43 protein-coding genes and 1 tRNA gene (1 of these 44 running past the window's edge) are annotated in these 57,671 nt (G+C 57.3%); 19 read left to right on the forward strand and 25 right to left on the reverse strand.

The window, feature by feature from the left end:
• The first annotated feature begins 536 nt into the window (after positions 1–536).
• From K1Y02_00835 to K1Y02_00855, 5 genes are all read left to right on the forward strand, one after another.
• Positions 537–1,577 carry a type II secretion system F family protein gene (locus tag K1Y02_00835; protein ID MBX7254874.1) on the forward strand — a complete coding sequence of 347 codons (1,041 nt, stop codon included), beginning with the start codon at positions 537–539 and terminating at the stop codon, positions 1,575–1,577.
• Positions 1,561–2,166 (forward strand): peptidyl-prolyl cis-trans isomerase, encoded by a 606-nt coding sequence (locus K1Y02_00840; GenBank protein ID MBX7254875.1) that lies wholly within the window; start codon positions 1,561–1,563, stop codon positions 2,164–2,166. Before K1Y02_00835 ends, K1Y02_00840 begins: the two co-directional genes overlap by 17 nt.
• Before the next feature lie 209 nt (positions 2,167–2,375).
• Positions 2,376–4,073: an arginine--tRNA ligase gene (argS, locus tag K1Y02_00845; protein ID MBX7254876.1), complete on the forward strand. Its 1,698-nt coding sequence runs from the start codon at positions 2,376–2,378 to the stop codon at positions 4,071–4,073.
• Between the two features lie 74 nt (positions 4,074–4,147).
• Positions 4,148–5,266 carry a redoxin family protein gene (locus tag K1Y02_00850; GenBank protein MBX7254877.1) on the forward strand — a complete coding sequence of 373 codons (1,119 nt, stop codon included), beginning with the start codon at positions 4,148–4,150 and terminating at the stop codon, positions 5,264–5,266.
• A gap of 100 nt (positions 5,267–5,366) precedes the next feature.
• Positions 5,367–6,371 (forward strand): ADP-ribosylglycohydrolase family protein, encoded by a 1,005-nt coding sequence (locus K1Y02_00855; GenBank protein ID MBX7254878.1) that lies wholly within the window; start codon positions 5,367–5,369, stop codon positions 6,369–6,371.
• Positions 6,372–6,386: 15 nt separating this feature from the next.
• Here K1Y02_00855 and K1Y02_00860 read toward each other — a convergent pair whose 3' ends face one another.
• Entirely contained in the window at positions 6,387–8,828 is a 2,442-nt protein-coding gene (locus tag K1Y02_00860) for a beta-propeller fold lactonase family protein (protein ID MBX7254879.1), read from the reverse strand.
• A 351-nt stretch (positions 8,829–9,179) separates the two neighbouring features.
• On the opposite strand from K1Y02_00860, the gene K1Y02_00865 reads away from it, so the two are divergent.
• A complete protein-coding gene (locus K1Y02_00865) occupies positions 9,180–9,989 on the forward strand; it encodes a class I SAM-dependent methyltransferase (protein MBX7254880.1) in 810 nt (269 codons plus the stop codon).
• A 149-nt stretch (positions 9,990–10,138) separates the two neighbouring features.
• On the opposite strand, the gene hpt is transcribed toward K1Y02_00865, so the two are convergent.
• The 3 genes from hpt to K1Y02_00880 form a co-directional block, all read right to left on the reverse strand.
• On the reverse strand, positions 10,139–10,663 hold the full coding sequence (gene hpt, locus K1Y02_00870) for a hypoxanthine phosphoribosyltransferase (GenBank protein MBX7254881.1): 525 nt from the start codon (positions 10,661–10,663) through the stop codon (positions 10,139–10,141).
• Entirely contained in the window at positions 10,653–12,035 is a 1,383-nt protein-coding gene (gene tilS, locus K1Y02_00875) for a tRNA lysidine(34) synthetase TilS (protein MBX7254882.1), read from the reverse strand. Before tilS ends, hpt begins: the two co-directional genes overlap by 11 nt.
• Positions 12,036–12,078: 43 nt before the next feature.
• A tRNA-Met gene (locus K1Y02_00880) sits at positions 12,079–12,154 on the reverse strand.
• A 149-nt stretch (positions 12,155–12,303) separates the two neighbouring features.
• Between K1Y02_00880 and K1Y02_00885 the strand changes: the two genes are divergently transcribed.
• Complete coding sequence (locus K1Y02_00885) at positions 12,304–13,080, forward strand: sulfite exporter TauE/SafE family protein (GenBank protein MBX7254883.1); 777 nt, start codon at positions 12,304–12,306, stop codon at positions 13,078–13,080.
• Positions 13,081–13,111: 31 nt separating this feature from the next.
• On the opposite strand, the gene K1Y02_00890 is transcribed toward K1Y02_00885, so the two are convergent.
• From K1Y02_00890 to K1Y02_00905, 4 genes are all read right to left on the reverse strand, one after another.
• On the reverse strand, positions 13,112–14,554 hold the full coding sequence (locus tag K1Y02_00890; protein MBX7254884.1) for a hypothetical protein: 1,443 nt from the start codon (positions 14,552–14,554) through the stop codon (positions 13,112–13,114).
• Positions 14,551–16,152: a tetratricopeptide repeat protein gene (locus tag K1Y02_00895; protein MBX7254885.1), complete on the reverse strand. Its 1,602-nt coding sequence runs from the start codon at positions 16,150–16,152 to the stop codon at positions 14,551–14,553. The genes K1Y02_00890 and K1Y02_00895 overlap by 4 nt, the downstream gene beginning before the upstream one ends.
• Before the next feature lie 299 nt (positions 16,153–16,451).
• A complete protein-coding gene (locus tag K1Y02_00900; GenBank protein ID MBX7254886.1) occupies positions 16,452–16,616 on the reverse strand; it encodes a hypothetical protein in 165 nt (54 codons plus the stop codon).
• Positions 16,617–16,831: 215 nt separating this feature from the next.
• Positions 16,832–18,166 carry a replication-associated recombination protein A gene (locus K1Y02_00905; GenBank protein ID MBX7254887.1) on the reverse strand — a complete coding sequence of 445 codons (1,335 nt, stop codon included), beginning with the start codon at positions 18,164–18,166 and terminating at the stop codon, positions 16,832–16,834.
• A gap of 352 nt (positions 18,167–18,518) precedes the next feature.
• On the opposite strand from K1Y02_00905, the gene chrA reads away from it, so the two are divergent.
• Positions 18,519–19,631, forward strand: coding sequence for a chromate efflux transporter (chrA, locus tag K1Y02_00910; GenBank protein ID MBX7254888.1), 1,113 nt, complete (start codon positions 18,519–18,521; stop codon positions 19,629–19,631).
• Between the two features lie 36 nt (positions 19,632–19,667).
• On the opposite strand, the gene K1Y02_00915 is transcribed toward chrA, so the two are convergent.
• Positions 19,668–20,138: a helix-turn-helix domain-containing protein gene (locus K1Y02_00915; protein ID MBX7254889.1), complete on the reverse strand. Its 471-nt coding sequence runs from the start codon at positions 20,136–20,138 to the stop codon at positions 19,668–19,670.
• 4 nt (positions 20,139–20,142) lie between these two features.
• Positions 20,143–22,251 (reverse strand): DNA translocase FtsK, encoded by a 2,109-nt coding sequence (locus tag K1Y02_00920; protein MBX7254890.1) that lies wholly within the window; start codon positions 22,249–22,251, stop codon positions 20,143–20,145.
• Positions 22,252–23,171: 920 nt separating this feature from the next.
• On the opposite strand from K1Y02_00920, the gene K1Y02_00925 reads away from it, so the two are divergent.
• From K1Y02_00925 to K1Y02_00950, 6 genes are all read left to right on the forward strand, one after another.
• Entirely contained in the window at positions 23,172–25,655 is a 2,484-nt protein-coding gene (locus K1Y02_00925) for a GAF domain-containing protein (GenBank protein ID MBX7254891.1), read from the forward strand.
• A 13-nt stretch (positions 25,656–25,668) separates the two neighbouring features.
• Positions 25,669–26,100 carry a response regulator gene (locus K1Y02_00930; GenBank protein MBX7254892.1) on the forward strand — a complete coding sequence of 144 codons (432 nt, stop codon included), beginning with the start codon at positions 25,669–25,671 and terminating at the stop codon, positions 26,098–26,100.
• A gap of 1 nt (position 26,101) precedes the next feature.
• Entirely contained in the window at positions 26,102–28,033 is a 1,932-nt protein-coding gene (locus K1Y02_00935) for a response regulator (GenBank protein MBX7254893.1), read from the forward strand.
• A gap of 248 nt (positions 28,034–28,281) precedes the next feature.
• A complete protein-coding gene (locus K1Y02_00940; protein ID MBX7254894.1) occupies positions 28,282–30,063 on the forward strand; it encodes an acyl-CoA dehydrogenase family protein in 1,782 nt (593 codons plus the stop codon).
• A 103-nt stretch (positions 30,064–30,166) separates the two neighbouring features.
• Positions 30,167–31,795 (forward strand): acyl-CoA carboxylase subunit beta, encoded by a 1,629-nt coding sequence (locus K1Y02_00945; GenBank protein ID MBX7254895.1) that lies wholly within the window; start codon positions 30,167–30,169, stop codon positions 31,793–31,795.
• Between the two features lie 32 nt (positions 31,796–31,827).
• Entirely contained in the window at positions 31,828–33,195 is a 1,368-nt protein-coding gene (locus K1Y02_00950) for a DUF1446 domain-containing protein (GenBank protein ID MBX7254896.1), read from the forward strand.
• A gap of 455 nt (positions 33,196–33,650) precedes the next feature.
• Here K1Y02_00950 and pfkA read toward each other — a convergent pair whose 3' ends face one another.
• The 9 genes from pfkA to K1Y02_00995 all read right to left on the reverse strand — a co-directional run bounded on the left by pfkA (position 33,651) and on the right by K1Y02_00995 (position 44,996).
• Entirely contained in the window at positions 33,651–34,622 is a 972-nt protein-coding gene (gene pfkA / locus K1Y02_00955) for a 6-phosphofructokinase (GenBank protein ID MBX7254897.1), read from the reverse strand.
• Between the two features lie 182 nt (positions 34,623–34,804).
• Positions 34,805–36,655, reverse strand: coding sequence for a hypothetical protein (locus K1Y02_00960; GenBank protein MBX7254898.1), 1,851 nt, complete (start codon positions 36,653–36,655; stop codon positions 34,805–34,807).
• On the reverse strand, positions 36,652–37,245 hold the full coding sequence (locus tag K1Y02_00965) for an MBL fold metallo-hydrolase (protein ID MBX7254899.1): 594 nt from the start codon (positions 37,243–37,245) through the stop codon (positions 36,652–36,654). The genes K1Y02_00960 and K1Y02_00965 overlap by 4 nt, the downstream gene beginning before the upstream one ends.
• A 263-nt stretch (positions 37,246–37,508) precedes the next feature.
• The gene (locus K1Y02_00970) at positions 37,509–39,662 is read right to left on the reverse strand and encodes a PAS domain S-box protein (GenBank protein MBX7254900.1); all 2,154 of its coding nucleotides are present in this window, start codon (positions 39,660–39,662) and stop codon (positions 37,509–37,511) included.
• A gap of 408 nt (positions 39,663–40,070) precedes the next feature.
• Positions 40,071–41,120, reverse strand: a complete 1,050-nt coding sequence (locus K1Y02_00975; protein MBX7254901.1) for a GHMP kinase — start codon at positions 41,118–41,120, stop codon at positions 40,071–40,073.
• A gap of 28 nt (positions 41,121–41,148) precedes the next feature.
• A complete protein-coding gene (locus K1Y02_00980; GenBank protein MBX7254902.1) occupies positions 41,149–42,231 on the reverse strand; it encodes a glycoside hydrolase in 1,083 nt (360 codons plus the stop codon).
• A gap of 232 nt (positions 42,232–42,463) precedes the next feature.
• Positions 42,464–43,420, reverse strand: a complete 957-nt coding sequence (locus K1Y02_00985; GenBank protein ID MBX7254903.1) for a 2-dehydropantoate 2-reductase — start codon at positions 43,418–43,420, stop codon at positions 42,464–42,466.
• A 226-nt stretch (positions 43,421–43,646) separates the two neighbouring features.
• Positions 43,647–44,183 (reverse strand): hypothetical protein, encoded by a 537-nt coding sequence (locus K1Y02_00990; GenBank protein MBX7254904.1) that lies wholly within the window; start codon positions 44,181–44,183, stop codon positions 43,647–43,649.
• A 279-nt stretch (positions 44,184–44,462) separates the two neighbouring features.
• Entirely contained in the window at positions 44,463–44,996 is a 534-nt protein-coding gene (locus K1Y02_00995) for a YkgJ family cysteine cluster protein (GenBank protein ID MBX7254905.1), read from the reverse strand.
• A gap of 277 nt (positions 44,997–45,273) precedes the next feature.
• On the opposite strand from K1Y02_00995, the gene K1Y02_01000 reads away from it, so the two are divergent.
• The 4 genes from K1Y02_01000 to K1Y02_01015 all read left to right on the forward strand — a co-directional run bounded on the left by K1Y02_01000 (position 45,274) and on the right by K1Y02_01015 (position 48,803).
• Positions 45,274–45,510: an acyl carrier protein gene (locus tag K1Y02_01000; GenBank protein MBX7254906.1), complete on the forward strand. Its 237-nt coding sequence runs from the start codon at positions 45,274–45,276 to the stop codon at positions 45,508–45,510.
• Between the two features lie 114 nt (positions 45,511–45,624).
• On the forward strand, positions 45,625–46,854 hold the full coding sequence (gene fabF / locus K1Y02_01005) for a beta-ketoacyl-ACP synthase II (GenBank protein ID MBX7254907.1): 1,230 nt from the start codon (positions 45,625–45,627) through the stop codon (positions 46,852–46,854).
• Positions 46,847–47,563, forward strand: coding sequence for a ribonuclease III (gene rnc, locus K1Y02_01010; GenBank protein ID MBX7254908.1), 717 nt, complete (start codon positions 46,847–46,849; stop codon positions 47,561–47,563). The genes fabF and rnc overlap by 8 nt, the downstream gene beginning before the upstream one ends.
• Positions 47,564–47,957: 394 nt before the next feature.
• Positions 47,958–48,803, forward strand: coding sequence for a DUF1559 domain-containing protein (locus K1Y02_01015; GenBank protein MBX7254909.1), 846 nt, complete (start codon positions 47,958–47,960; stop codon positions 48,801–48,803).
• A 148-nt stretch (positions 48,804–48,951) separates the two neighbouring features.
• Here the strand turns inward: K1Y02_01015 and K1Y02_01020 are convergent, their stop codons facing one another.
• The 5 genes from K1Y02_01020 to K1Y02_01040 form a co-directional block, all read right to left on the reverse strand.
• A complete protein-coding gene (locus tag K1Y02_01020; GenBank protein ID MBX7254910.1) occupies positions 48,952–49,644 on the reverse strand; it encodes a purine-nucleoside phosphorylase in 693 nt (230 codons plus the stop codon).
• On the reverse strand, positions 49,632–50,654 hold the full coding sequence (locus K1Y02_01025) for a deoxyguanosinetriphosphate triphosphohydrolase (GenBank protein MBX7254911.1): 1,023 nt from the start codon (positions 50,652–50,654) through the stop codon (positions 49,632–49,634). Before K1Y02_01025 ends, K1Y02_01020 begins: the two co-directional genes overlap by 13 nt.
• A 57-nt stretch (positions 50,655–50,711) precedes the next feature.
• Positions 50,712–51,440 carry a metallophosphatase family protein gene (locus K1Y02_01030; GenBank protein ID MBX7254912.1) on the reverse strand — a complete coding sequence of 243 codons (729 nt, stop codon included), beginning with the start codon at positions 51,438–51,440 and terminating at the stop codon, positions 50,712–50,714.
• A 133-nt stretch (positions 51,441–51,573) separates the two neighbouring features.
• A complete protein-coding gene (locus tag K1Y02_01035; GenBank protein MBX7254913.1) occupies positions 51,574–52,587 on the reverse strand; it encodes a hypothetical protein in 1,014 nt (337 codons plus the stop codon).
• 393 nt (positions 52,588–52,980) lie between these two features.
• The gene (locus tag K1Y02_01040) at positions 52,981–54,339 is read right to left on the reverse strand and encodes a hypothetical protein (GenBank protein ID MBX7254914.1); all 1,359 of its coding nucleotides are present in this window, start codon (positions 54,337–54,339) and stop codon (positions 52,981–52,983) included.
• A gap of 316 nt (positions 54,340–54,655) precedes the next feature.
• On the opposite strand from K1Y02_01040, the gene K1Y02_01045 reads away from it, so the two are divergent.
• Positions 54,656–56,704: a right-handed parallel beta-helix repeat-containing protein gene (locus K1Y02_01045; protein ID MBX7254915.1), complete on the forward strand. Its 2,049-nt coding sequence runs from the start codon at positions 54,656–54,658 to the stop codon at positions 56,702–56,704.
• Positions 56,705–56,732: 28 nt separating this feature from the next.
• On the opposite strand, the gene K1Y02_01050 is transcribed toward K1Y02_01045, so the two are convergent.
• A protein-coding gene (locus tag K1Y02_01050) for a 2Fe-2S iron-sulfur cluster binding domain-containing protein (protein ID MBX7254916.1) crosses the window boundary here: on the reverse strand, positions 56,733–57,671 show its 3' portion. It continues 42 nt past the right edge of the window; 939 of the gene's 981 nt are visible here — the last part of the coding sequence; its start codon lies beyond the right edge, outside the window; the stop codon is at positions 56,733–56,735.

Below are 57,671 nucleotides of genomic sequence, written 5' to 3' on the forward strand. Positions count from 1 at the left end.
CGCAGACGGTGTTACCTTCAGAGATCTTTCCGAGGCGGTTGGTTTTTCCGACGGAATGGAGGACATGCTCAATGAGCATTGTCTTACCCGTTCCGCCGTGACCTAGGATCCCCACGTTGCGAACCTTGCTGGAATCTGCGCTGGACATTCTGGTTCCCTCCCGTATCGTTGCGAAAAGAGGTCGATTCGGCGCTCCGCAGGCGCCCAGGTTAGGAATCCGTTAGCGCCGCCGACTGGGGCACTGAGTATACCCGCCACACACTGGACGCCTCAAGTCGGGCTTACCGGCATTTCCCATGCCCGCAGACGGCGCAGAAGGACGCAGACGGGGTTTGTCATGTTGGACTCGGATGGGAAGAGGTGATCGTGCGACCGGAAGAGCTGCCATCTATACTTTGGCGTGATTCACCATGATTGTCTAAATCGTTGGCGTTGACTGGCAGACGTTTGGTACACTTTCAGAGAGGCGCCCGTATCATGATTCGGGCGTTCTTTTTTCGGTGGATGGGCTTCGATAACCGTCAAAGGGCACAGCGATGGGCCTATTTTCGTCCCAGATCGCCATAAAGAAGATGGTCCCGCTCTGTCGCCAGATTGCGACGACGTACGACGCGGGCATCCCGATCGTGCGTGCGCTTGACGTGGTGGGACGCCAGCAGAAGGACAAGCAAGTCCGCGAACTGCTGACCCAGATGAACGATTCCATCAAGAATGGTTCGTCGCTGGCCGAGGCCGCGCGCGCACAAAGTAAAGTTCTGCCGACTTTCTTCATCGAGTTGATCGCAAGCGGCGAGCGCGGCGGCAAGCTCGACGTGATGTTGCGGGATTTGGCGCAGTATTTCGAAGACCGTCTCGACATGCAGCGGCAGATTTCGCGAACCATGATGTATCCCTGCATTCAGCTGGCATTTGCCTGGTTTTGCGGGACGTTTGCGTTGCGGCTGATTCCAAAGATCACGGCTGGATTCGCCGGTAAAGGTGAGGCTTTTGACCTGATGGCATACTTCCGAGAGTATGCCATCTTTCAGGCAGAGGCGATGCTCTTTTTTGCTACATTTTTTGCGATTTGCGTGGTACTCTCCCGGCTTGGATTGTTCGGCTATATATGGGGATTCTTTGCCACGAAGATGTGGCCTTTGTCTCAGGTTACGCGACGATTCGCGCTGGCCCGGTTTTTCCGTAGCATGTCGTTACTCATTGGGAGCGGATTGCGAATCGATCATTGCGTGGAAAGCTCCGCGGCCGTGACCGCCAATCCGTACATGAAGAACGATTTGCTCAAAGCCATTCCGCTAATTCGCGATGGTTCGACTCTGGTGGAAGCCTTCAGCGTATCGCGTTATCTGACTCCGACGGCGCGTGAGATGATTCATATTGGCGAGGTGAGCGGACAATTGGAGACCGCCCTTCGCAAAGTGTCGCAGTACCATTTGGAGGAAGCGACGCACGCCGTCAATGTAGTAACGAAGATATTCAATGCGTTAATAGTGCTCCTTGTGGCGGCGCTGGTTTGTTATATTTTGATCACATTCTATACGCAGTTGTATGGAGGGATGTTCGATGCCCTTGACGTTTGAGAAAGAAATTGAGGAAGAACCAAAGGATCGGACCAAGCTGATATGGTTGGGCGTGATTGTGGTTTTCATCGGCATGCTTGTCGTGATCTGGTCGTACGGCAGGTTGAAGCCCCACCATTCGGTAGTGCGTGCGAAGCACATTCTTATTTCGTCAAGTGTTGCGAACCCTGCGGAACAAGCGCGCGCACTCGAATTGGCGCAGGATTTACGAAAGCGGATTTTGGCCGGTGAGGATTTCGGGAAGCTTGCGGAGAAATACTCGAACGATCCACAGAGTGCAAGCAGAGGCGGTGACCTCGGTTACGTGGATAAGGGTACCCTCACGCCGGGATTTGAAGAATACGTTTGGTCGGCGCCCGTTGGTCAGCTTAGTGAAGTTATCAAGACCAGCTTTGGGTATCACCTGATCGTCGTCGTTGACCGTATTGTCTCGGATATCGATCGTGCCAAGCAGCGTGAGAATGAGGAATGGCACCGCAAGATTTCGGGAGAGCGGCAGGAAACCGATCAGCCCGCGCCATCAACGGCCGGAACCAGTGCCCCGGGTGAACAGTCTCCGACTCAGCCTGCTCCCGCTCCGGGGCAATAAGGCAGGCGGGAGGCCGCTTGTAGCCAAGAGAGGCGCGGTCCGTGCCTTGTGAGATTTGGCGTTTCGACCTGCTTCGTCAGTGCTACGTTCAAGCGGCGCGTAGGCGACGATATTGGATGGCGCCCTAGGCCCCTTATCCTGGGCTCCGATTGGGTTTGTCTGCAGTAGTCTGCATGAATTGCGATAATTGAGAGAGGAATTCGTATCACGTGAGTCTTTACGACTGTCTATCAGGCCCTATCCTTGCGGCATTCCCAGAACTTGATGCCGCTGACCTCGCCTTCACTCCGCCGCCCAAGCTCGACATGGGTGATTTGGCGTTGCGAACCTTCGAGTCCGCCAAGAAACTGGGTGTGCCGCCTCCCCAACTGGCGGTGCGTATCGCGAAGGAAGTGAGTTTCGGTTCGGAAGTTAGAGAAGTACTTACGGCTGGGCCGTATGTCAACTTCCGCTTGAATCGCGATGTATTTGGAGCGGCTATTGTAGGTCGTATTTTGCGCGAAGGCGCGGCATACGGCTCGAACAAGAGCGGCGTCGGCAAGACGGCCCTTCTTGAGCATACGAGCATTAACCCGAACGCAAGTCCGCACGTGGGGCGCGCCCGAAACGCCATGATTGGCGACGGATTGGCCCGGCTGCTGCGCTTCGAAGGGTATGATCTGGAAGTCCACTATTACGTGAACGACATTGGACGCCAGATCGCTTTGCTGGTGCTCGCGTGCGATACGGCAGAGGAACGCTCGTTCGACGACATGCTGCGCATCTATAGCGAAGCCAATGCCCGCGCGGAACAGGATGAAGCGTTTGCGGCGCAAGGCTATGAGATGCTGGCGCGGATCGAGCAGGGCGACGCGGAAGCTCGCAAACGGTTTCACAAGGTCACGGAAATGTGCCTGCGTGGGCAGGTACAGGTGCTCGGCCGTTTGGGAATCGTGTACGACAAGTTCGATCGCGAATCCGACTTTGTAAAAGACCCGCGCCTGGAGCAGGTGCTGGAGGCATTGAAGGCCAAGGACGCTGTATTCGTCGATGAAGAGCAGCGCCTATCGGTGGACCTTTCCAAGATCGGTCATGCGTACGATGAGGGCCGTTACTTCGCGTTGCTGCGTTCCAATGGCAGTTCGATGTACGGTTACCGCGATTTGGCGTATACCATCGAGAAGATGTCCAAGAATGCGGATCTGAACCTTATCGTGCTTGGCGAAGACCACCGGCTGTACATGCAGCAAATATCGCTGATATTGGCCGCGGCGGGAATTTCCACGCCGGAACCGATCTATTACTCCTATATCTTGCTGAAAGAAGGCAAGATGTCCACACGACAGGGCAAAGTCGTGCTGCTGTCCGACTTCCTCGATGAAGCTACGGCGCGAGCTATCGAGAAGGTCGAAGAGCAATGCAAGGATCTGAGTCCTGAAGAGTGTGCGGAAATTGCCGCGCACGTTGCGGTGGCGGCAATACGCTTTGCCATCTTGCGTGTGGGCGCCAACAAGAACGTGATCTTCGATTGGGATTCCAGTCTGTCATTCACCGGCGACACGGGTCCCTATGTGCAGTACTCGTGCGCGCGGATTTCGTCGATTCTACGCAAGTTTGGAAAGCCCGTTCCGATGGAACCCGTCTCGCCGTTTCCGATGGAGACGAGCAGCGAATGGGCCTTGCTCACCAATCTCGCCATGTTCTCCGATGCGGTGCGGCAGGCTGTGTCGCAGCGCAGTTGCGCGCCCGTGGCGCAATTCGTTCTGGAGACTGCGCGGCTGTTTACAACCTTCTATCACGATTGCCCGGTGCTCGATGCGGCGACCGAGGCACAGCGCATTGCCCGCGCACAACTCTGTTACGCCACGCGCAGAACGCTTGAGAATGCCTTGCATCTGCTGGGCATTCAAGCGCTGGAACGTATGTAGTTCGTCGGCCGCGAGTGGCAGACGCTGGGAAGACTGGAACCAAGAGCGAAATCTGTAGGCCAGGGGAGGACGGTATGACGCACCGGTTCTGCTTTGCGTTACTTGTGTTTTGTGCCGCGTTGACGTTGGGCGCGCGAGCCGAGGAGCAGCCCAAGACACTCGCCATCGGGGCATCTGCACCGGACTTCAGCTTGCCCGGCGTAGACGGGAAGACGTACACCCTGAGTGACTTCGCCGGCGCAAAGGTCCTGGTTATTGTGTTCACCTGCAATCACTGTCCGACGGCGCAGGCCTACGAAGACCGTATCATTTCCATCGCGCGTGACTACCGCGACAAAGGAGTCGCGCTGGTCGCTATATCGCCCAATGACGACTTGGCGTTGCGACTCGACGAACTGGGATACACCGAGTTTGGCGATTCCTTCGAGGACATGAAGGTACGCGCCAAGGATCGCGGCTTTGACTTTCCGTATCTCTACGACGGCGAAAAGCAGGAGGTGTCAAAGGCCTATGGTCCAATATCGACGCCGCATGTGTTCGTTTTCGATCAAGAACGCAAGCTTCGCTACGCGGGGCGTGTCGATGATTCGGATAAGCCGGACAAAGTGAAATCGAACGACACTCGCAACGCAATCGATGCGGTGCTGGCGGGTAAGCCGGCGCCCGTGGAGACGACGAAGACGATGGGCTGTTCCATCAAATGGTCGGACAAGCGCCACACCGTCCAGGAATCGTTGGACAAATGGGCGAAAGAGCCGGCGGCGTTGGAGTCGATGGATGCGGCGGGCATCGCCGGACTGGTCAAGAACGATTCAACGAAGCTGCGTCTTATCAACGTGTGGGCAACATGGTGCGGCCCGTGCGTCGCCGAGTTCCCCGAACTTGTGACCATGCATCGGATGTATCGAAAGCGCGATTTTGAAATCGTGACCGTCAACATGGATGCGCTATCCGAGCAGGCCAAAGTGCAGGAATTCCTGAGTAAGCAAGCCGCGTCGATGCGCAACGTTCAGTTCTCCGGAGATGACAAATACACGCTGATCGAGGCCGTCGACAAGGAGTGGCAAGGCGCGATTCCGTACACGTTGCTGGTTGCTCCCGGCGGGAAAGTCATTTACCGATGCATGGGCGCCTTCGAGCCGATTGAGGTCAGGAAAGCCATCGTGGATTACCTGGGTCGCACCTACAAGTAATGCTGGCAAGCGAGGTATTGACGGAGAAAGTGGGGGAGAGTCAGTGCCTGATCTTCCGAGCATCCCAGAAGACCAGTTAGCGCGTTCCATTGCAGGTTGTATTCTTGGAACGGCAGTTGGGGATGCGCTGGGCCTGCCGATGGAAGGTCTCTCACCGAAGAGGGCTCGCCGAATCTTTGGCGAAGTCACTGGTCACCGGCTCCTGCCTGGAAAGGGCCTAGTTTCCGACGATACCGAGCATACGTGCATGGTTGCGCAGGCGTTAGTGGCTTCAGCGCGTGAACCGGAACGCTTTCAGCGTGAATTGGCAAGGCGAATTAAACACTGGTTTTGGATGCTGCCCGCCGGAGTTGGCCTTGCCACACTTCGGGCCTGCTTGAAGTTGAGTATAGGCACGCCTCCCTCACGGAGCGGCGTATTCAGCGCGGGCAATGGGCCGGCCATGCGCAGCGCGTTACTCGGACTTGTAGCGCGTGATTATGACCATCTTGTGGCTTTGGTCGACGCCAGCACTCAAATTACACACCGAGATCCTCGCGCAAATCACGCTGCATTCGCCGTTGCATTGGCAGCCAGGCTGTCGGCTTCACACGTGCAAGTCCGGGGCGAGGAATACGTAGCTCTTTTGCGCGAGGTTTTGGCCGGAGATTCGAACGAGTTTATCGATGCTGTAGCTAGAGCTGCCGAAGCAACCCCAATGACGACGGACTCATTTGCCATAGGAATGGGGCTTGAGAAAGGAGTAACCGGCTACGCGTTACACACTGTCCCGGTTTGCCTTCACGCGTGGTTCCGCAATCCGTCTGACTATCGCCAAGCTGTGGGCGATGTGATTGCCTGCGGCGGCGACTCAGACACAACAGGAGCGATACTTGGCGCCATTGTCGGCGCTGCTGTGGGTGTGGATGGAATACCAGTGGATTGGGTGCGAGGCATTGCAGACTGGCCGCGCACGGTGGGCTGGATGAACTTGCTGGCGGAAGCTCTCGCTTCTGAACGTACGATCCCCCCCGAGCTATCGCCTGTGGCGGTGCTTCTTCGCAATGCGATCTTTCTGGCGATTGTGCTCACACACGGAGTCAGACGGCTACTGCCGCCATATTGACTCTGGCGGTAGACTTTACTTGACGCTTGCCGCGTGGAACCGGCTAATCGGGATCGGCATCTCCGAATCGGCGCCCTTGACGCTCTTCCACACGATTTCGTTCAATGCGAACATGGGCGTCCGGTCGTATTCGCTGAAGTCCATTTCGTCCGATTCCTTCGCGCCCCATGCGGTGGCGACATTCATCTCATTGATGTAGGCGCTGGCCGCGACCTTTGTGAATGGCGTTGGGTCAAGCTTGTCGGAGAAGCTCGAGTACATGGGATTCGCGGCGGCATCAAATTGGCTCATGGGGGGCAATCCAAGTAACAGTTCCATGGTCCTCAGCAGGGAGCAGGTCGTGTAGAACGTGCTGTCGACAATGCCACGTTTGCAGTAAGGGCTGGCGACTAGGCCGACTGTCCTGCGCGCATCGACATGATCGGGGCCGTCTTGCGCGTCGTCTTCGATAACGAAGAGGGCGAGCTCAGGCCAATAGCGGCTGTTGCTGATCCGCTCGAGGATCATGCCCAACGCGAAATCGTTGCTCGCGACACACGCGCGCGGCGACGGGGTACCCGGCTTGGTACCGCGTGTGTGGTCTTCGGGAAGCGACATCACAATGAAGTTGGGAAGGCGCTTTTCGGGATCGGTGCTATCGAAGTTCTTCTCGTATTCGTCGAACTCGCGGATGAATTCGGTGGCGTTATCGGTGTCGCGTGAACCCCAGGACGCGTAGTGAGGCGCCACGTGGCCCTGCAACCCGGCAATTCCTTGGCTCGGCATCGCAGGCTCATTCTGGCTCTGACGTCGGGCAAATTCGCCATAGCTGCGGTAGGTGAGGCCTTTCTTGGCGCATTGGTCCCAGATATAGCCTGCGCCCGGCAGTACGGCGGCACTGCGCGGACTCGTGCTTTTGTTTCCGTAATCGGCGGGCCAGTTCTTCTCGGTCCAGTCGGTCGCGTACGCCGCGTTAGACCATTGGTGCCCGTCTTGGCTGACCTCCGCATCGCAGTAGAGGTTGTCGAGCAGGACAAACTGCTCGGCAATCGCGTGGTGGTTCGGCGTGATATCGCGCCCGAATATGCAGATATCCGGATAACCGTTGCCTTGCGGCAGATCGCCAAACACCTGATCGTAGGTGCGATTTTCCTTGATGATGTATATGACATGCTTAATCGGCGAGCCCGCGCCGACCTTGCTGGGTACCACAGACGGACCGGACTTTGGCGGGCGCGCTTCGTTGAGCAGGTCATCGCTATAGGGGCTGTTCTTATAGGCCTGCTTTGTCAATTCGGGGAGGCGCTTCAATTCCTTTTCGACGTCGATGATGCTGATGGTGCCCTTCATGAGCGACTTGGTGGACCCGAGGCCCTCCTTGCCGCCGGGCAACGGGCTGCGCGGGCCGCGAATATTCGAGGACGTCGTCTCGCCTTTTGCGTTGCCGACAAAAAGGAGGTCGCCTTTGTCCGCGAAGCATAGCGCGGAGGGATACCAGCCAGCAGGAAGAAAGCCGAGAACGGTGCTCTCTCCGGGTTCCTCCATTTCAATGACGCAGACATTGTTGTTGTCGGCGTTGGCGACGAAGAGGGTCTCCTCGTCTTCGTCCAATGCAAGGGCATTGGGTGTGGAACCTTCCGGAGCTTTGGGGTGCATGGCGGTCAGGATACGTTGAACCGCACGCCGCTGTGCCGTGTCGACAACGACGACGGCATTGTCATTTGCGCAGCACACAAATAGGCGTCCGTCCTTCGTGAGCGCCATGTCATTGGGGTTGTCGCCCACGGGGATGGTGGCAACCACGGAGTTGGATGCTGTGTCAATGACGCTTACGGTATCGCTGGCCCAATTGGAACAGTAGAGGGTTGCGCCGTCGGGCGTCAGAACGAGGTCGTAAGGGTTTTCCTCCACGCGAATGTGGCTGAGGATTTCGCCGTTTGTCGTATTGAAGGCGACGATTTCTCCTTTGGTGCGGCTTGCCGCGTAGAGCACGTCGCGCGAGGGGTGATGCACGAGACCCGACCAGAAGATTTGTTTGGGGTCAATGGGCTCCGTCCATTCCGCAACAGGTTTTTCAGAGAGTCTTCCCTTCGCGTAATCGAATACGTAGATGGGCGCACGGATTTCCCGGGCCGACTCGCTGTTGCCTCCGGAGACGTAGAGTCTCTTGCCGTCCGGGCTCCAGGCCAGTCCGAGCCACGCCGTGGGCAACGGTATATCTTGCACGGCCTCCTTTTTGCGAGGGTTCATCACAATGAGTCCGTGACCGTTGAAGCCTCCGTGCAGCGCGACGACCGCTTTGCCGTCGGGAGCGGGGGAGATGTTGAGGGGAAGGTCGCCGCACTCGACTGTTTTGCCGATGGGCGTGATGGTCCAGCCGTTCGGCAAAAAGTAGCCGTCGGGCGAAGGGCCCGGCAACTGTGCCGCAAGAACAGGGACACAAACGAGCATTGTGGCAATGATGATGAAACGTTGCATGACAGCACCTCTCGAGGGCGATGTGACTCCGCGATAAACACCCGGGGGGGATGATACGGGCATCCCCGAAGACTGTCAATGACGCTATCCGCCGTACGATGGGTGAACGCGTCTCAGCCGACCCGTAGGACGGTCCGTATCTTGGCCGATTTGGCGCCAAGATATGTTGCCGAGAAATTCCACCATGAATACGAGACTTGCTAGAATATGGACTTCTTCCTGGAGTCCGGAGGCGTTGGGCAGGTCCATTCTTGGGAGAACATGACCTTACATGTGTATTGAGCAACACCGAGACATATCGGTCGCATGTTCTGAATGCCTAACCGGGATAATGGAGGCGGATTGAAAGGATTGCGTCGTCGATTAAGCGAGCGTATTCGTTTGGCTTTGAAGCACATGATGGTCAAGGCGCAGTACGAGTACCTCAATAAGCTGGACAAGGAAGACAAGCAGATCCGGCTGCTGAACTACGGTTATGAGCCGATTTCTCCCGATGCGCCTCGACTTGAACTCTTGCCGGAAGAAGAAAGCAATCGTTACGCAATACAGCTTTACCACTATGTGGCGGGCGCAGTAGATCTTGCCGGAAAGGATGTGTTGGAGGTCGGGTGCGGGCGTGGAGGCGGAGCCGCCTTTGTGATGCGGCATTTCAGGCCTCGCATTATGGTCGGCGTGGACTTGTGGCGATCCTCCGTCAACTTCTGCAACGACGCGTATGACATGGAAGGATTGTCCTTCAGGCGCGGTAACGCCGAGTCGCTGCCATTTCCAGAGGATCGGTTCGACGTGGTGCTTAACATCGAATCCTCGCACCTCTACGACCACATAGAGGCGTTTTACGCGGAGGTGTTGCGCGTGTTGCGGCCCGGCGGTCATCTGCTTTTCGCCGATTTCCGCACGAAGGATCGGGTTCCCCAGCTTACCAAGGAGTTTGAGGAGGCCGGTTTCGAAGTCGTGCGCAACGATACCATCAACGAGAACGTGCTGGCGGCGCTTGACCTTGACGACGAGCGTAAACGCAAACTCATCGTGGAGCGTCTTCCGCAGCGCAGGCAGGAGCAGTTCAGTGTCTTCGCCGCTTTGAAGGGTACGCACATCTACGAGTGCATCAAGAGCGGTGACATCGAATACAAGCGGTACGTGCTGCGGAAACCGGCTTAGTCTGGGTACCTCGCGAACACGGCGGTCTAGGTGGAGTGACTCAGGGGCGGAATGTAGGGACAGACACGTCTCCGCTTCGCTGCGCTTGTGTCAGTCCCTGTTTTCCGCCGCTATTGACTCTTTCTTGGGTCAACCTGCGATTCACTGCACTAAGTGGTCGATTCCATCATGTAGATGGCCGCAAGATGCCGGTGTGCGCCGTCGCAATCGAGTCCATAGCCGACTACGAATATATTGTCTACGGAGAACCCGACGTAGTCTGCGTGTATATCCGCCACGCGTGGCGCAGGTTTATCCAGCAGCGTGCATATTCGCAAGCTAGCCGGATTGAGCGCGCGTAAGGCCTCGCGTATGGCCGAGGTCGTAAAGCCGGTATCGAGGATGTCTTCCACGATCAGCACATGGCGGCCCGCGAGATGTTCTTCGGGTTGAAGCGTAATCTCAACATGACCGGTAGAGTTCGTACCGCGATAGCTTCGCGCTCGCAAATAGTCGACCGTGACGGGGATCGAGAGTTGGCGCATCAGGTCGGAACCGAAGATGGTGGCTCCCTTTAAGACGATTAGAAAGACAAGATCCTTGCCTGCGTAGTCGATGGAAATCTGACGCGCCAAGAGCTCGACGCGCTCCCTGATCTCCTCCGCGGTAATAAGTGGGGTTTTGCTAAGTTTCATCCTGTACTTCGATCTCTATGTAACGCTTGGTATGGGCCGTTACGGCGGCGTTTGCGCTCACGGCGTGTCCGACTATCCACACAATGGTATCTTCGGTGACTATCAACGGCAGCCGGTCGCGTTCTCCGATGGGCAATCCAAGGTCGCCGAAGTAGTCTTTCAGCTTGCGCGTACCTGCCATACCCAGCGGAACGATACGATCGCCGGGTCTGCGCAACCGCACCCATAATTCCGAACCTACGGCGTCTGCGTCAAACACTTGGCGGCTCTGGTTGCAGTACTCCCGCAAGGGTAGTGGCGGCGCTTGTTCCCGCTCGCTCACGACGAACCGCCGACCGAATGCAACGGTTTCGCCTGGGCATGCCAAGCGCACTGCCCTGGAATCGCTAGGCTCAACACTTCCAACAATCTCGGTCACATCACGCGCATTGCGCAGCAGGATGCCTCCGCCCAGATCGAATGAGGATCCTGCGGGCGCGTCGACGATGAAGAGCCGGGCGGATTCCACGCGATCGAACTCGCAGTCTACCTCGCGTTGCCATGCGAGTTCGGCCAATGCCCTTCGTTGCAGGGCCACGGCGGCTTCAGAAAATGCACGGCGAGTGATCTGTCCATTCGTGTAGCACGAGGCCAGAAATTGTCTCGCCTGTTCGGCTACGTACTCGTTCTCTGCGCGCTGCAAATCCGCCAAACGAGTCAATGCCTCGCGTACCTGCGGATTGTATCCGCGTTCCAGAGCAGGAAGTAGCTCCTGGCGCACTCGGTTCCGCACGTACTCGGTTTGGGTGTTGGACGAATCCGTCCGATATGGAAGGTCCCTCTGGTCCAGGTAGCTCATGATGGAGTCTCGGCTACACCCAAGGAGCGGACGCACGACGCGCACATTGTCCAACATGCGTACAGGTGGGATGCCTGTCAGTCCGCTGGGAGAAACGCCACGCACGATGCGCATTAGGACGGTCTCGGCTTGATCGTCCGCGTGGTGCCCGGTGGCAATGGCGGTACAACCTTGCGCTTGTGCGACGGCCAGCAAGAAAGCGTAGCGCGCTCCCCTCGCATATTCTTCGAAGGACATGGGGGAGGCTTCGGCCTCTTCACGAATCGGACGGCGCTCACAGTGCATAGGCACTCCGTATCGTCGCGCCAGGGTTTCTACGAACGCGGAGTCTTCCGCGCTTTCAATGCCGCGCGTCTGATGGTCAAAATGCGCGACTTCGACGGCATACCCCAATTCCACAAGGACGTCGAGCAGGCATACGGAATCGGCCCCTCCCGATACGGCGGCAAGCACCGATTCCCCGGGAGTCAACATGTGGAATTGGTCTAGGGTAGCTCGGACGCGAGAAAGAAGGTTTGTAGGAGCGCCGGCCATGTGTCGTCCCCTGGACGTAGACCGAGAACGGAAGAAACGAAAATGGTGGCGGAGCACGGACTCGAACCGTGGACCTTGGGATTATGATTCCCCTGCTCTACCAGCTAAGCTACTCCGCCAGCCGTTTCAGCGCTCAAGAATAGCATATGATTGCGGGTGTTTTCTACTTGGAGCCGTCCCGGTTGGAGGCGATAATGTGCCTTTGCCGCGGAGTCGCTTCGAATTCACCTTGTAGTGGGACGTGGCTGGTCAGCCGGGAGAAGCACTAGTGAGTCAGTACTTGTGGCTCATACCTCTTGGTTTCGTTATTGGCGCCTTTGGCACGCTGATTGGCGCGGGCGGCGGGTTTGTCCTTGTTCCGCTACTCCTCATCCTCTATCCGAAGGAGAATCCGGAGGTCATTACCAGCATTTCTCTGGCCGTCGTTTTCTTCAATGCGTTCTCGGGGTCGGTGGCATACGCGCGTATGAAACGCATCGACTACCGTGCCGGGATCTTCTTCTCGCTCGTGGGTATCCCCGGGGCTATCCTTGGCGCACTGACAACGTACTATGTTCCGCGAGAAGTCTTTCACGCGGTGTGCGGCATGGCCATGCTGCTTGCAGCGGGTTACCTGCTTTGGCAGCCCGCCCCGCATCAGAATCCGGAGCCCCAGGAAATCCCAGAAGAAGCCGCTCCAAGAATATCGTTCAATTTGCCGCTCGGCGCTCTCATCAGCGCGTGCGTGGGATACGTCTCGAGCTTGCTTGGCATTGGGGGTGGGATCATCCACGTCCCCGCGTTGATTCGCGTGCTCAACTTTCCTGTCCATGTGGCCACGGCGACATCGCACTTCATTTTGGCGGTCATGGCGTTGACCGGCACGGTTGTCCACGTCGCGTCCGGGGCGTTTCACGTGGGATTCAGGCGGACATTCTTCTTGGCAATTGGCGTTGTGGCCGGAGCCCAAGTGGGGGCCGCGCTCTCACGTCACGTTCGCGGTCCATGGATCATCCGCGCGCTCGCCATCGCTCTGGCACTGGTGGCGTTGCGTCTCTTGCTCTAGAGGGCACTCTTCATGCTCAATCCGTTATCGATTACGGCTTGAACAACTCCGCACTCTCGTTCTTCAGACGATTGATCTCAGCTTCGAACTGCGCCTCTGTGAGGGCTTTCAATGCCTTGGCGTCCTGTTCTTGAGCGACGGTTACCGCCAGATCCTGTGTGGCCTTGAGCACGCCCTTTCCGCTTAGCATGGGGGCGTTGCTTACGAGGTCCTGCTGGAGTTTGCCGAGTTTAGAGCCAACCGCCAACAGGCCCGCGCGTGCTTTGCTTCCTTCCTGCTGGAACTCGTCGCCGACCGTCTCATAAAGGTCTTGCGCTTTCGCCAGGAGCGTCATCGCTTCGCCAAATTCGCGGTTGAACTCGGCTTGCTCCGCCTTGGCCACGCACTCGTCCGCTTCCGCGACCGTCGATTTCGCCATCTCATGGCGCGTGTCGCGGTCTTTGATCAGACGCTGGGCATCGAGTAGCTTTGTCTGCGCATCGGGCCGCAGTTTGTCGGCTTCGCTCGCCTTCTGGTAGGCATCAAGAGCAGCCTCCAGGTTTTCTTCCTGCAAAGCGGCGTCGCCTACTCGGATGTAGTAGTCGGCAATTCGCTCGGAGACTTCGCGGTCACCGGGCACCGCCGCCAAGACCGCGCTAAATTCCTGCATCGCCCTTTCGTACTTCCCAGCATCGTAGAACATATTTCCAATTTGCTTCTGAAGCTCGGGGGTCAATGCATTTAGTTCTTCAAGCCGCTTGTACGAAGAGTCGGCTTCCGTATCGTTGCCACGTTTAATGTAGAAGCCCACGGCACTCAACGCGTAATCGCGTATCTGCGACACGGAAGTGTTCGACGCAGTAACGCCGCTCTGAAGCACTGTCGTCAAAACGTCCGCGACAGCGTTCACGGAGCGACTCGCATCTTCGGACAACGATGCGCCCGCAACGCCCTTGAATCCGAGACCGGACTTGTAGTCATTCAGAATCAAGACTTCGTTCTTGGCGATTGCCGAACGAAGCGACGAGAAATAGGTCGCCGGGTCCACGGTTGCGCGCTTTCGCGTATCGAGCCGAGCCTTTTCGATGCCCTGGTCCACATCCGAATAGTACAAATCGCGGTACGTGGGATTGGACTCGGCAAGGGGCGTCGTTACGCGAGACACCAGCGCCCCGAGGGCCCCCAACCGGTACGCGAAATAGGGGTCGATGCGCTTTCCGCGCACGGATTGAAGCAGATACATTTCCGACTCGATCGCCCCAATGGGGTCGGCTTCCGCCAGGGGGTTAATTTCGGCAAGTTCATTTGCCGAAACGCTGGCGCCCGTACGCAAGTCTTTTTCAAGCTTGTCGAGCTTGACGCCGCTCTCGTTGGAGATGACCCGCGCCGCAGTCGTCACGATGGATTCTTGTGTCTTCGGCCCCCATGCGTGGACGGGAACCGCAATCAACCCGGCGCAAAGCGCTCCTACAAGGATGGTCTTTCTCAAGGTCATGACGTACTCCCCTGCATTTCGTTGCGCGCAAGTGCCGCCGTGGACGGCCTTGCCTGAGCCGATTGCTTGAGTTGGTCAACAAGCGCCTGGATTTCCCGCGCTCCCGATTCCGCGTCATTCGGATCCGCGCTGGATAGATACGATTCGAGTTCGCGAATGCCTTCCGCGATTGCGCGCCGCTGAACCAGCAGCAGGCCGGTTTCCAAATGTGCCGGCGCGTAATTCGGATCTTGTTGAATTGCCTTGCGGAAAGCGTCCATGGCTCCGTCGGGATCACCCGCTTTTGCAAGTCCGCGACCGCGTACAGTCTCCAGTTCCGCGCCTTCTGTGCCGGACAATTTCACGGTCACGGCGTTCAGCGACTCCAAAGCTCGCTCGGCGTTTTCCTGGCTTAGGTATACACGAGCCGCATGGATGGCCGCTCGGGCAGAATATTCATTCGATCCGCGGGCCAGTTCGTCAAATGCCTTGAGTGCCGGCTCGTACACGCGTTGCTTTGCAAGGCACACGGCGTGGAAGAACTTCGTCGATGGAGAAGTCTCGCCAGCGTCAATCGCTTCGCCCAGGAGCGCCACCGCTTGTCCGTACTGGCCTTGTGAAACGAGCAAGAGGCCTGCCTGCGCCAGTGCTTCCTTATGAATCGAGGTCTTCCCTTCAATGGCCTCGGTAAGTCTTGCGACGGCGTCGTCGACATTGCCCTGTTTGGCCGCAAGAATTCCAAGGGCTGCCTTGATGTTGGGGTCGTCCGGGGCTTGCGACCGGGCAGCTTCCAGTTCGCGTTGCGCACCGGCCTCATCTTTCTGGATTGCCATCGATACGGCCAAGGCCAGCCGTCGATCCGTGCTTTCAGGTGCTTTGTCCGCTACGCGTCGCAAGGATTCGATTTGGGACTCAGAGGAGTCCTTTGTTCCTTTGGCCAAGGCCAGCAAATACAAGACTTCGTCGTCGTCGGGGTGGGCCTTCGCGACGTTTTCGAGAATGGCGATTTGACGGTCGCGCGTTTTGTTGTCAGCGCGCTGTTGCATGCCGATCACCGCGAGAATGCCGGCGTCTCGGTCCGTGGGATTCAGTTGAGCGGCCTTCTCCAATGACTCCGCTGCGTTCGAATAGTCGCTGCTGCCCCAGTACAACTTGCCGAGCACGAGGTGGCCGCGCGCGTCATCGGCGTGTTTGGCGAGGTACTTGACCAGGAGATCGGTTGCTTCGGTAACGCGGCCGTCCGCGGCCAGTCGTTGCGCTTTGGCGACAGGATCTCTGGTCAAGATGAACGCTGCAACGGCCCCGATGATAACCACGGCGATGGCCGCGGCGATTAGCGCGTTTCGCAGGGCAGGATTGTCAGGGGTTCGCACTGCACGCTGTTGTTCCTGTGCTATTTTCTGCCCGGTCAGAAGGTTCGTGCCGCACGCGACGCAGATAATGTCGCCGTCCCGTACGAGCGCCCCGCAGCTTGGACAGGTCTGGCTGCTGGCGGACGCCGAGGCGCGCTGTTGTTGTTTCGCGGGTTGTTTCCGGAGAAATCCGCCGCAATGAACACAGCTATCGAGTTTTGGATCGGTGAGTTTGTCACAGTAGGGACACTTGATCATCGTAGCCAAGGTACGCACCTCATGGGTTTGCGGGTAAACACCAGGCTCGCTCTTGCCAGCATTCCGGCATCCTGGAAGCCCTCAATACTCTTGCCATCGCTTCCAGATCCCGCAACGAACTCAACCACCCTAGTCCGGATTTCTCACGAACGCATCTCGTTGCTTATTCATCTTTACGATCTGCACAAAACATGAGACCGTTCTTCGCGAACAGAACGTGTTCGTGAGAAATCCTCATGGCACAACCTCAAAGTCTTGCACGCGAGCATTTTGCATTGGCGCTCAATTGCGCCGATGCAAAATGCGGGCTAGTCGTCCGGAAAAGGCGCATCGCATTTCACACACGTCTTTGCGTCGAGCGAATTTCGCGCGCCGCATTTAGCACATCGTTTGCGAATCAATGCAGGCACCACCAACACTCCGATGAGCGCGATAACGCCCAGCATCACCAGTACATAGGTGGTTCCAGGCATTAGTCTTTCGCTCCATCCGGCCGCATGATACGCCCTTCACGTCGCATCACCTGATTGATTATACCCCGATTCTATCCGCACCGGATGGAACAGTCAATTAATTACTTGTAATCTGTGGCCGAGCTGCCGGCGCCTCGACGTGCAACATCTTGCCCGGCAATGTCTTAAGACTGGGGACTGGCGATGTAGGCCGCGTGCGTTCCTTTTTCGCAGTTTTAGTCCGACGGCTCGCGACGATCCCGCTCTGCGAATTCATCGAGACGAGCCTTGAACTCAGCCTCTTTTCCCCGGCCGGCCGGATGGTAGTACGTTCCTCTCGGCACGCCGTAATCCTGCGTCACATACCCGTCCTTGTGATCATGGGCGTACTGATAGCCTTCACCGTGTCCGAGCTTCTTCGCGCCTGGGTAGTGCGTGTCTTGGAGGTGTATCGGCACCGCGACCGTCTTGCCTTCCTTCACGTCGCTCGTGGCTTGCGCGATGCCCATGTAAGAGGCATTGCTCTTCGGCGCGCACGCTACGTAGGTTGCCGCCTGCGCCAGGATGATCTGCGCTTCGGGCATGCCGATGAACTCGCAGGCTTGCCACGCCGCCGTCGCCACCACAATGGCCATCGGGTCAGCGTTGCCCACGTCTTCCGAGGCTGCAATGCAGATACGTCGTGCGATGAAGCGCGGGTTTTCACCCGCGGCGAGCATCAAAGCCATCCAATACAACGCGGAATCCGGGTCGGTGCCCCGCATGCTCTTGATGAACGCGGAGGCAGCGTCGTAATGCTCGTCGCCGGTCCCGTCGTAGTGAATGAGTTTCTTCTGTATCGACTCCTGCGCGACATCGAGCGAGATCGCGACGATTCCGTCGACCGGGACCGTCGTCAATACGGCAATCTCAAGGGCATTGAGCGCCCTCCGCGCGTCTCCCTCCGAATACGTGGCGATGTGCAGTAGCGCGTCGTCGTCCGCACGCACCTCGATATCGGTCCAGCCTCGTTCCGGATGCGCCAGCGCGCGTTTCATCAGGCGTACTACGTGCTCCTCGGTAAGGCGGTGCAGTTCGAAAACCTGAGAACGAGAAAGCAAAGGAGCGACGACGGAGAAGAAAGGGTTCTCGGTTGTCGCGCCGACGAGAATGATATTGCCGTTCTCGACGTCGGGCAGCAGGGCATCCTGTTGTGCGCGATTGAAGCGGTGAATCTCGTCGACAAACACGATCGTGCGTTTGCCTTCATGAACGCGCCGGGCCTTTGCCGCATCGATCAACGCACGAAGATCCTTCACGCCAGAGGTCACTGCGTTAAGGTTGTCGAACGCCGACCGCGTACGCATGGCAATGATGCGCGCCAGCGCAGTCTTTCCGCAGCCGGGTGGGCCATAGAGCAGCAAAGACGTGATGCGGTCGGCTTCTATGGCCCTCCGCAGGATTTTCCCTGGGCCCACAATGTGTTCCTGGCCCACCAAGTCGTCCAGCGTGCGGGGGGCAACGCGACGCGCCAAGGGCGCTTCCTTGCGCAGTCTTTCCGCGGCTGCATGTTTGAAGAGATCGTCTGACATGGGCTTATGGTAGCGCACGCGCCGTGACTGGACAAAGGTTGGGTTTAGCGTGACGGACACGGACGAACACGGACGGACACGGACCAACACGGACGGTCACGGACGTGATGGAGACCTGCGGTCGCCTGCCGACAAGTGTGTCGGCGGAGTGGCGCGGTCGGGAGATAGCGCCACAGCGAGGACGATATGGACGGAGTGGGCGGCGCCACGTATTCAATAGCAGCGAGGCTGTTGTGCAACGTGTGGCTTCGGTATGATTCAACGTGTGCCCTTCGAAGGAGGATGGTTGGTGCAGTCGGGTCGAGAGCGGAAATCCGATACGTGCGGTCCTGGTGTGACCGAAACCGAAAGCATGACTTTTCTCATCGCTGTCTTTCTTCGTCTGGGTGTGACGGCATTCGGAGGGCCTGCCGCGCATGTGTCTCTGATGGAGGATGAATTCGTGTCTCGCCGCCGATGGCTGAGCCGCGAAGAATTCCTGGACCTGCTCGGCGCGACCAACTTGATTCCAGGTCCCAACTCCACGGAGATGGCCATTCACATCGGATACCGGCGCGCGGGCTGGCGCGGGTTTCTCATTGGCGGCGTATGCTTCATCCTGCCCGCGGCACTGATTGTCACGCTATTGAGTTGGGTCTATGTGCGCTATGGGTCGCTACCGCAGGCGGCGGGCCTACTGAGCGGAATTAAACCCGTAATCATGATCGTCATTTTTCAAGCGTTGTGGCGCATGGGGCGCGCTGCGATGAAGACGCGCGCGTTGCTTGCAGTGGCGATTGGGTGCGCCCTATTGAACGCGGCAGGCGTACATGAACTTGCCGTGTTGATGGCGGCGGGCATAACAGCGGTGTTCATAGTGCGCTTGCCGTCACGGACGGCGGCCGCGTTGGCTCTTCCATTGGGGTTTCCGTACGCGGCTGTTTCATTATCGGCAACGGCCGCACCGTTTAGTATGGCCGCACTCTTCCTGTTCTTCATGAAGGTGGGGTCGGTCCTTTTTGGAGGCGGTTACGTGCTGTTGGCTTTTCTGCGCGCCGACTTGGTGGATCGATGGAGGTGGCTTACAGAAGCACAGTTGTTGGATGCCATCGCCGTGGGGCAAGTCACCCCAGGTCCTCTATTCACATCGGCGACGTTTGTCGGTTATTTGCTCGCGGGCCCGTGGGGAGCGGCAGTCGCTACTATTGGGATCTTTCTGCCTGCATTTGTCTTCGTTGCCCTGAGTATCCCTTTGCTGCCTCGCCTGCGCACTTCCCCGACATTCGCTGCCGCGTTAGATGGTATTAATGCCGGTTCGCTGGCCCTCATGGCCGTGGTCTCGTGGAGACTTGGCGCGACTTCGCTGACAAATTGGCCTTCGCTGCTTATTGCCTGCATCGCCGCAGTTTTGTTGTTAGGCTATCGCGTCAATACAACGTGGCTGGTGCTCGGAGGAGCTGCGATAGGACTGCTCTTTCTCCGCTGACGCTCGGGCAGGAAAGTCGTTACTGGTTTCCTTCCCTTAGCGGGCCGATTCGACAGGAGCGGATGGGACAACAAGATCTTCGTCGGTGGTGCTTGCGTGAACGCGCTGCTCACCGGGGTCGGCGGCGGGGCGGACCACGACGGCGTAGGTTACCCAACCCAGAATGATGATGCCGCACACGGCAGCCCAGGTGACGACTTCGTTCATCCAGGGAGGAAGCATGATCTGATTCGTGTCGGAGCGTCGAAGGAAGCGGCCTGAAGGCTTGGTGGCATCGTGATAGAGATCGATGTACCGATCGGGATCGAGCTCAAGGAATTGACAATAGGTCCGCAGGAAACCTACGGCGTAACACGGCGCAGGCATCTGTTGCATATCGCCTGCTTCCAGTGCGCGAATGAATGTCGGAGAGACGCGGATTTTGCGATAGACATCATCGACGGTAAATCCGAGTTCTTCCCGCCTTTGTCGCAGGTCTGTACCTGGGAATGCTTGCTTAACCGTCATAGTGCTAAGCCACCTCGTCGCTTGGCGGAGCACTCACCAGGATTTCCCGAGCTTTGCTTCCGCTGTGCGGCCCCACGATCCCCTTCAGTTCCATCATATCGATCAACCGCGCTGCCCGAGTATACCCGACTCTCAGGCGCCGTTGCACCATAGAAATTGAGGCCTGTCCAGTCTCCAACACAACCCGTATGGCTTCATCGAACAGTTCGTCGTCCTGGTCCACCAGGTCTTCGACGCTTTCTTTCGATTTCCCGAAGTTGGCGATCTCGTCGCGGTACTGCGGCGGAGCCTGGGTCTTCAGGTACGCGATGAGGCGATTCATCTCATCGTCGCACACGAATGCCCCCTGAATACGGGTGGGCTTAGACTGCCCGGCGGGAAGGTACAACATATCCCCCTTCCCGATCAAGCGTTCGGCCCCGATTTCGTCCAAAATGCACCGGGAATCCACCCGGGAGGAGACCTGGAATGAGACTCGGCAGGGGAAATTGGCCTTAATAACCCCGGTTAACACGTCTACGGACGGGCGTTGGGTGGCGATAATGAGGTGGATACCCACTGCTCGGGCCAATTGCGCCAGGCGGGCGATGGCGTCTTCCACTTCGGCACGGGCCAGCATCATCAAATCGGCCAATTCGTCGATAACGCACACGATATACGGGAGTTTTCGGATAGCGGCCACGGATTCGCCGTTCTCTTCTTCTTGGCCCTCGCCTCCGACCATTTCGATTTCGCCGTTTTCGACGCTCTGGTTGTACACTTCAATATTGCGCACGCGCAGATGCGCGAAGAGTCGGTAGCGTTCTTCCATCTCGACGATGAGCCAGTTCAATGCGGAGGCTGCTTTTTTCGGATCCGTCACGACCGGCGTGATCAAGTGTGGGATGTCGTTGAAGATCGACAATTCCACCATCTTGGGATCGATCAGCATCATCTGCAGTTCGTCGGGTGTGCGCCTGTAGAGCAGGCTTGCAAGCAGGGTCTTCACGCAGACGGTCTTTCCTGCGCCGGTCGCGCCTGCCACGAGCAGGTGAGGCATGGAGGCCAGGTCCGCGACCATTACGTCACCTGCAATGTCTTTCCCAAGCGCGAGGTTCAATGCGCCTTTGCTTCGCGTGAAGATTCGCGATTCAAGGAGTTCGCGCACAACGACCGGTTCGCGGTCCTTGTTGGGTACTTCGATGCCTACGCGGCCCTTACCGGGGATTGGGGCTTCTACGCGCACGCGGTGCGCTTTCAATGCCAACGCAATATCGTCCGCCAATGACAGGAAACGGCTCACTTTGATTCCGGGCGCGGGTTCAAGTTCGAAACGCGTGATGGTCGGTCCGCGCGTTACATCCGTGACTTTGGCTTCAATGCCGAAAGTCTGCAAACATTCCTCAAGCATTGCGCTGGTGCGCACCAATTCCTGCGTGCGGTCCGCCATTTTCGGTGGCGCGGCAGGATCGAACAGATCAATGGGAGGCCGCGTATATTTCTTGGGATACACGTAGTCCGGCGGCAACTCTTCTTGAACGTCCATCTTGCGGCGCGGCATGGGCGCTTGGCGGCCCTTTGGCTTCAAGGCCGTGAACTGAATGGGTGGCGGTGCTTCAACGACAGAGACCGTTTCTTCCTCTTCAATTTCCGCTACCATCCCGGAGTGCTTGTCGGCATTCGCGACATCCACCGCCTCTTCTTCATCCGAAATGAAGTCCTCGTCTTCAGCGGCAACCTTGTGGTTCGATACGCTTTCTGCGGAAGGCGTCGTAACGAATACCGAGCGGCCTCCCCTGAATCGCACGATGTGGGGAGGTTCCGGCACGTCATCGTCGTAACCTGACGTGGCGATCACGGGGGTCAAATCAAACGGACACTCATCGGTGGCCGCCAATTCCTCATCAAGGAGTTCGTCGATATCGGGAACGGACTCAGGCAGTTCTTTGCGCACACGAGGTCTTCCCCGCAGATCTTCTTCCACATGCCCACGTCGAGCCGCCCACCAATCACCCACGCGCATAACCGAGCGAAGCGAGGATTTTACGAACCAGACGACAAAGAGGCGCAGATTGTTGATGAGCCGGATGAACAAGAATTCCGTGGAGAGCAACAGGCCTATGACCGCCAGCATGCCGGCAATGATGTTTGCGCCAATGACGCCAAAGTAGGTATCGATCAGCGATCCGGTAAACGCCCCGACCATACCTCCGACGGGGTCACCCTCGTGCGCCAAGGACATGTCGACGTGCAAGAGGGCCGCGACCGACGCGAGAAGCACCAACGCTCCTACGGCGCGTATCCCCAGTCGGTCGAGCGGGCGGTTAGCGAGAAGCATTCCGCCCCAGACTCCTGTAATGACGTAGAGGGCATGAGCCGCGCCCCCGAAGACCAAGGTGAGTATCCCGGCAAGGGCGGCCCCCACAGGTCCCAGGACATTAGGCACTTCGGACATGCCATCTATAGGGCGGCGCACATCACTTTCATAGCCGTCGGTGACGAGGGCCAGGAAAATAATAATAGTAGCTAAAATTACAACTATGCCAACAATTTCGCGTCGCCGCTCAGTGTGCAGTTCTTCATAGGCATACATGGCTGGACCTCGGTTGCTGCTGCGACCGCTTCTATATATAGAAAGTGTAGCAAATTGCAGCGAGGAGTGCAACAGAATATTGTGTTCGCTCTCCGCCCAATATCTATTACTTGTGCCCAGTGCGTATACCGAGATAATTGCCTCCTATATATTGTTTTGCGTTTCAAATGACCACGTAAATCCTACGGAAAATTCAATAAATAATCTTATCCTTATTGTACCCCAATAGAAATGACTTGACAAGTTCATCTGAAAGGGTCTGACAGGGGCCAGTAGCAGAAGACAAAGATATAGCCTAGGGAGCAGGGTGGATGTATAATAATAAAACGTGATATTTGGGTCCGCACATACAGGGGCGCCCTCATGTCCTGCATCGCGGAGAGAAGATTTAGCATCCTATCGGCAACTGTTTATCCTCCGGACAATAATCTGTTGTCGGTGCCGTTGGAAGAAGGGCAGTAATGAAGCAACGCATCCAGGCGCTAGTCGGCGTCGTTCTGACGCTGATTTTAGGCAATCTGGCTCTTGCTTGGTTTCTACTCCATGTCCTGAGCCAGGATGCAACGGACAGGCTTGCTAGGCTGCGCACGGCCCAAGAGAGCGAGATGGTCGCTGAGATGCGCGGCAGGGTCGACATCGCGTGCGACCTAATCCATTACATCATGAACACATCACCCACCGTGGAGGCAGCACAGCAGGCAGCGATAGAGGCGTGCGCTCGGATTCGATTTGGCGATGGGAATTACCTTTGGGTGCACCGTCTTGATCCCGGGGAACCGCGGAGAGCGTGGATGCTTGTGCACCCTTTGAAGGATTTGGAAGGCCATGAGGTCACCGGCCTGATTGACCTCGAACGAGTATCCAAGTTCTATCTCAATGGCGAGATAGTCGACAGGTCCGATCCGCGTGTCGCGGCCGTGAAACCGCTCGATATTTTCGCGGAATTTAACCGGGTCTGCCTTTCCCATCGTGAAGGGGTTGTCGGATATTACTGGCCAAAGGCAACTGGAGGCCGGGCCACTGACGTGGGCTACCGCAAGCTCGCGTTTGTGAAGCTAGTTCCGGAGTGGAATTGGGTGGTGGGCGCCGGAGCGTATGCGGACGCGATCGACGAAGCAACAAACGCACGCGCAGCCGATTTGCACAATGAACATCTTAAGCTTGTCCATATGGCGCAAATTGCCCTGCTGCTGTTTTCGGCTGTAACGGTGGCTGTTGTTTCGTTTTTCGTATGGCGATTGATGCGGTGGCAGATCACGGAGTTGAAAGCGGAGGTGGAGGAGCGTAAGCGCACGGAAGCCGAGTTGAGGCAGAGTGAGCAGAATTACCGTGAAATCTTCGATGCGACCGACGTGGCGGTCTTCATCCACGATCGTTCGGGCAAGGTTCTCGACGCGAACAACTGCGCGTGCGAGATGCTTGGGTACTCTCGTGCGGAGTTGCTTTCGTTCGATCTGGACAAGATGGGGATGGGAGCGCCCCCGTACACCGGTAAAGATGCAAGGGAATGGTTTCGCCGGACCATTGAAGAAGGTCCTCAACGTCTCGAATGGCGCGCCCGCAGACGTGACGGAAGCATTATTGACGAGGAAGTCGCGCTGCGCGCATCGCGCATTGTAGGGACGGAGTGCATCCTTGCGGCGGTCCACAATATTACCGCGCGCAAGCGCGCGGAGGAGCAAGTGGCGCTCGACGCTCAGCGCTCCGCCGCACTGCTCGCGCTGAACAGAATGGATCGGTCCTCGCTCCAAGAGATTACCGACTTTGCCTTGGAGGAGGCGGTGCGCCTAACCAAGAGTTCGATCGGCTATTTGGCTTTTGTCAGTGAGGACATGACGGAAATGACGATGCATTCCTGGTCGCGAGTGGCCATGAAGGAGTGCGCCATTATTGATAAGCCCATTCACTATTATGTGGCAGAGACAGGATTGTGGGGAGAAGCGATTCGACAGCGCAGGCCCATCATCACCAATGATTATACGGCCGAGAATCCCTGGAAGAAGGGGACACCGGATGGGCACGTTGCTCTCATACGCCACATGAACGTTCCCGTTTTTGCCGGAGGGAGAATCGTTCTTCTTGCCGGGGTGGGCAATAAGGAGAGCGACTACGACGACACAGACCTTACCCAGCTAACGCTCATCATGGAAGGCATGTGGGGAATTCTGGAGCGGATACGCGCAGAAGAGCGCATACGCGAACTGAATGTGGATTTGGAGCGGCGCGTGCAGGAACGCACCGCACAACTGGAGAATGCGAACAAGGAGCTTGAGTCATTTGCGCACACGGTTTCCCACGACCTTCGCGCGCCGCTGCGGGCTGTCGATGGATTCAGTCAGGCATTGACAGAAGAGTATGAGTCTCGACTTGACGACACCGCCCGGGACTATCTGCACCGAATTCGCGGCGGCGCGAGACGCATGGGGTTGCTGATTGAGGACCTCTTGCGATTGTCGCGGCTGACACGCACAGAGATGCACGTGGACCGAATCGACCTTAGCAGCCTGGCGCGAGGCATCGTCGCTGACCTTCGCGAAGTTCACCCGGATAGAAACGTCGACTTCGTCGTGGAAGACAACATTACTGCGTCGGCGGATTCCGCGTTAATACGCATTGCCCTTGAGAATCTTCTTGGAAATGCGTGGAAATTTACAGGGAACAGTTCCAGCCCACGCATCGAATTTGGTGCACTATCGGACAATGGGACCGTTGCCTATTTCGTCCGGGATAACGGTGCGGGATTCGACATGGCCCACAAGGAAAAACTGTTCGGAGTCTTTCAGCGTTTGCACAACAACGATGAGTTTCCCGGAACGGGTATTGGTTTGGCAACGGTACAGAGGATTGTGCGCCGGCACGGTGGGCGGGTGTGGGCCGAAGGTACACCCGGTATAGGGGCCGTGTTCTATTTCACCTTGGCGGAAGAAGCTTCGTTACTGAAATAGGAGCGACAGACCGATGAACTCCGAACGCGTCATCCTACTCGTGGAAGACAATCCTGACGATGAAGCGCTTACCATTCGTGCACTGCGACGGAGCAACATTGCCAATCGAATTGAGGTCTGCAGAAACGGGCAAGACGCCGTTGATCGCATACTTTCAGAATCACCGGACCACGCAACGCCGTGTGTTGTGTTGCTTGATCTCAAACTGCCGAAATTGGATGGGCTTGAGGTGCTCCGTCAGATACGCGCGAATGCGCGGACACGAATGATCCCCGTGGTTGTCTTAACGTCGTCAAGCGAAGAGGAGGACATTGTCGATAGTTATAGTCTCGGCGCCAATAGTTATGTCCGTAAGCCGGTGGAATTCGATGACTTCTTTCGAGCGGTCGGCCAGCTCGGGTTATACTGGTTAGTGGTGAATGAGCCTTTCCCCGATTCGAGGTAGTATGAGTGAGCCTTTGCGTGTACTGATCGTCGAAGACAACGAAGACGATGCGCTGCTAATCATGCGGCAATTGCGAAGTCAGGGGTTTGATGTTTCTTGGGAACGCGTTCAGACGACCTCGGATATGAGATCAGCGCTTCAGACTCGTCCCTGGGACGTAGTGATTTCGGACTTTCACTTGCCAAAGATCACGGTGCAGCAGGCGCTGGAAGTACTTAAGCGCAGCACCCTGGATCTTCCTTTCATTGTCGTCTCCGGAACCATCGGCGAAGAGACCGCGGTCGAAATGATGAAGGCGGGCTGCCACGATTACCTGATGAAGGACCGCCTGATGCGGCTTCCCGAAGTTGTTCGGCGTGAGTTGCGCGAAGCGCGTATACGAGCCGAGCGGCGCAAGACAGACGAAGTGCTGCGTCAGCGCAATGAGCAGTTGCGCGGGATTGCGGCCCATATTCCGGGAGTAGTCTGCCAATTCAAGATCTCACCCGACGAACCGATCGCCGTTTCCTATGTGAGTGAACGTTGCTCGGAAGTCTTGGGGCTTCCCGACAACCCCATTGCCTTCTTGGAGCAGTTTCGTGGGCAGCTCCCGGCAAGCGATCGGCAGCGCTTCGACCAGTCGTTACGCGATGCGGCAGCGGCTTTCCGGAACTGGAATTTTGACGGACGGTTGGACGCGGAAGACGGCAATACGAAATGGATCAAAGGGATGGCCAGTCCATCGCGATCCGAAGACGCGGTTGTGTTAAACGGGATCTTATTGGATGTTACCGAGCAACAGAAGATTTCGGAGCAGTTGAGCCAGGCGCAAAGAGTGGAATCGGTGGGGCGGCTTGCCGCAGGGGTTGCGCACGATTTCAACAACATGTTGACACCGATCCTTGGGTATGCGGAGATGCTGATATCCGAGGGGAATAGTCCTGAAAGGCAACGGGAGCAATTACTCGAAATCAAGCTAGCCGCGGAACGCGCTCAGGAGCTGACGCGCCAACTCCTGGCGTTCGGCCGCAGGCAGACGCTTCAAATCAGGCCCGTCGATCTGAATGTCATTATTGCAGGGATGGAGAAGTTGCTTCGGAGGACTTTGCAGGAGAGCGTTTCGCTGCGGATTACGCTCCATCCGAAGCCATGTACGATTCTGGCGGACACGGGGCAGGTCGAGCAGATTCTCATGAACCTGGCCATAAACGCCCAGGATGCGATGCCCGACGGCGGAACGCTCAACATTGAGGTGTCTCAGGCTGAACTGGATGAGACATATCGTGAGAATCACCCCGTTGCCATCACGGGATCCTATGGGGCGCTTATCGTCAGTGACACGGGTTATGGAATGAGTGAGGAGACCCGGAGGCAGATTTTCGAGCCTTTCTTCTCGACAAAAGGCGAGATGGGTACGGGAATGGGCCTGGCTACCGTCTATGGAATCGTGAAGCAACATGGCGGGTTGATCTGGGTATACAGCGAACTCGGTAAAGGAACGACGTTCAAGGTCTACCTACCCGCGTCTTCGCTTCAGTCCACTCCAGCAGCAAACAAAGGGCCTGCACTGAAGGAACTGCGAGGCTCCGAGACCGTCATTCTTGTAGAAGACAATCAGATGGTCCGGGATCTCGCCACCGCGGTACTGGAACGGCAAGGTTACACGGTACTCGCAGCGAACGGGGGGCCGGAAGCGCTGACTCTACTGGGGCGGAATTCCGAGTCAGTCCGGTTGATCGTCACAGATGTCGTCATGCCTGGCATGAACGGTCAACAACTCTACCGAGAGGCATCAAGACTCTGTCCTGGGATCAAGGTCCTATTCATGTCTGGCTATACGGGCAACGTCATCGCGCAGCACGGCATTCTCGAAGGCGGCACGGCCTTCATTCAGAAGCCCTTCTCGGTTCAAGGTCTTGCTGCCAAAGTACGCGAAGTGCTTGCGGATTCGTAGCCCCGCGAGGACGTTGTGAACCGGGCACGGTTACATGATGCATGCATTTTAGTTTTTGCTGTGATGAGCGAGAACTCCACCTGTCGTCCCTGCGAGAAGTCTTCCAGGCGTATTGACTTGTTTTCTGAACCAGTGCGACAATAACGCGTTACGCTGGAGATCGGGCAAGGATCTGTCGACGTCACGAATTCCTAACTGCCGGTAGGTAACCCTTTCCCCGTTTCTGCAACGCAGGTGCGGAGGCGACTATGACCGACATCGCGACTCTTAACGAACAGCAAATGCGCATGGCCGAGGAGTTGCTCTTCTCCGGCAAACGGTTACCTAGTTTCGTGAAGGCTCTCTTTTTTGGCCTGTTCGATGCGGAACGCGTTCTTCCCTATCCAAACGTAGGCGACGAGGAAAGATCGCGAGTGGATAGGCTTGTCCGGGAGCTGAATGCGTGGGCGGACGAACACCTCGATCCGGTGGCCATTGACCGCAACGAGAATATCCCGGAAGACGTTATTGCCGGGTTGGGTAAGTTGGGCGTTCTGGGTTGCACGATTTCCGATGAATACGGTGGGCTTGGGCTCACGCAGTTTGGCTACTGCCGGTTGGTCGAAGAAATTGCGCGGCGCTGTGGATCGACGGCCCTTTTCGTTAACGCGCACCAGAGCATCGGTCTCAAGGCATTGCTGCTCTTCGGCACGAAGGAGCAGCGTGAACGTTGGCTGCCGCCGCTTGCGCGGGGCGAGGCGCTTGCGGCTTTCGCGCTGACCGAACCCAACGCTGGTTCCGACGCGGCTGGCGTCGAGACGCGCGCCGTCTATGATCCCGCGCGAAACGCGTACGTGATCAACGGAAAGAAGCAATGGATCACGAACGGGGGAATCGCGGACATACTGACGGTGATGGCGCAGACTACCGTCGAGACCAAGAACGGTCCTCAAGACAAGGTGACCGCGTTTCTGGTCACCCCGGACATGCCCGGTTTCGTTGTCACGGACGTTGCTCTCGAGAAGGTGGGAATGCGCGGCACGAAGACGGCCAAGCTTTCCTTCGAGAATCTGGTGGTGCCAGCGGAGAATATTCTGGGCAAGCTCGGTGCGGGTTTGAAAATGGCCTTGACCGTGCTCGACTTTGGGCGCACGACATTCGGTGCGGGATGCACCGGCAACTGCAAGGAAATGGTGGAACGCGCCACGAAGCACGCAATGGAACGCCATCAGTTTCAGCGACCGTTGGCGTCGTTCGGACTGGTGAAGGAGAAGCTCGCGAAGATGGCCGCCCTGGTGTATGCCATGGATGCGGCCACGTACTTGACCGCCGGTTTGCTTGACCGCGGCGAAGAAGACTTCATGCTGGAAACGGCCATCATCAAGGTCTTCGCAAGCGACTGCCAGTGGAAGATCTGCTATGACACGATGCAGATTCTGGGTGGCCGATCTTTCTTCACCGATGAACCCTATGAACGCATGATGCGCGATGCGCGCCTCAATACTATCGGCGAAGGTTCCAACGAAGTGCTCCGCGCGTTCATCGCCATCGTCGGTATGCGCGACGTGGGCATGCAACTGAAGGACGTCGCCGATTCGGTCACGTCGCCCTTGCGCGCGCTGGGGAAAGCGTTTGGCATTGGCAAGACGGCGCTTGAGCGAGCCATGAAGACACCCGCGATTCCCGTGCGCGCGTACCAACTGCAGGACGAAGCCAAGAAACTGGGCGAGGCCGTACGGCGATTCGGTTTCTCGGTGCAGCGCGCGGTCATTCGGCATCGCGAGAACATCGTCGAGCAGCAGATGCTGCTCGATCGCCTGACGAACGCGGTCATCGCGCTCTACACGGTGACTGCGGTCATCAGCAAACTCGATGGCTTGCTCGCCAACGCGGACGGAAAGTCAGACGCAATAGCCAACGATCTGGCGGTTGGGAAGCTGTATTGCACGATGGCATTCGAGACGATAGACCGTTCGCTGGATGCGCTTTTCAAGAACAATGACGCAGAAATCTACGGGATATCGGATCGCCTGACGGGTTATCGCGGTTGACGAACCGCAAACGCTAGTCAGGTGAAGTGTCTGCAAGAGTTTTCTTGTGCTGTGTGTCTTGGTCGCGATAACGCTGAGGTCTTAGCATGGATATGGCGTCTTGATGGCAGACATACCTCCTCCAGCTCCGGCTCCGTTGCGGGCGCTCACGGAGGACATCCTCGCGCAAGAAGCGGTGTTACGCGAAGGCGGTGGCCAAGCAGGACGCGAGCGCCAGAAACGACTCGGCCGTCTTACGGCGCGGGAGCGCATCGCGGCGCTGCTTGACTCGCCGGAACAGTTCTTCGAGCTCAATCTGTGGGCCGCTTACGAGATGTATCCGATGGTTGGCGATGTGCCCGCCGCGGGTGCCGTTACCGGCATCGGTTCTGTGCACGGCAAACCGTGCATGATTGTTGCCAACGATGCCACCGTGAAAGCGGGCGCCTTCTTTCCTCAAACCTGCAAGAAACTGCTTCGCGCGCAACGCATCGCCTTTGAGTGCGCGCTGCCCACCATCTACCTTGTCGATTCCGCGGGGGTCTACCTGCCGTTGCAGGACGAGATCTTTCCCGATGAAGACGATTTCGGGCGCATCTTCCGCAACAATGCGGTCATTTCGGCGGCGGGTGTGCCGCAACTCGCGGCGATCATGGGGAACTGCATTGCGGGCGGCGCGTACTTGCCCGTGCTCTGCGACAAACTACTCATGACCGAGGGCAGCGGGCTTTATCTTGCTGGACCCTCTTTGGTGAAGGCTGCGATCGGGCAAGTCGTCGATCCGGAAGAGCTTGGCGGCGCGAGTATGCACGCGGCGATCAGTGGGACGATTGATTTCCGCGAGCCTACAGACGAAGCATGTCTTGATCGTATCCGTTCCCTGATCGAGTTGCTGCCCGGAGAGAAATGGAATGAATCCTTGGACGGCGATCTGTCGACGCGTCCCGCCAAGGATCCCGAATCTGTCTACGCCCTCGTGAGCGCGGACGGACGCAAGGAATACGATACGCACGCGCTGCTTGAAACCATTGTAGATGCGGGTTCCATGCAGGAATTCAAGGCGGACTACGGCCAAACACTTATCACAACTTATGCGAAGATTGGGGGCATTGCCGTAGGCATCGTGGCGAATCAGCGTCAGCGCGTGCAGTCAGTGAAAGAGGGTTTGCAGATTGGCGGCGTGCTCTACGCTCACAGCGCCGACAAAGCCGCGCGATTCGTCATGGACTGCAACCAGACCGGCATCCCGCTGGTCTTCATTCAGGATGTTTTCGGCTTCATGGTTGGCCGCGATGCCGAACAATCCGGCATTATCAGAAGCGGCGCCAAACTCGTCAATGCGATGAGCAATTCCGTGGTGCCCAAGATTACCGTAGTGGTCGGCGGTTCATTTGGCGCGGGTAACTATGCGATGTGCGGCAAGGCCTACGACCCTCGCTTCATTTTTGCGTGGCCCTGCGCCCGCTACGCGGTGATGGGCGCAGACCAGGCCTCCGGGACGCTCTTCGACATCATGAAGAAAAGCGCAGAACGCGATGGCAAGGAATTCGATACCGAAGACATGAATCGGCTGCGCGAGATTGTGAAGAAGGACTACGAACACAAGACGGACATTCGATACGGCGCCGCGCGCGGCTGGATCGACGCTATCATCGCTCCTCACACCACGCGAAGCGTGCTGATTACCGCGCTAAGCCTGGCGAAGAGGACTCCGCCTCCTGCGCGGTATCACACGGGGGTGTTGCAGACGTGATGATACAAATTTGGAATTAATCAGGGGCTCCAATGAGTAACGATGCACTGCGAATCGGCAACGCGCAGGGATTCTGGGGCGACAGCATGGATGCCCCGGCGACGTTGTTGGCGCAACAACCGGATCTCGATTACCTGACGCTGGATTATCTCGCGGAAGTGTCGCTGTCGATCATGGCCGTGCAGCAGCAGAAGGACCCCTCGCTCGGCTATGCGCGCGATTTTGTAGAGGTCGTGAGGTCGCTCTCGCCCGCGTGGCGCGGCGGATCGAAGTGTAAGGTCGTTACGAATGCGGGTGGGCTCAATCCGGAGGGGTGCGCGAAGGCGTGCGCCGCTGCGTTGCGCGATGCGGGGTGCAGTCATTTGAAGGTAGCCATTGTCGCGGGGGACGATGTCCTTCCGCTGATAAAGGCGGCGGACGGCGGCGAAGAACTTCTTAAGAACTTGGAAAACGGAGATCCTATCTCGTCGGTGAAAGAAAGACTCGTAACGGCAAATGCCTACTTAGGCGCGAAGCCCGTTGCAGACGCGCTTGTGTTGGGTGCGGATATCGTCATTACCGGCCGCGTGGCCGATCCGAGTCTCGTTGTAGGTCCTTGCGCGTATCACTATGGTTGGTCGTGGGAAGACCACGACAAAATTGCCGGTGCGTTGATTGCAGGGCACATCATCGAATGTGGCGCGCAAGTCACGGGGGGCATATCGACGAACTGGCTCGACGTGCCTAATCCAGAGACGATTGGGTTTCCGTTTGTTGAGATGGCCCCGGATGGTTCCTGTGTCGTGACGAAGCCCGTTGGTAGCGGGGGATGGGTTACGGAAGAAACGGTCAAAGAGCAGCTCTTCTACGAGATCGGAGACCCCGCCGATTACCTCAGTCCCGACGCCCGCGTATCGTTCATGGGGTTATCGCTACGTGACGAGGGTAATGACCGCGTTCGCGTTGAGGGAGCAAAGGGCAGCGCGCCAACGCCGTATTATAAGGTTAGCGCGACGTATCGGGACGGCTATTGGGCGCAGGGCATGCTGACGGTCTTCGGGCGCAATGCAGTGAAGAAGGCTAAGCGTTGCGGCGAGATTGTGATCGACCGTGTGCGCCGCGCCGGATTCGAACTGGAACGCACAAACGTCGAATGCCTCGGCACGGGGGCTTGTGGACCTGGTTTGTTCCCCGAGCCTGAATTGCTGGAAACCGTCCTTCGCATCAGCGTGGCCGATCCACGCAAAGAAGCCGTCGAACGTTTCTCCAAAGAATTGGCGCCGCTTGTCACCAGCGGCGCGCAAGGAGTCACCGGATTCTCCGCGGGTCGCCCGCGAGTCAGCCCAGTGTTTGGCTATTGGCCCTGCCTTATTGAAAAGGGCCGAGTCACGCCACGCGTGCACGTTTACGAATCCTGGTAGCGAGAATTTCACCGATCAAGATCCCGATACACCTGTTCGCGCGTTCGGCATGGGGCGGTGTGTGGGGTTTAAGGCAGATGTTTGCCTGGCGCTGCTTCAGAGCAGCTATTCGGCACGGAGGAGGTAAACCACCAATCACACGAATTACACGAATGGAGAGTGGCAATCATGCCCGTGTCGTGTGTCACCCGTGTTTCACGGATTACGTTATACCGAGCTTGGCGATCGGGTGGCTACTCGGGAAGCGGATTTTGAAGCCCGATGCTTCGCTTCGCTCAGCATGACAAACCAAAGAAGGCTCGGCGCGGCGTCGTGATGAAGCTGTTACTCTGGGGCCTTTCACCACAATGCTGAACGCGCGTTGTGCCTCCTAGGAATAAACACGGCAAGAACAGAGCCGCGTATCGTAGGAGCGAAGCGAGGGATCTGACTTGGAGTCTGAACGGATTGGACCGTTAACTCGCGAGAATTCGTGCGATGCGATCGAAGCCCGGATCGAACTGCGTCCGGCATTCCCAGGTTTCGGAGAGCGGTCGCAACAGGATGTTGTTTGCGTTGATCGCCACCATCTTGCCGGTCTCGCCTTCGAGCAGCGCTTCCACGGCGCGCACGCCCATCCTGCTAGCCAGCAATCGGTCAAACGCCGACGGCGTTCCGCCGCGCTGCAAGTGACCGATTACGGTCACGCGAAAGTCTTTGAATTCACTGATGTCGGCGATCTTCTTTGCGGTATCGAATGCGCCACCGGCCTCATCACCCTCTGCAACAACTATGATAGCCGAACGTTTCCCGGCAGCTTGACCCACACGAAGATGTTCCACGATCCGCTCAACTTCTGTCGGGCTTTCGGGCACGAGAATTTCCTCCGCGCCCCCAGCGATGCCGCTCATCATGGCGAGATATCCGCTTCGGCGGCCCATGACTTCCACGTAGAAGATGCGGTCGTGTGACATGGCCGTATCTCGTAACCGGTCAATAGCATCCATCGCGGTATTCAGCGCCGTGTCGTAGCCGATGGTGTAGTCCGTTCCGCCGATGTCGTTGTCGATGGTGCCGGGCAGGCCAATGCATCGAATGCCGTGTTCCGAATGCAGCGCCAGCGCACCACGGTACGATCCGTCGCCACCAACGACAACGAGCCCCTCGATACCATGCTTGCGCAACGTTTCGGCGGCCTTGGTGCGTCCTTCCGCTTCGAAGAAGGGTTTGCAGCGCGCGGTGTGAATGATGGTGCCGCCGCGATTGATAATACCGCTCACGTCGCGCGGTCCCAGCACTCTGACCTGGTCGTCGATCAGCCCTTGATAGCCACGGTATATCCCCCAGACTTCGAGTCCGTGATAGGAACCCGCGCGGACGACGGCGCGAATCGCGGCATTCATACCCGGCGAATCGCCCCCACTTGTCAGAACCCCAATCTTCTTCATATCGAACCCCCATGCTGGTGAGCGGAAAAACGATGAAACTTGCGATGCGAGAGTATTCTACCCAATTCTCGGGCAAGAATGGCTGTCGCGAGTGAAGTGAATCATGCTGATGGCATCTGCGGAAAGCAGGGACAGACACGTCTCCGCTTCGCTGCGCTTGTGTCAGTCCCTGTATTCCGCCGCTACTGCTGTTCGTGGACAGGACTGAGAGGAGCGGCTTTGGCGGCGAATTCCAGGGAACGCGCGCGCCACTCCGCCAATGAAGCTACCCCCGTGGCTTCAATCTCGCGTCCTTGCTCGACCAGACTCTTCGATTCCGACATCAGACGACCGACTTCGGCGAGCAGCCAATCCGCGCGTTCGTGCGTATTGTTCGTTCCGCCGGAGCCGGTCAAGTACTGCGACTGGTACTCGCCGCATCGATCCAGCGTGGCCTGGAGCACTTCGAGAAACGGTTCGCCCGCTTCCTGTTCCAACACACAAAGCGTACGCACAAGACGCGACATCGAAGCCATTGCCGGCACTGCGACTTCTTTTCCCATTTGGCCCTCGTGCCATTTCTGCTCCAAAACTGGGAAGAGCCTCAGTATCGCAAAGAAGTTCAAGCGGTCCGGTTTTCCACCCTTGATGTCCGCGATCGACTTCATGATCGCCATGAGTTCCGGCGGCAAACCTTCCTGGAACGCTTTCGTGCCCACAAACGCTTGCGCCTCACGTCGCGCCATGTTGCGCGCCGCCTTCGTAAGCAGATCTCCGCCCGAACCGCTCAGATACATCGGTTGATGCGTCACGTGCAACGACAGGTCTCCGTCCTTGCCTTCGGGGACGGATATGGGGTTATTCACAGCGTTAGAGCAGACGAGTTGCGTTGCATCGCCCACGCCAATGGAGACGTCTTGCTCGTCTTTGTTTGCCCAAAGCAGCAACGTCCAGGTATTGCCCACGCGAAAGATATACGCGTCAATGTCCTTCGGCATCTCCAGAGGACCCACATATTGTGCGGCTCCGAGCCGGTTCACAAGCGCGGTCGTGTACACGTAACCGTCCTGGAATTTTCCTTCGGAGAACAGCAGTCCAGGCTCCAAGAGGCATAGGCGCGCGCCTCCGGCCAGGTTGCGAGTGCAGTTTTGCACCAACGCCAATCCTGCATCCGTCGAAAGCGGATCGGCGCCGATACCCATAACGTTGGTGCCGAATCCTTCGTATCCGAGCGACTCCGATGCGGCGCGCAAGCCGCCGAGCGAATCGCACTGCAGCATGTCGTTACGCAGAACAACCGACGAGGCAAACCGGCCAGCGCCGTTTGCCAGCAGCGTGGCAATTTCCTGCTCATTAGACACCATGGGCATAATGGCCGCACGCGAACCGCCTTTTCGGACTGCCTCGGCGATAGCATCGAACGCCACACTGGCCTCCGGTACGGTCACGATCCACGCAGCTACCTTGTCGAGCAGCGTGCGCGCCAGGACCTCGCAACGTTCGGGGGCATTGGGCAGCTTGCTCGCGTCCACCAGCAGGGATACGAGACATCCGCTCTTTACGGCACGTTCGACCGCTTCTTCGATGTGCTCGATATCTGCGTTCATGCAGACTTGCCGCGCGGGTATACCCTGGAAAGCCACCAACGCCTTATCGTCTGGCTGCTGAAGATGAACGCCAAGCGGCGCAACGAGTTTTGCGTTGGGTCTGTCGATACGGCAATAGGCCAAGTCGAATTCCGCAGCCTGACCGTTCACGTTCAGCGCGACGTGCGTTTGAAATTGGCCTCTATCTGGCGGCGCCCCTTCGACCTGATGCCAATGAGTACCCTGGGCGCGTAACGAGATGGCGGGTAGGTCAACGACAGCAGACTGCCCAGCCGTGCCGGTGAAGGTGACCTTTCCGGTGATCTTCAGGTCGGACTCTGCATTGGCCTTGATCTGGAGAATCAGCGGATCGTCGACATAAACGAAGGGGATCGGTTGATCGGGCGCTAAGCTCACCTCAATCGAGGGCGCACCTAGCATCAGCATAAGGGCGGCAAATAGTGTCATAGACCCACCAGAAACGGGTTGGTTCGCCGTTCGGTTCCGATCGTTGTTGCAGGACCGTGTCCGCTGTAAACCACCGTTTCATCTGGAAGCGTCAGCAATTTCGCACTAATGGACTGCAGCAACTGTTGATGACTCCCTCCGGGAAGGTCTGTGCGGCCTATGGAACCGGCAAACAGCACATCTCCCGCGAGCACAAAACCGTCTCCCACAAGCACAATGTGACCAGGCGAATGACCCGGCGCGAAACGAACCTGGAGTTCGATGTCACCTACGCGAACGGAATCACCTTCATCAATTGTACGATTCGGCTCGGGCGACGGCGGAAATGGAACGCCGAACATCATTCCTTGCTGAGGGACAGCGCGCAGCAACGGCAGTTCGTTCTCATGACAAATCAGTTCCGCGCCAGTCTGCTCCAAAACCTCACCGTTTCCACCGCAATGGTCGCAATGGCAATGGGTGTTGACCACGGTTCGTACAGTATATCCTTTGATGGCATCGGCAAGTTCCCTCGGAAACTCACCGGGATCTACAATCAACGCTTCCCCTCCATGGCGAACCACATAACAATTCGTCATGAACGGGGTCATCGGCAATGCAATTATCTCCACGAATATCCTCCAGCTAATGACCGATGCTACGGTCACCGCGACACCGAATCAAATCACTCGAATGCGATTCCCGCCGCATGGAGACGGGGACTACCGCAGTATCGTTGCGCGCAGGAATCCGCCTGCGCGAATTTTCGTCAAATGTGCTCCAAACTCGCTACCAGTATGCATGAAGAAGTACTTCAATTTCCCCAATCGAACTGCCTGTCGGGGCACCCCCTGCGCGTGGTCAATGAGAAAGCCTACGTGGCGGACTCTCGGCAAGCCTCGTCCAATACCTGCCGAACGACTTGCGCCATGCGATACGCCTCGATCGGTTTGTTTAGATACGCCCGAATACCCAGGCTTGTTGCTTCCTCCCTTGTCAGGGGTACGCTATAGCCCGTTGCCAATATGATCGGCAGCCCCTTGCGCAGCCGCAGAACCTCCTGGGACAATTGCATGCCGGTTAGCTGTGGCATGTTTTGGTCGGTTATCAGCAAATCGAACCGTCTGGGATTCTCTCGGAACAGGCGCAGCGCTTCCTCGCTGTCTGTGGCCATGACAACCCGATACCCAAAGCGCTCGAGTTGCCGGCACAACAATTCGGCGAGGATTTCCTCGTCATCCACTACCAGTATGCATTCGCTTCTGCCTGTAAGTTGTTGCTGCTGCGCATGCTCCAGGTTTTCTGGCGCTTTGACTGCCGGTAGCCAAACCTCGAAGACAGATCCCACGCCCAGTTCGCTTTTTACGTTCAATATCCCGCCGTGCGCGCGCACAATTCCGTGTACGGTAGAGAGGCCTAAACCGGAGCCTTTTCCCATTTCCTTCGTCGTAAAGAACGGGTCGAAAATACGCTCAAGATTGTTGCTGTCTATACCGATCCCCGTGTCTTTCACTGCGAGTACCACGTGCTGTCCTTCCTGAAGATCCGGGATTCCGTGAGACGACCCCGCTTGGACCGTGATAAGCCGCGTCGACAATTCGATTTGTCCTTTTCCGTCTACCATTGCCTGATACGCGTTCGTGCAGAGATTGACGATGACCTGCTGTAACTGGGAGATGTCCGCGAATACGTACCCGTCCTGTCCACCTAGCACTTCCTTGATTTCGACCGACGCGGGGATTAGGGCGCGTAGCAGTGTCAGCGCTTCGTGCGCAACGGCATCGATATGTGCATGAACACGGCGTTCTTCCATCTGTCTGCTGAACGTTAATAGCTGCCGTACGAGGGCAGTCGCGCGTGACGATGCCTGCAGCACCTTCTTAACGTCTGCGTACGCCTCCATATTGGGCTCCAATTCCTGCAATGCCATCTCCGCATATCCCATGACAGCGGCTAAGATATTGTTGAAATCGTGGGCGATCCCGCCCGCCAAGGTTCCGATGGCTTCCAGCTTTTGCGCCTGCTGCAATTGACGTTCCAGCGCGACCTCGGCCGTCACGTCGCGCGTCACGGAAACGAAGTGTGCCAAGCGGCCTTCGGAATCGCGCACCGGCGAAATGGTGGCATTCCATTCGTACAGCGAATTGTCCTTTCGCTTGTTCACAAAACGCCCATGCCAGAGGTCGCCTTTCCTCAAGGACTCCCACATTGCGCCGTAGAAGCGCTCGTCCTGCTTGCCGCTCTTGAGCAGAGATGTGGACATCCCCACGGCTTCTTCAGGCGCATATCCAGTGATTTGAGAGAATGCAGGATTGGCATATTCGATCTTGCCCTCCAAGTCCGTCATGAAGACGGCCTCCGCGGCATTTTCTATGGCCGTTATGAGCATCGCGCGTTCCACTTCGGCCTTCTTCCGCTGAGTCATATCTCTACCCACGCAGAGCACTTGCAGAACGTCGCCTTTATCGTCGAGCACCGGAACGCAATCGAAGAAATAGGTGTGCTCTTGTCCGCCCAATATCAGTACGCATTCCTTTTGCTGCCGCGTGTGCCTCGCATACGTGTCTTCGAGCAGAGGCGACACCGCGGCGGACACTTCCGGTTTCAGTACATCTTCGCTTCGTTTTCCAAGGATTGCCGAATCCGACTTGCCTATCACCGAACGTGCCACGGCGTTCACGACTTGGATTCGTCGCTCTGCGTCGAGCATTAGAAACGCGTAGGGGAACTGATCGACACATGTCCTGAAACGCTGTTCGCTCAGTGACAACTTGTCGTGCGCCCGCTGCATCGACGATGTGTCCCAGTAGACCATCAGCAAAACCAGCAGCGATGTAAACACGACGAAAGCAAGGCCTTTAACGGTCTGCATCATCGCTACAAACTCAGTGTCGTTTCCCCACGCCAGGAGGATTCGATCCGAGAAGACAATCCATAGGCTGGCTGCCAGCGCATAGAGCAGAGCGATTCGCAGGGCGCGTTGTGCGGGGGTCGGGGGTGAAGGAGTTCGTTCGGCACGCACGATCATTCGTCCTTCCTGGAGCGGAACCACATGGGGAACGACCCTGGTGCTGCATTCCAGGAGCCGTGAATCTAGACGACCTTACAGCAACTTCACCTCATAGTCTTCTATGCAGTACGTGTATTTGTCAATATTAGCGCCATTCTCAGGCAGTCAAGCGCGAATTGGGTGGCAGCAGTTTCGGCGGAACTTGACCGACTTTCAGACTGGGGGAGTGGCGCATCGGCAACCACTCATTGAATGCAGCCCGTGACGTTCTTATCCGGATTTCTCGCGAACACATACGGACTTGTCTCGTAACCAGTGTGTTCACGAGACTTACGGCAAAACAGCATGATTCTGTTTGGGGTAAAGTGCTCCCCGATACCAGTGCGAGTCAGTGGGACGTAGAGTTCTCGGTAGCGTCGTCTGCCGTTACCGTTCCTCGACTTCCCACCTTCGCAATCCCATGCGAGAAAGGTAGGTGGGAATGACTTGGTACTTGGGATCGAGTGTGGGCAGGGACTCTATGAACGAGCGCTTGCGTTCGCCTTCCGCCCCAAAGAGGATAGTCAGACTTCCACCTTCGCCGCCCGCGCCATTAACTTTCCAACCCACGGCCGAATGCTGCCTGGCCAAATCGATGACGGCTTCGGCATCCGCCGACACCAGTTTGGGATGCAGGGCTGCCTGGGCTTTGGTATTGGCGATCATGCACGACCCCAGAGCGTCGAAGTCCCCTTTGAACAGCGCATCCTTGCCCGCGTGCGCTGCCGCTCGCAGAGGAGTGAGCGCGGACTTGTCGGCGCCTTCTTGATCCAAGCGTTGAATGACTTGGCCATGCACGTCGCTGGAAGAATGAGAGTGTCCCAAGAACACGAGAACCAAGCGGCGCTCCAACTCCCACCATACTGAATTCGGTACCGAGATCTGCGATACCGACGCGTACGGATACTGAAACATCTCGATGAAACAGATGCCACCGTACGCGCTGCACAACTGATCTTGAATGCCGCATTGCAATCCAAGTTTCTGTGTTTCGACTTTGTGGGCGAGCGCGGCGATTTCGTGCGGCGTGCGTTGTCCCGGCGTGAGAAGATCCAACGCGCCAAGTAAGGCCACGGTTACCGCCGCCGAAGTCCCTGTCGAAGCGCCCGCGGGTGCTGCGCTATATAGATTCACTTCAAAACTCAAGGACTTCGGCAGTTCCATGATATCGATGGATGCCTCAATCAGCGGATGACGGTCGTAGCGAATTCGCGCCGGGTCAATGGTGTACCGGTCACCGAAGTTCTCCGCGTTTATTGTGATGCGATTTTCGGGGTTGCCGTCTTCGGTTACATAGATCTGCACTTCCGCGTACGGATAGACGCCGATATTGAACACGGCCCCTTTTTCTGCAAACCACGTATCCGTCCAACCGCCCAAATCGCATACCCGAATGGGCGCCATTGCATTGATGACTCTACGCCGGTGCTCGGCCATACCTGTAATCCTTCCCGTGCGCCTGGCATTACCACGTAAGCCATTCGATGCCTTGTTTCGTTGCCTTGAACTTCCGCGCGCGGATGCTGGAACCCTCTCCCTCTTCGTAGTAGACAATCAGGATAGAGCCGTCCTTCAATGCCACCATGCTGGGATATGCCCCGTGATGCTCTTCATCGACCACCACGTTATCGCTCCACGTTTTGCACTCATCCAGAGAGAAGTGAAGACTTGTCTTTGGCAGGCGGTGTGCACAAAGAATGATGTCGTCTGGAGTTCGGTACAGGTACGGGCAATGTCCGGAGTATCCCATTGGCTCCGAGACGCTCCACGTTTGCCCGCCGTCTTTGGAAATCGAATACCGCATACTCTCCGAAGATGTGCGCTGCGCGGCATAGAGGCTTCCGTCTTTCAACTCGATGACGTCGGTTTCCGCATCCAGACGCAGTCCCCCGTTTGGGATGTCCACCGGCGGACTCCAAGTCTTTCCCTTGTCCTTCGAGATGATGACAGCGCCAAAGGCGTCATCGCCCGTCTCGTCGTAGAGCCCCAGAATAAGGTCCCCATTCTTCAACTCGCGAATGGGCGAACTGCAGTAGTAGGAGCTGATGAGCCGTGCTTCCGACCAGGTTTTCCCGTTGTCCGCCGACTCCACCATCCAACTGCCAATTCCACGGTAACCTTTTTCACCCTTATGACGGAGCGTGAAGAAATTGCACAAGATTCTTCCGTCGCTGAGTTGCACGATTGACGGATCTCGATCATCGTCTGGACCGTCGAACAAGGTCTCCGCGGGCGTCCACGTCTTGCCTTCATCGGATGAGAAACACATGCTCACGCGACCACCTTTTGGGTGTTCCGCGTCGGGCAGCGACACGTGCGTCCAGCCCGCGTAAAAAACGCTCATCAACCTGCCATCTTGAAGTCGGCACACATCGGGGAAGGCTTCATACGCTCCAGCACCGGCATCCGAGCAAACGTAGACGAAATTCCGGCCGGCCTCCATCGCGACAGGCGCCTCCTTGGATTGCGCAGCTTCCTGAGCCGCTGCGATGCTCCCGGAAACTACGGCAAAAGCGATCAGAACTTGACGTATGAGTTGCTCGCGCATGGCGGCCTCCCCCCTGGTTGTCCTTCTGCAGTGCGTCAAACGAATCATACCACTATGCCAACCGGCTCAAGCCAAGTCTAGCGGAGTGACTCATACCGATGGCATCTTATCTTTCGGAAAACAGGGACAGACACGTCTCCGCTTCGCTGCGCTTGTGTCAGTCCCTGTTTTCCGCCGCTATTGGATCTTCCTTGGGTCAACCAATATGTTGCCTTAATTACGATTCGCTGCACTAGCGGGACTTCGAGACTCCAAGGGCATGCTCCCGCGCATGGACAAGCCGGGTAAGCAGGGCGTTGGTGGGGCAGTGAATGCCAAGTCCGGCGGCGTAACGAACGATTGCACCGTTGAGCGCATCGATTTCGGTGCGTCTCTTGTGAACGAAATCGGCGCGCATGCTTGCATAGTGCGCGGCAGTCGGCGGAATCAGCGTGTGGAAGAGCAGGTCGATGTACTCCTCCGCCGTGGAAGGGGCCAGCGGAACCCCCATTTTGTGCCCCACCGCGTATAGCTCATTGACGATTTCTCGCATGATTGTGCGCGTATGCTCGGTCTCGAGCAACGCGCCATATGGGACATCCAGCATCGCAGACAAGGGATTTAGCGCGCAGTTGTACGCGACTTTTCCCCACAGTACCGTCGAGATTGCGTCGGTGTACACCGTGGGCAGACCGGCGGCATCCATTGCTGCGACAATCTCACGCACACGGTCCTCCGGCGTTTCGTGAGAGTAGACGCCCAGCGCCGTAGGATTGGCGATAACCGTCACCTCCACCCATCCAGGTTCCTTCACGACGACTCCGTATATTGCCCTCGCCCCCACCGTCCGGCGCCAACCCACCGACTCGGCGATGACTTCCGCATTGCCCAGTCCATTCTGGTAGGAACATACCAGGGTGGACTCGGAAACCAGCGGCAGGATGGCCTCAACGGCGGCATGTGTGTCGTACGCTTTCACTGTGATCAGAATGAGGTCGTAGGGCGTGTCCGTCTTTGAGGGCGGTTGCGTACGCGCATCGATTCCCCGAATCTGATGCTCGCCCCAAATACCCGTAATGCGAAGGCCACTGCCGCGCACGTTGTCCATGTGAGCGCCTCGGCCCACAAGGGTGACGTCGTGTCCGGCTTTTGCCATGAAGCCGCCGACCACACTGCCGATGGCGCCCGCCCCCATCACGAGAATTCGCATACTGCTCCAGTCTACATGCCGCATTCATGCGGCGTCTTCCAGCACGATACGAGTACTCCTCCCGACTGGTCAAGCAGGGACGCAATCTGGCGGGGGCATTTATGGCGAATTGGCTTTAGGGCTTCGTATGGCCTCGACCGGGTTTGCCAATCTATACAGCACAAGTCATAGGCCGGGCCCGGCCCTTCGAAGGAACCGAACCCGGCTTGTCGTCATCGTCAATCCGTTAAGCGGAAACATTCAACAACGACAGCCCCCACGAATTCGCAAGGTCTGTGTTGTCGCCGGATAACAACGAAGACAGCAGGCTGTTGTTGTCCTGATAGGCCGACATGGCGGCTTGATCCGGACCTTGGGGAGGCGGCGGCATAATCGCCCTAAACAACTCCCCTTCCGCACTGTCCATGAGCGATTGGACGCTCTCGTCGTTATCCTCGCTGGTTCCACTTTCCATCAGCGAGCGAATCTGCTCCATGTGGTCCTTGATGGTGGAGATCAGTTCGTCCTGGCTCAGAAGACCATCCCCGTCGACATCGGCCGCCGAGAAGGCGTCGTCCGAGAGCGAACTCACCTCGCTTGCGCTCAAGTAGCCGTCGCCATCCGAATCATTGGTTTCAATGTATTCGGTGGCGCGTGACTCGACCATCTCGCTGGGGTCCATTCCTGGACCTCGCATGGACCGCATCTGGGAACTGGATGAGCTCCCACTCAGCTTCGATAGGAGAACGCTGGTGAGCGAATCACTGATAGCACTGATGTTCATCTTCCGCTTCCTCCATGAGTTGGAAGTGTTGTACTGCCCGTTCGCATCCAGAGCGCCCGGTCAGACAACTGTTACTGCATGCTTCGTTCTGCAATGGGTGCCAAGTGCTTTCTCGTCTGATCTCCTTCCTCCCTAAGCATGAGGATGCACAGAAACCGACTCGTGCCCTGTGGATAGAGGTGCATGCCGCGGAAGACACTTGTTACAGGACGGGCGTGTGGACGTGGGGGAAGTCAGTGTGAGCCAGGTAACGGAACAGGGACGTGGAGCGATCGTTTCTTAGCTGGCGTTGCGTCGACGCGCTTTAGCCGGGGCTTTGGCTTTCTTGAAGCCAACGACGAACATTTCGATGAAGTCCTGAGGCTTTTTGCCTTCATATTCCCGCGCATTGAAGACGTCAACGAGGGCCTGATAGTCCTCTTGATGTTTCGAGTCTTCTAGGTACAGGTCGTACAGAGGCTTTGTCGGCACCGAACCATCGCGATGACGAGGGCATCCCACGTCGGTATGCAGTGAAAAGCCGCGAAACTCGCCTTCGCGCGATTCATGCAACGCAAACGGATAGAGCCTGCAGAGGATGGGCCGGGCCTCATAGATGCCGCAATACTTGGTTTTCTTGTCGAGGAAGTGACACCCCTTGTCATCGCGCCGCAAGGCCATCATGTAGCGTTCGTCATCACACTCAAGCCAGGTGGGGTCAGTCTTGTCGACACCGGTGATTTCTTCCGGCGTCAGGAATTCCAGGAATTCGTACGGATTCGCGTTCGTCGCCTTAACGATGCGAATGACATCGTAAGGCGTCGGAAGACACACGACTTCCGTGCAGCAGTGGTTGCAGTGGTGACATTTGAAATGAACGATATCGCGGCCCATGGCGCGGAAAGATAGCGCATGCGGCGGCGCGGTTCAAGGATAAATTTCGCGGGGCGGCACAGTTCCATTTTGGATTATGCGTTGCAGACATTGGCCAGTTAGGGGGGTGTCTGCAAAGTGGCAATTGGCGGATTGCTTTGATATAGTATCGCGCCGTGTCTGGCCAGTTGCTTCACGGGCTGGAACGGAAATCTACAGTGAGAAGGAGGTGAACTGAATGGCAGACAACAACGTCGCGGAGATGGTCCGGAAAATCGTGGTCGAGAAGTTGGACCGCAAGCCGGAGGAAGTAACGATGGAGGCCCGCTTCATCGATGATCTCGGCGCGGACTCTTTGGATTTGACCGAGTTGTTGATGGCGTTGGAAGAGGAGTACAACATCGACATCGACGACGAGGCTAACGAGATCCAGACGGTTGGCGACGCGGTAAAGTACATCGAGTCGAAGCTCTAAGGGTTAACGATCGCGCCTGTGTTTGGGCGCTTTGCATAAAGACATTGCCACTTTCGCCCAGTCCGTGGCACAATCGTGCGTCACGGACTGGGTGTTCAATTCTCAGGGGCCATTATGGGAACCAGAGTTGTTGTTACGGGGATGGGAGTTGTCTCTCCCCTAGGAAACGATGTCAAGACGTTTTGGTCGGCGGTGTGCGCTGGCAAGTCGGGCATTCGTAAGCTCGATCGGTACGATGCCTCGGCCCTACCCACGCAAATTGCCGGTCAGGTGGAACCATGCGCGCCCGCGGATATCCCTCCAAAGGAGATCCGGCGCAAGGATCTGTACTCGATTTATGCCCTTGTGGCATCGGACGAGGCGTGGGCGCAGTCGGGCATGGACCTGTCGCGCGAGACTCCCGAACGATGCGGCGCAATCATCGGAAGTGGAATCGGCGGTATTTCGACCCTCATAGAGGGGCACGAGACCTTTCTGAAGGAAGGGTATCGTCATCTGTCTCCTCTAACGATTCCCAAACTGCTGACCAATATTGCCGCCGGCGAGGTGGCCATGCGGTTTGGGCTGCGGGGTCCCAACAAGTCTGTCGTAACCGCTTGCGCGACCGGTGCGCAGTGCATCACGGAAGCGGCGAACGCCATCAGGCTGGGGCAGGCGGATGTTATGCTGGCAGGAGGCTCGGAGGCGTCACTCACCGCGTTCAGCATGGGTGGTTTCTGCGCTATGAAAGCCATGTCACGCCGGAACGATGAACCCGAACGCGCCAGCAGACCCTTCGACATGGACCGGGACGGGTTTGTTATGGGTGAAGGAGCCGGCATACTCGTACTTGAGTCCGAGGAGCACGCCAAGGCCCGTGGCGCGGAAATCCTGGGTGAAATCGCCGGATACGGCGAAACCAGCGACGCCTATCATTTGACGGCTCCGTTGCCGGACGGCGCTGGCGTCGCTGCATCCATGCGGATTGCGATGAGCGAAGCGCGGGTGAACCCGGCTGACGTGGCCTACATAAATGCCCACGGCACGAGCACCAAGCACAATGACGCCACCGAGTCCGCGGCGTTGCGCACCGTATTTGGCGCCGACATGCCCCCGGTGAGTTCCACGAAATCGATGATGGGTCACCTTGTGGGCGCGGCGGGTTCGGTGGAAGCAATTACTTGTCTTTTGTCCATTCGCGACGGTGTCTTGCCGCCGTCCATTAATTATGAGACGCCAGACCCGGAATGCGATGTAAACTTGGTGGCAAACCAGGCTCGCGAGTCGCGGGTTGATGTAGCACTTTCAAACTCGCTAGGATTCGGTGGGCATAACGCCACACTGGTCTGCAGACGATATGGGTGAAGAACCGGTACGTGCTGAACAACTGAAATCGCTTATGGCGCGATTGGGGATTCGAATTCTCCAAACCGAACTCCTTGATCGCGCGCTCACTCATGCTTCCATCGCCGCCGAAACCCAAGAACCCGTTTCTGATTATGAAGCCCTCGAGTTCCTGGGAGACGCCGTCCTGGGCTTGGCGGTAGCCCACCACCTTCTCGAACACAAACCCAATAGTACGCCCGGGGAGTACAGCCGGATTCGCGCGGCACTTGTCAACCGCCGGACGCTGGCGGAACTGGCTCAGAAGCTGGATATCGCCCCGACTATCCGCTTGGGCAAAGGGGAGGAGCAGTCCGGGGGGCGCCACCGCTCGGCGCTCCTTGCCGACTGTGTCGAAGCGCTCATCGGGGCCATCTATCTGGACCAAGGTTGGGAAGCCGCCCGCGACTTCGTCATCCACGTGACCCACGAAGAGTTCGAAGAAGCGCTGACCCAAGACGTGCAATTGGATCATAAGTCCCGCCTGCAACACTACTGCCAGGCAGAACGTATTCCGCTACCGAAGTTCGAGTTGGTGCGCTCGGACGGCCCCGACCACCGGAAGCAGTTTGAGGTGGAGGTTTTACTCAAGGACCAACCCCACGGCAGGGGCGTCGGACTGAGCAAGAAAGAGGCGGAGCAGAATGCCGCGCGCGTAGCCCTCGAACGCGTAGGGGTCTATAGAGCCTGACAAAGCCGACGTCAGCGTAAAGTGAAAAAAACACCAATACTCACTGAAGAGTCTACCAATAAGAAAGTAGGCGCTGCTGACGAGTTACTGCTGTTCCGCAATTGTTAAAGCCGAGCCATCCGCGTGAAAGCACGAAAGCCCTAATGTCTCGACGACGCCGATTGGGTGAGTACTGCCTCTTTCCCAAGCCGCCTTGCAGTGCGCGTATCCAGGAACTTCGACACCACTGCGTTCGCACCCTGGAAACCTCTTGCGGAAACGAGGATGCTGTGTTAGGCTGCGATTAAGCTTGCAAGGCTTAGGTGTACGTCAACTGGTATTGGGTCCCAGTATGCGTATACCACGATCTGTGTGTCCTGGTAAGAGCAATTCTATGTACATAGGGAGAAGGGTCATGTCCAACCGCAGTGCCAAAACCGGATTCACGTTGATTGAATTGCTGGTTGTCATCGCCATTATCGGAATTCTTGCGGCAATCTTGTTGCCGGCCCTGGCTCGCGCGCGCGAAGCGGCGCGGCGGGCTTCCTGTCAGAACAACCTCAAGCAGATGGGGTTGGTCTTCAAGATGTATTCAAACGAATCGAAGGGGGAGAAGTTCCCGATGAAATGTCCCCCCGAGGTGCTGACGAATCCGTGTTACACCTTCGACGCAGTGAGTGTGTATCCCGAATACCTGACGGATCTCTCGGTGAACCTTTGTCCGTCAGATCCAGCCGGAGCAGGGTTCGTCGACCCGACCAACCTCACGGATAGTTGGATTCCAAATCATCAATTGGACGTCGTGGAGTTCAACCAGAGCGGCGACCAGTCGTACATTTACTTTAGCTGGGCGATTCCACGCGACAACAGCCTGCTGACGGGGTGGGGAAGCTTCCCGGGCGATGTTGTCAGCAACTTGGCCGCCTCGCTTCTCGACATCAATTTGCGTGACGACGACATCGAAGTGGACAGCCCGGCGCATCCGGTGCTTGGTGCGTTCACCATTCATCGCCTGCGTGAGGGAATCGAACGGTTCTTCATTTCCGACATCAACAACGCCGCAGCTTCTGCGGTCGGCCAGTCCGAGCTTGCAGTCATGTGGGATGTGACGAGCACGGATGTGTCGGCATTTAACCACGTCCCAGGTGGCGCGAACGTATTGTTCATGGACGGACACGTGGCGTTCGAACGCTATCCGCAAACGACGTTCCCGGTGAGCGAAGAGTTCGCCATTCTCTCGGGAGCCGCCGCGAGCTTCTAGTTCCTAGGCGACCCAGGTAGACCCAAAACTTCGCGGGAGATGCCCAATCGGGTGTCTCCCGCAGTTCATTTGCGCAATAAGGGGCAATGGCAGCGCATGTTGTTGCGCAACGAATGGCAGGTGTCGGCAGATCAAGTGAAAAAGGAAGCTACGACAAATGGCGGCGCAGCAGCTTGCAGAGCCTTTCGGAGAAACGCCGCGCAACGCTGACCACGTCGTGATGAGTGAGGGGCGTGGGGGAGCAGCAGTTGTTCGTAACGCACGAAATGACCGCGAACCGAATGCCGAGTTCGCGGCAGCGTTGTGCCTCCGGGGCGGTACTCATGCCGACTACGAAACCACCGAGATGGCGCAGAATTTCGATCTCGGCCCGTGTCTCGTAGTTTGGCCCGTGCATCCACCGGTAGTCGCCCGTGAAGTCGCAGCCGGGAATGATGAAGTCCGTGTCAATGGATTCAGGCCGGTTGGTCCAGTCCACGAAGGGCCACGTGTGCAGGCGCGTAATGGCGACCAAGTCACCGGGATTCATGTCTGGAAGCAGCCCGCCAACCACATTGGTGAACACAATTGTCCGTATACCCTGTGCGTGCAGATAGTCAACAGGAGCCGTGACGGTCTCGTAAGGGAGTCCCTCATAGAAATGAAGGCGGCCGCACTGGAGAATCATGGTTTTGTTGGCGCAAGTCCCCGTGACAAAGGCCCGGTCGTGTCCGGCAAGCGGGGCGTGCCCGAGATTGCAGGCCGCTTCAAAGGAGACTACGTCGTGTATCGAGTCGAGCAGGGGCCTGAGGTTCAGGCCTGATCCGGAGACTACCGCAATCTTCGGATCTAACTCGGCCATGACTCAGGGAAGAACAGCTTGCTGTAGAGTTGCATGGCGTAGGAGTCGGTCATTCCTGCCAGGAAGTCGACCGTTCGGCGTTCGAGGGGCTCAGCAGGATCGCCAGCGCTGCTTTCCTGAGTGGGATTCTCAAGCAGATGCGAATGGAGTTCACGCAGGATTTTCTTGGCCTTGTCGATTTCGCTGCGGATAGCCTTGCACGGATAGAGATTGGCATACAGATAGGAACGCAGTTCGACCGTCGCGAGACGTACTTCCTCGGTCATAGCGATCACGCCATCCGAACTGCCTTCGATAAGGGCCGTTACCATGGCATTGATGCGTTTGGAGGACGTGTGCCCCACAAGGTCGATGGCCTCCTTGGGAAGGTCTTCAATGGAAATGAGGCCGCCGCGGATCGCGTCGTCAATATCGTGGTTGATGTAGGCAATCGCGTCGCTAACACTGACCACTTGGGCTTCGAGCGTCACGGTGCGGTCGCTTGGGCGTTTAAACAAAATGATCTTGCCTTTGGAATGGTTCAAGATGCCTTCGCGAACCTCGGCGGTAAGATTCAACCCGGGACCGCGTCTGGAGGGCTCAAGCTTCTCAACCACGCGAAGGCTTTGTTCATAGTGTCGGAAACCGGGGGCGTAGACTTCGTTGAGGACCGCCTCGCCTGCATGCCCGAACGGCGTGTGCCCGAGATCGTGTCCAAGTGAAATGGCTTCGGTGAGATCTTCGTTGAGGAACAGGGCACGGGAAACGGTACGTGCTATTTGCGCGACCTCCAGCGTGTGCGTCAATCGTGTGCGGTAATGATCGCCTACGGGGGCGAGGAAGACCTGCGTCTTATGTTTCAGCCGGCGGAACGCCTTGGTATGAAGTATCCGGTCGCGGTCGCGTTGAAAGGCGGTGCGAAAGTCGTGTTCAGGTTCGGGGCGTTCACGGCCTTGCGACTCGGCGGCGAGCGCCGCGTGTGGACTGAGCGTCTGGCGCTCTCGCTCTTCAAGCCGTTCACGAATCGTCATTGTGCGCATCCGGGAAGCCGTGACAGAACTTGGTGTACCGGCTCGGTTCTCACGCCGTTACTTGCCCTTGGATAGGCGCCGCGCCAATTCCGTGGGCAAACCTGCTTCAATAATCTTCCGCTGGCACGTCTCGATGTCGTACTCGACGCGGCAGAACTCGAAGGTCATCTTGTCGCTTTCGAATAGTCCGTACGCCGCGCGCGGATCGCGGTCGCGAGGCTGACCAACCGCGCCGGGATTGATGAAATAACGATTGGACGGATGAAGCTGGCGAACCTCCGTGCTGTGGTTCACGGTATTGCCTTTTTCGCTGAAGAACGAGGGACGGTGACTATGTCCGAAGAAACAGATCGAGACATCGCGTCCGTTCAGGAATTCGAGCTGCCGCATGGCGTCCAGCCAATCGATAATGTAATCGTCGCGGCTGCTGGGAGATCCGTGGACCCCCAGGCATGTCCCGCGAAAGACGATTTGTTCGGGGCAGGACGAAAGCCACCGGCGGTGATCGTCGTCAAGCTGCTCGATTTGCCATTCGATCACACGCTTGGCCGCTTCGCGGAAGAACCAAGGATCTTCCAGTCTGCAGACGGCAGCGTCGTGATTGCCCATGATGGTGGGAATTTCACGTTCGCGGACAAGTTCCACAACTTCATTCGGGTTGGCGTTATATCCGGTAAGGTCACCCAAGCAGATGGTTTTGTCGGGTTTGCGCTTATCGATGTCATCCAACACCGCCCTGGTTGCTTCCAGGTTGGCGTGTAGGTCTGCAATAATTGCGATCAACATTCCATTCGGAAATCCGGCCCAATGCCCGGACCCAGTTCGCGGTGGGGACAGCCCCAATTGGCCCTCCGCGGTCGTATGACTGCTTCAACACATGCGCCCGATTTCCGAGCCGGCGCTATGAAAACATGCTCGCTCAAAAGTCGTCGGGTACCTGCGGATGGGCCCCGGGCTTTTGACCGCGCTCGATAATTTTCTGCAATTGTGAGACTTTCTTTTGGGCGTGCGTATTGTGGGGCTCCACATGGAGCACCTTTTGCATGCACTCAAGTGCCGCTTCGTATTCGCGACGCTTGATGTGCTGCACGCCGATGTTAAACTGTGCGGCCAACATCTTCCGCCGAATTCGCTTCGACTGCGGAAATTTCTTTGCTGCTAATCGGTACTGCTCTAACGCGCCGCTGTAATTGCGCGTTTCGAAATAGAAGTCGCCGGTGGTCTCTTCCTGGGAGAGATCGCTCGCGGCATCTTCCGCCTTGCGCGCCTGCGCTTCTTCGACTTTCCGTTCTTTCCATTCTTCGGGGGTGTAGATGCGCTTGACCGCAGACCGTTCCACCAGCGCGCTGATGTTGTTGGTCGTGGGATCGGCGGGGATTACGTGAAAACGCGGCTCGTCCGGATCGTAATGCAAGAGCGAACTGCCCCGCAGGATTTCACCGTCCTTAAACTCGATGATCAACTCGTTGCCTTCCGCAATCCACTCGCGGTAGCGCAGCGACTTGTCGTAGTTACCGTCGAAACTCTTCACGTAGAAGACGGCTTTGAGATCCGCATACCGAACCTGAACCGTCTTTCCCGTTGTCACACCTTCCGAGTCCACCTTGTCGAGATGGAAGATACTTTCTTTTGGGTTCAACGCGAAACAAACACCGTACTCGGTCCGGCCATCAAGATACCTCACCACGAGCCGTTGCCGGGTTTGCCGCTTCTTGAGTTGTTCCTGTCTTTTTGCCTCCTGGCGTTCCAACTCTTCCCGTTGAGAGCGCCACCGGTACCGCTGTTCGTCGATAATCGACGCTGGCCGTACTTCGAGTACGTACAACCCTTGTCGACCCACTTCCTTGACTGCGTCCGCTTCGCTGTTGGCCTCCAGGATGCCGAACGATTCTGCGCCGGCATTGTCGATGGCCTTATACGCGAACTTACCCACGGCTCCCTCCTCCTTGCGGTTGTACCGGACCTCGACAGGAAAGAGACCCATGCGTGGCAACGGATTCCGCGCAGAAAACACGGAGCGCAGGCACGGACGTACACACCGCTCCTGAGGTTCTCCCCAAGAGCAGGCTACGCCAACGCAACCTTATATGAACCTTACCATGCATGCCGCATCCTGTCAAAAGACGAAATATGCTTAACCCTTTGGTAACGCACGCGTTCCACGGGGTGCCCGCACTGCGGATTCGACACCGAGCTTCGCAAAGCAAGGAGCTGACAATACTGCACGAGGCACTATTGTCGTCAAGATTCTTGATTCTAGTGAATTACCGCATCAGGTTACAAGGCGCTTGTGAGCTGGCCGTCATGCCTTGTCCGGATTTGCCGACTAGAGATAGCCCGCCGCTGGAGCAGGACGAACCACCAGAATTGCCGCATCCTGCACACTCGGAGCGAGAGATTGGGGCAGACAATCGTAGTACTTCTTTTTTACTTCGTCGTAAAACGCTTCGGTTTTGCTTGAGGGGACAAGGTTGACCGTGCATCCGCCAAATCCCGCGCCAGTGAGCCGCGAGCCGCGGCTTCCGCCCGCGCGCCCTGCAGCCACAAGTAGATCGAGTTCGTCGCAACTGACTCGGTAATCGTCCCGGCAACTTTCGTGGGATGCGTTCATGAGGTCGCCAAACCCCGCGGCATCTCCCGCAAGAAGGCAGTCGCGCCCGAGCTCAACGCGTTTGAATTCCGTGAGCTGATGGCGTGCGCGGGCTTGAAGCCGAAATCCTCCCTCGGGTTCCGGAAGATCGCCCAGCCACTTTGCGCGAATCTCGTCAACGGACAGTTCCAGGAAACGCGCCGCCTCGGCCAGCGTTGTCGCTTCGCGAGGGAACGTCTGCGCAAATAACGCCTCGACTTCTGCGTTGGTTAAACAAAGCGGGCCCGACCAAAGATCGTCGAGCCGATTGAACTCAATTTCGGGTCCGAACTCTTCTTGAGCCTTGCGCTCAACCATCGCGCGAATCAGCCGGCAGGACAAGGGCCCTTCGTTGTATCGATGCAATGCGCCACCGGACTTGTCGGCCTTTACGAGCGAATTGCACACAACGATGTCGTGATCGGGGAAAAGCGGCGCTTGCTCGACGCGCAGCGGATGGAAATTGATCTTGCAGGCAGCGCCTGCGCCACCCAGCAGAATAATGGCCTGGTCCATGCCGCCGCCTTGCGTGCCCACGTAGCGTTCCGCTTCCGCCAAGAGACTCGCGAGTTCGATGCGCGAGATTCCTGCATTGTCGAGGGAAACGTTCAGCACGCCGAGGTAGGCCAATGCCGACGCAACGACCAAGGCCGTGGAAGAACTCAGCCCGGCGGCCATTGGAATCGTGCCGTTGACAAGCAGATCCATACCGGGATACGTGCCAGGCTGCAGCTTCGCGTTGAGTCCTTGTACGGCCGCTTTGCAGTAGTTTTCCCACGCGCCACGCGGAGACGCGGGGATGGACGGCGAATTGGAAAATTCCGCATTGGGATAGTTGCCCTGGATTTCGCGAAGACAGATCTTCGAATCCGCGCGCGGCGCAAACGCAATGCGGATTTCACGGTCAATCGTCATGGGCAACACCGGCAAGCCGTTGTAATCGACATGCTCGCCGATAAGATTCACCCGCCCCGGCGCACGGCACACCCTGGGCGCGCATGCCTTAGGGAAATGGGCGCGGAATTCGCGAAGAAGGTTGTCTATATCGCTGCTCATAGATAGCGGATCCTGATACGGTGCCTTCGGAGCGCGATTGTAGCCAAGGCATGCATGAGGTGCAAAGCGTGTGCCTAAGGCTGAAGCGGGGTGGATTGTGCTTTCAGAACGACACGAAGTATTCTTCGTGTCATCTCTGGCAAAATGAGAAAGCAGAAGTCATTCAGAAGCGATGGCGCCCTAAGTGTCGAGTAAGGAACTCATCGGGGGAGTGCGCGAACTTGCCGGGGTAGAGACCTCACCGCGTCTCGAAACTCACGATCAAGTGATTCCGGATTTGTCTGGGGGTAGGTATTGACGGGGAGGAGATGCAGCGATGCGAACTATGGTGACGATCATTCTTGCACTCGGATTCCTTGCGGTTTTAAGTGAGGCGGAGACTTTCTATCTGTCTCCTTCCGGAAACGATGCCAATCCAGGTACGGAAGCGGCGCCATTTGCGACGCTGGAAAAGGCGCGTGACGCCGCTCGTACTGCGAAATCATCGGCTAAGGATGGTGTATCCGTGGTCATTGCTGGCGGGGTATACACACTCGACAAGCCGGTAGTGTTTACACCGGAAGACTCGGGAACAGCGGAACGTCCAGTGAAGTATGTGGCGAAAGAGGGCGAGCAACCGGTGTTTCGCGGCGGGCGAACAATTACCGGATGGAAACGCGCCGAAGGCGATCTGTGGACCGTCGAGATCCCGGAAGTGAAAGCGGGTACATGGTATTTCCGCCAGTTGTTTGTCAACGGCGAGCGGCGTCCGCGAACCAAGCTGCCGCAAGACGGTTACTACACCATTGCCGGCGGAGGGACTCCTCCGAAGCGGTCATTCAAGTTCAATGCGGGAGAGATCAATCCCGCATGGAAGAATCTGAACGATGTGGAAGTGATTGTGCTTCAGTTCTGGACAGAGGCGCGGTTGCGGATTGCGTCCATCGACACCGCAACCAATATGGTTGTATTCACTGGCGACGCATTTCGCCCGCTCGATTGGAACAAGGGATGGTATGTCGAGAATGTTCGCGAGGCATTAAACACGCCGGGGCAATGGTATCTCGATCGGGCCACGGGCGTGCTCACGTATTGGGCCAAGCCCGGTGAAGATTTGGAGAAAGTTGAAGTGGTGGCGCCTGTCTCGCGCTATTGGATGCGCTTCGAAGGAGACGCCGCCAACGGCGCGTTTGTCGACCATCTCACGTTCGAGGGACTCCACTTTGAGTACTCGGACTGGAGGCTTGATGACACTCTGGGCTACAGCTATCCCCAAGCGGCCATCGACGAGCATCCGAATGAGCCCTTGTTTCAAGGATGGCCTGAAGGCGATTCGATTCCGCAGTCGCAAATCGAAGTGCCTGCCGGAATTTTCGCGAGTGGCGCGCGAAACACGGCATTCATGCAATGCGAATTTGCGCACACGGGCGCGTGGGCCATGGATTGGCAGACGGGGTGCAAGGATATCGCCGTTTCAAGAAGTCACTTCTACGATCTGGGCGCAGGCGGGATTCGAGTGGGAAGCCCCAAGATCGCGCCCTCTGACGCCTTGGAGACCTCACGGGTCACAATCGAAGACTGTCGCATCCACGACGGCGTGAGGGTATACCAAGGTGCACCCGCGATTTGGATTGGACAAAGCAGCGACAACACGGTCGCCCACAACGAAATTTACGGTCCGTTTGAGTGGGCCATCTCGGTGGGTTGGAATTGGGGATACACGCCGCCGAACCGGGCGCGCGATAACAAGGTTGAGTTTAACCACGTGCACGATCTGGGCGACAGTCCGCTGGGTACGCACGGGGCCATCTATTCGCTGGGTGTTCAACCGGGCACTGTCATTCGCAACAATCACATTCACGACATACGCGGTGGCGGGAGCGGCATTGTGCTCGACAACGCGAGCGTAGGCGTATTGGTTGAAGACAACGTCGTGCATCATTGCTCGTATTCGTCGTTCATGAGCAATTTCAACGACCTCGGGAACATGGTGTTCAACAATGTCTTTGCGATGGCGACGAAAGATCAGTTGCATCGTATTGGAGATGTTCCTGCGGACAGGACCAAGATCCACCAGACCGGCGTGTTCTTTCACAACATCTTCTATTGGGATACAGGCACGCTGTTCGAGAGCAAGGATTGGGTCGACTACAACATCATCATGGAGAACAATCTCTACTTCGATGCGACTGGCGCACCTGTCACGTTTTGTTCGTTTTCATTTGACGAGTGGAAGGCCAAAGGACTCGACCAGCACTCGCTGGTCGCGGATCCTTTGTTTGTCAATCCGGCTGGCGGCGATTTTTCGCTCAAGCCTGAATCGCCTGCCTTCCAATTGGGGCACAAGGCCATCGATATGAGGAATGTCGGTCCCAGGTTCCGGTAAAACCAGGGATTGCTTTCGGACGTCGGAACTACGCGGTCACTGTCTTCGCGGGAAGAAACGAATCCGCGAAGATGTCTTTCATGGCTGCCCCGAGCAGGAAGGTCTTCTTCTGCATCATCTTTACAAAATCAGGGTGGCCGCATAGGAAGACGCGAGAACCGCGCAGTGTAGAAAGCGTGGACGTGACATGTGCGTCGAGAGCGCCAACGTGTGTCTGCGCGTCGGCGGGACCTTCAAGCACGCACGGATAATAATGCAGATTTGAATGTGTGTGACTGAGCGCGCGCAATTCCTCGACGAGATACAAGCCTTCCTGGCGGATGCTCCCGTGGAAGAGGTGAATGTCTCCCGTGTGCCCATGGCGAAGTGCGTCTCTTGCGATCCCGTAAAGCGGCGCGAGGCCCGTTCCCGTTCCTGCAAGCACCAGGGTTTGTCCGAAGTTGCCCACCGTGTAGAAGCAGTTGCCGTGCGGCCCGAGAAGGTCCACGAAGTCTCCCTCTTTGGCGCTATCGTGTACCCATCCGCTGACAATCCCGCCGGGCATACGCGCAATGTGCATATGGAGATGGGGATCTTCGGTGGGAACGCTCGCCAGCGAGTAGCTTCTGACTGTGCCACAGGTCAAGGCGATATTCGCGAACTGCCCCGGCCGATATTCAAACGCGGCATCGCACTCCAGAGTCAGCTCTGCGACTGTAGCATTCAGTGAACGTACTCTCGCCACGCGCGCGCGGTGACGGAGTCCGGCGTCGTTTGGGCGGACAACTTCCAGGCTGCCATCGGGTTTACAGCAGCATGCGAGAAAGTAGCCCTGCTGACGGAGCGTGTCGCGCAGACCTGCCTGAGCCGTGGCGGGTGGTGTTCCCTCCACGGCCCTCAATAGACATGACTGACAGACACCGCTCCGGCAGGAGCTGGGTATGGTGACTCCCGCTACCTCCAGCGCTTCCAGCACCGTGTTCCCGGG

The sequence above is a fragment of the Candidatus Hydrogenedentota bacterium genome (assembly GCA_019695095.1).
GTDB lineage: Bacteria > Hydrogenedentota > Hydrogenedentia > Hydrogenedentales > SLHB01 > JAIBAQ01.

What these genes read in the sequence shown, in the direction of transcription:
- K1Y02_00835 (MBX7254874.1), top strand. Translation starts at nt 537, where the DNA reads ATGGGCCTATTTTCGTCCCAGATCGCCATAAAGAAGATGGTCCCGCTC.
- K1Y02_00840 (MBX7254875.1), top strand. Translation starts at nt 1,561, where the DNA reads ATGCCCTTGACGTTTGAGAAAGAAATTGAGGAAGAACCAAAGGATCGG.
- K1Y02_00850 (MBX7254877.1), top strand. Translation starts at nt 4,148, where the DNA reads ATGACGCACCGGTTCTGCTTTGCGTTACTTGTGTTTTGTGCCGCGTTG.
- K1Y02_00860 (MBX7254879.1), bottom strand. Translation starts at nt 8,828, where the DNA reads ATGCAACGTTTCATCATCATTGCCACAATGCTCGTTTGTGTCCCTGTT.
- hpt (MBX7254881.1), bottom strand. Translation starts at nt 10,663, where the DNA reads ATGAAACTTAGCAAAACCCCACTTATTACCGCGGAGGAGATCAGGGAG.
- tilS (MBX7254882.1), bottom strand. Translation starts at nt 12,035, where the DNA reads ATGGCCGGCGCTCCTACAAACCTTCTTTCTCGCGTCCGAGCTACCCTA.
- K1Y02_00890 (MBX7254884.1), bottom strand. Translation starts at nt 14,554, where the DNA reads ATGACCTTGAGAAAGACCATCCTTGTAGGAGCGCTTTGCGCCGGGTTG.
- K1Y02_00900 (MBX7254886.1), bottom strand. Translation starts at nt 16,616, where the DNA reads ATGCCTGGAACCACCTATGTACTGGTGATGCTGGGCGTTATCGCGCTC.
- K1Y02_00905 (MBX7254887.1), bottom strand. Translation starts at nt 18,166, where the DNA reads ATGTCAGACGATCTCTTCAAACATGCAGCCGCGGAAAGACTGCGCAAG.
- chrA (MBX7254888.1), top strand. Translation starts at nt 18,519, where the DNA reads ATGACTTTTCTCATCGCTGTCTTTCTTCGTCTGGGTGTGACGGCATTC.
- K1Y02_00915 (MBX7254889.1), bottom strand. Translation starts at nt 20,138, where the DNA reads ATGACGGTTAAGCAAGCATTCCCAGGTACAGACCTGCGACAAAGGCGG.
- K1Y02_00920 (MBX7254890.1), bottom strand. Translation starts at nt 22,251, where the DNA reads ATGCTGGCGGTCATAGGCCTGTTGCTCTCCACGGAATTCTTGTTCATC.
- K1Y02_00925 (MBX7254891.1), top strand. Translation starts at nt 23,172, where the DNA reads ATGAAGCAACGCATCCAGGCGCTAGTCGGCGTCGTTCTGACGCTGATT.
- K1Y02_00930 (MBX7254892.1), top strand. Translation starts at nt 25,669, where the DNA reads ATGAACTCCGAACGCGTCATCCTACTCGTGGAAGACAATCCTGACGAT.
- K1Y02_00935 (MBX7254893.1), top strand. Translation starts at nt 26,102, where the DNA reads ATGAGTGAGCCTTTGCGTGTACTGATCGTCGAAGACAACGAAGACGAT.
- K1Y02_00940 (MBX7254894.1), top strand. Translation starts at nt 28,282, where the DNA reads ATGACCGACATCGCGACTCTTAACGAACAGCAAATGCGCATGGCCGAG.
- K1Y02_00945 (MBX7254895.1), top strand. Translation starts at nt 30,167, where the DNA reads ATGGCAGACATACCTCCTCCAGCTCCGGCTCCGTTGCGGGCGCTCACG.
- K1Y02_00950 (MBX7254896.1), top strand. Translation starts at nt 31,828, where the DNA reads ATGAGTAACGATGCACTGCGAATCGGCAACGCGCAGGGATTCTGGGGC.
- pfkA (MBX7254897.1), bottom strand. Translation starts at nt 34,622, where the DNA reads ATGAAGAAGATTGGGGTTCTGACAAGTGGGGGCGATTCGCCGGGTATG.
- K1Y02_00960 (MBX7254898.1), bottom strand. Translation starts at nt 36,655, where the DNA reads ATGACACTATTTGCCGCCCTTATGCTGATGCTAGGTGCGCCCTCGATT.
- K1Y02_00965 (MBX7254899.1), bottom strand. Translation starts at nt 37,245, where the DNA reads ATGACCCCGTTCATGACGAATTGTTATGTGGTTCGCCATGGAGGGGAA.
- K1Y02_00970 (MBX7254900.1), bottom strand. Translation starts at nt 39,662, where the DNA reads ATGATCGTGCGTGCCGAACGAACTCCTTCACCCCCGACCCCCGCACAA.
- K1Y02_00975 (MBX7254901.1), bottom strand. Translation starts at nt 41,120, where the DNA reads ATGGCCGAGCACCGGCGTAGAGTCATCAATGCAATGGCGCCCATTCGG.
- K1Y02_00980 (MBX7254902.1), bottom strand. Translation starts at nt 42,231, where the DNA reads ATGCGCGAGCAACTCATACGTCAAGTTCTGATCGCTTTTGCCGTAGTT.
- K1Y02_00985 (MBX7254903.1), bottom strand. Translation starts at nt 43,420, where the DNA reads ATGCGAATTCTCGTGATGGGGGCGGGCGCCATCGGCAGTGTGGTCGGC.
- K1Y02_00990 (MBX7254904.1), bottom strand. Translation starts at nt 44,183, where the DNA reads ATGAACATCAGTGCTATCAGTGATTCGCTCACCAGCGTTCTCCTATCG.
- K1Y02_01000 (MBX7254906.1), top strand. Translation starts at nt 45,274, where the DNA reads ATGGCAGACAACAACGTCGCGGAGATGGTCCGGAAAATCGTGGTCGAG.
- fabF (MBX7254907.1), top strand. Translation starts at nt 45,625, where the DNA reads ATGGGAACCAGAGTTGTTGTTACGGGGATGGGAGTTGTCTCTCCCCTA.
- rnc (MBX7254908.1), top strand. Translation starts at nt 46,847, where the DNA reads ATGGGTGAAGAACCGGTACGTGCTGAACAACTGAAATCGCTTATGGCG.
- K1Y02_01015 (MBX7254909.1), top strand. Translation starts at nt 47,958, where the DNA reads ATGTCCAACCGCAGTGCCAAAACCGGATTCACGTTGATTGAATTGCTG.
- K1Y02_01020 (MBX7254910.1), bottom strand. Translation starts at nt 49,644, where the DNA reads ATGGCCGAGTTAGATCCGAAGATTGCGGTAGTCTCCGGATCAGGCCTG.
- K1Y02_01025 (MBX7254911.1), bottom strand. Translation starts at nt 50,654, where the DNA reads ATGACGATTCGTGAACGGCTTGAAGAGCGAGAGCGCCAGACGCTCAGT.
- K1Y02_01030 (MBX7254912.1), bottom strand. Translation starts at nt 51,440, where the DNA reads ATGTTGATCGCAATTATTGCAGACCTACACGCCAACCTGGAAGCAACC.
- K1Y02_01040 (MBX7254914.1), bottom strand. Translation starts at nt 54,339, where the DNA reads ATGAGCAGCGATATAGACAACCTTCTTCGCGAATTCCGCGCCCATTTC.
- K1Y02_01045 (MBX7254915.1), top strand. Translation starts at nt 54,656, where the DNA reads ATGCGAACTATGGTGACGATCATTCTTGCACTCGGATTCCTTGCGGTT.